Raw genomic sequence first — 57,671 nt, 5'->3', positions numbered from 1 at the left:
GTTGACGAGGATGTCCAGTCCGCCGAAATGCTCCGTGGTGCGGCCGACCGCGGTCCGGACGGCTTCATGGTCGGAGTTGTCCGCCTGTATGGCCAGGGCGCCCGTCGCCTCGGCCACGGCGTCGGCTTGTTCCTTGGCGCTGGCGTAGGTGAAGGCGACTTGGGCGCCGTCGACGGTCAGACGGCGCACGATCGCCGCACCGATGCCCCGGGACCCGCCCGTGACCAGGGCGGACTTGCCTTCGAGGGGCCGTACGCCGGACTGGGTGGCGCCGGGGGCGAGCTGGGTGCCCATGGGATCTCCGATTTCTTCAGCACTTCACTTACGAACCGAACCGCTCGGTTACTATATCCACGATGACACTAACCTGAGCAAGCGCGGGATTCCTTCCGTGGCGGCGAACTTTTCTCAAGGAGGCTTCGATGCCCAGCACGGGACGGCCCCGGTCCTTCGACACCGACGAGGCGCTGGACGCGGCGATGCGGCTGTTCTGGGCCGAGGGCTACGAGGGCGCCTCGCTCGCCGCGCTGACCGAGGCCATGGGGATCAACCGGCGCAGCATCTATGCCGCGTTCGGTAACAAGGAGGAGCTGTTCCGTAAGGCCGCCGACCGCTATGTGCAGGGCCCGGGAGCCTTCGTGGCCCCGGCTCTTGAGCTGCCCACCGCCCGGCAGGTGGCCGAGGCGATGCTGCACGGGGCCGTGGACGCCCACACCGCGCCGGGCTGCCCGCGCGGCTGCCTGCTGGTGCAGTCCGCGCTGGCCGCCGGCCCGGACGGCGAACCGGTCCGTCTCGACCTGGCCGAACGCCGGGAGGCCGGAGTAGGGGCCCTGCGGAAACGGTTCGAACAAGCCCAGGTCGAGGGCGACCTGCCACTCACCGCCGACCCGGAAACCCTCGCCCGCTATGTGCACACCGTCGGGCAGGGCCTCGCCGTACAGGCCGCCGGCGGCGCGAGCCGAGAAGACATGCACCGCGTTGCCGACCAGGCACTCAGCACGTGGCCGAGCGCCTGAACGGCAAGCTGAAGGTCATGGCCGACCTCGGCCATGAGACCTGCGTCCGCCACTGATCCGGGCGCTTCGCAGGCCCGAAGGCCGCTGGACCGGCCTGGACACCACAGTCACGTTCGGCCCCACCGGCCAGGGAGTGACCTCTCAGATCCCGTGGGCTGCGAAGGCGATGAACTGGGTCGCCTGGCGTGCGGCGAAGTTGTCGTCGGAGACCAGGACGACGGTGCGGCGGCCGTCGGGGAGGCGGGGGCCGAGGGTGATGCCCTCGACGTTGTCGACTCGGGTCAGTCCGGGGACGTCGGACAGGTCGGTCACGAGCGTTTTGCGGACCGGCTGGACGGGCCGTGCGGACGGGTCGGTGAGGGAATCGCGGCCCAGTACGTCGGTGGCGCCGTGGAGGTCGACCAGGTAGATGCGGGCCTTCCAGTTGTTGTCGGTGTAGATCGAGGCGCGCTCCAGGACCAGGAAGCGGTCGTGGTCGAGGGCCACTATGTCGCTGACGCCGTTGGTGTCGGTGCTGCCCGCGGGCGGCGTGGCGAACAGCGGTTCCAGGGGGTAGGCGTACTGGGCCAGGGGTTGCCCGGTGCGTGCGTCGTGGACCGTGATGCGGGTGAGTTCGCCGTGCTCCGGGGTGGGGTCGTCGCCGTCCTGGTAGAGGGGGTCCTCCATGGCGGTGACGATCCGCCGTCCGTCCGGGGTGAAGGTGACTCCTTCGAGGGTCTGGTTCTTGCGGGGGCCGAACTCCTGTGAGTTCATGTGCAGTTGCGGGGGCAGCGGGAGCTGTCCGGTGTAAGCGCCGGTCGTGGTGGCGCGGCGGATCCAGGGGTCGCCCAGGAGAGCCGGTCCGTCGGACGCAACGATGCGCTCGCCCTCGCTCGTCCAGGCCAGGGTGCCGTCGCGCGGGTCGACGGCGATGCCCTCCGGGTCGGGCGCCACGGTGGCGGTGGCGGTCGAGGTGGGCGGGAAGGTGGTGCCGTCCGGGCGCAGCCACGGGTGGGTGCCGGTGAGTTCGACGCCCTTGAGGGTGCCGTCGGCGAAGTCGACGTGGGCGGTGTAGAAGCGGGCGGGGCCGGTCTGCGAGCGGTCGTCGCTGATCACGTAGTACGTGCCGGACTTGACGTCGTAGCTGATCGCGGACAACCCGCCGACGGTGGTGCCCTGGAAGGCCATGGCGTTGGGCAGTTCCCGCTCGCCGAGGAAGTCCAGGCGTACGGCGCTGTCGTGAGCGGCGGCCGGGGTGCCGACGAGGGCGGGGAGGGAGGCGAGGACGACTGCGGAGGCGATGATCCGGGCGCGGGCGGCGCGGATGCTCATGGGGTCTCCAAGGTGGGCAGGCCGGGCGGTGCCGTGGGAACGGTGGCGGTGCGTGCGGCGTGGCCGCGGGTGGGCGGCGACGGGATGTTGACGTTGCCGGGCCGGCCGACGAGGGCCTGGGCGGTGGTGAAGTCGTGGGCGGCGCGGATGCTTACGTGGTTTCCAAGGCGGGCGGTGACACAGGAGCAGCCGCGGTGCGGGACGCGCGTCGGCGGCGCCAGGCGAAGTACGCGAGGGCCAGCAGGGTGAAGACGTACGGGATCGCGGAGACCAGCTGGGAGGGGATGTCGAGGTTGCCGAGCTGGACGGAGAGGGCCTCGGCGGTGCCGAAGCCGAGGGCGGCGAGGAACACGCCCCAGGGGCGCAGGGCGCCGAGGAAGACGGCGGCCAGGGCGATGTAGCCGCGGCCGGCGGTCATGCCGGTGACGAAGAAGGACACGGCTCCCATGCTCAGGAACACCCCGGCCGCACCGGCCAGCGCGCCGCTGAGCGCGAGTGCGCGGAACTGGACCCGGTGGACGTGGATGCCGACCGAGCGTGCCGCCTCGGGGTGCTCGCCGACCGCGCGCAGGTGGAAGCCGAACCGGGCCCGGTACAGCAGCCAGGCGACCGCCGGGGTGGCGGCGAGGGCGGCCCAGGTCAGCACGTTCTGCCCGCTCAGTACCGCGCCGAGGCCGGGGACGTCCTCGATCAGCGGCAGCCGGACCGAGGGCAGCGCGCCGCTGTGGAGCCGGCTGGTCCCGCCCTTGTCGCCTAGGAGCGCGTACACGGTGTACGCGGTCGCGCCCGCCGCCAGGAGGTTGAGGCCGATGCCCGCGATGATGGCGTCCGCGCCCAGGTACAGATGCAGTACGCCGAGCAGCAGCGCGAGCAGCGCGCCGGCGGCGATCCCGCAGACGGCTCCGGCCCACACCGAGCCGCTGTACCCGGCGACCAGCGCACCGGTGCACGCGGCCGACAGCATCGAGCCCTCCAGGGCGATGTTGGGCACTCCGGCCCGCTCGGCCAGGAGCCCGCCGAGGGCGGCGAGGACGTACGGCGTCGACACCCCGAGGATCGCCGCGAGGAAGCCGGTGCTGAGCACTACGTCGAGGACGGGACCCATCAGCGGGCCTCCCTTCGGGCGAGGTACCGCTTGACGAGTTCGGGCAGCGCCCGGGCGGTCACGAGCAGCACGATGACCGCCTGGATGATGGTCACGGCCTCGGAGCCGACGTCGGTCTGCTGCTCCATCACATCGCCGCCGACCCGCAGATACGAGTAGAGGAGCGCGGCGGCGACCACCCCGACCGGGTTGTTGCGGCCCAACAGGGCGACGACGATGCCCTCGAAGGCCAGGCCGCCGGCCATGTCGGGCTGGAGCCCGCCGTAGACCCCGAGCGCGAGGTGCGCTCCGGCCAGTCCGGCCAGCGCGCCGCCGATGACGAAGCTCCACTCGATGGTGCGCGGGACGTCGAGGCCGCCGTACCGGGCGAAGTCCGGGTTGGAGCCGGTGATCCGGATGCGGTAGCCGAGCGGTGTCCTGGCGAGCAGGAACCACACGGCCGCGGCCACCGCGAGCATGCCGAACAGGCCGACGTTGGCCTGGTCCAGGGGAACGCCGAAGAAGTCGGAGAGGAGCGGCAGCGCCGAGTCGGGGCGCACCGGGGCGGACTGCACGGCGCTGCTGCCGGGTGCCTTGAGATGATCGGTGAGGAGATAGTCGAAGACCCGTACGACGACGGCGTTCAGCATCAGCGTGGCCACGATCTCGTTGGCTCCGAGGCGGGCCTTCATCACCCCCGGTACCGCGCCCAGCGAGGCCCCGGCGAGGGCGGCGGCGCCCAGCGGCACCAGCACGGCGGCGACCGGCGGCAGGTGGAGGTTGATCGCCACCAGCGCGCTCGCCAGGGCACCGGCGTAGACCTGGCCCTCCGCGCCGAGGCTGATCTGGCGGGCCCGGAAGGGAATCGCGACGGACAGGCCGAGCAGTGCCAGGGTGGTCGCGTCGGCGAGCCAGCGGCCGATCCGGGGCGTGCGCTCCAGCGGGCCGGTGAGCAGGGCGTTCAGCGCGCCGGTGGCGTCCTTGCCGGTGGCCAGCACGACCAGGAAGGCGATGAGGACGGCCACGGCGACGGTCAGCACCGTCATCGTCAGCTCGACGACCACCGTACGGCGCCGGGTGGCCAGAAACTCCCGGCGGCCCTGCGTCTCGGGCCGCCGCTGCTCCTGCGCGGCCGGTTCCAGGGTCGAGGTCATCGGACACCCGCCGTGATCCGCTCGTCCGGGTGCCGCTCGACACCGAGCATGTACAGGCCGGTCGCCTCCTCGGTGAGTCCGGCCGGGTCGTCGAAACGGGCGACGAGACGACCGTCCTTGATCACCAGCAACCGGTCGGAGAGCGCGAGGAGTTCACCGAGGTCGGCGGAGACCAGCAGCACCGCCGCACCCGCGTCACGGGCTTCGAGGAGCCGCTCGTACATGAAGTGCATGGCGCCGATGTCGACGCCCCGGGTGAGCTGCGCGGCCAGCAACAGGCGTGGCCGGGCGGACAGTTCGCGGGCGACGACGACCTTCTGGAGGTTGCCGCCGGACAGCGCTCCGGCCGCCGCGTCGGGATGCGGGGCGCGGATCTCGTAACGGCTGATCAGGTCCTCGGCGAGCTCGTGGATGCGGCGGGTGCGCAGGATGCCGCGGCGGGCGACGGGGGGCCGGTCGTGACGGTCGACGATCAGGTTGTCGGCGAGGGAGCGGTCCAGGGCCGCCCCGTTGGTCAGCCGGTCCTCGGGCACGTGGGCGACGCCGGCCCGGCGCCGGCCCGCCGCGTCGAGGTGGGTGACGTCGGTGTCGTCCACGGTGACCGAGCCCGCGGTGGGGCGGCGCAGTCCGGCGAGGAGTTCGACGAGTTCGGTCTGGCCGTTGCCCTCGACGCCCGCGAGGCCGACGATCTCACCGGCCGCGATGTCGAGGGACACCCCGTGCACCGCCGGGCCCGCGAGCCCGCGCACGCGCAGCACGCGTTGCCCTGGCCGTGCCGGGGGCTTCGGCACGTCGAGGGACATCTCCCGGCCGACCATCATGGTCGCCAGCTGCGCGGACGTCGCCTCCTCGGTGGGTACGGTGCCGATCACCGACCCGGCGCGCATGACGGTGACCCGGTCACTGATCTCCCGTACCTCCTTGAGCTTGTGCGAGATGAACAGCACGGTCATGCCCGAGTCACGCAGCCGGCGGACCGCCGTGAAGAGGTCGGTCGTCTCCTGGGGGGTGAGCACGGCGGTGGGCTCGTCGAGGATCAGGATGCGGGCGCCGCGGTGGAGTGCTTTGAGGATCTCGGCGCGCTGGCGCATCCCCACGGACACCGCGTCGACCCTGGCCTCCGGGTCGACGGCGAGCCCCGCCTCCTCGGCCAGCGCGGCCGTACGTTCGGCGGCGGCCGCCCGGTCGACGCGGCCGGCCCGGCCCGGCTCGACGCCGAGGACGACGTTCTCGGCGATGGTGAACGACGGGACCAGCATGAGGTTCTGGTGGACCATGCCCACGCCCAGCGCGATGGCGTCCTGCGGTCCGGCGAACCTGACACGCCGTCCGTGGACACTGAGGTGCCCGGCCGACGGCTGCTCAAGTCCGTAGAGCAGCTTCATCAGGGTGGACTTGCCGGCGCCGTTCTGGCCGACGATCGCCCTGATCTCGCCGCCGGGTACCACCAGGTCGACATCGCGGACGGCGCGGGTGCCGTTGGGGTAGGTCTTGCCGAGGCCGGTGGCCTCCAGGGCGACAGGGGCTCTGTCGAGCGTTCCGTCCACGGTCTCGTCGGTTTTCTCCATGGGTTCCACCAGCGTTCCTCGGAGGTCAGAAGGCCGAAGGGACCTTGACGGCACCGGACTTGACCTTCGCGGCCTGCGCTTCGAGTTCGGCGCGCACGGCGGCCGGGACGAGCTTGTCGAAGTTGGCGTTGTCCACGTAACCCACGCCGTCCTCGGCCAGGCCCACGGCGTCGGGCTTCCCGTAGGCGAGGGTGCCGGCCTTGTTCGCCTTGGCCGCCAGATAGAGGGCGTTGCCGGCGTTCTTGAGGATGGAGGTGACGACGGTCTGCCGCTGCGCCGCGTCGGTCAGCGTCTTGTACTGGTCGGAGTCGACCCCGAAGGCGTACCGCTTGGCGGCGACGGCCGACTCGAAGGCACCGAGGCCCGAGGACCCGGCGACGGGCCACACCAGTTCGGCTCCCTGGCCGTACATCGCCGAGGCGATCTGCTTGCCCTTCGCCGGGTCGCCGAACGGATTGTCGCCGCCGACGTACTGCACGAGGACACCGGAGGAGGGATTTCCGCCCGCCGCCTTGAAGCCCGCCTTGAAGCCGACGACGAAGTCCTCGATGACCGGGATCTTCACTCCGCCGATCACGCCCACCTTGCCGTTTCCGCCGCTACCGGGAAGGGCCTTGGCGGCGACGAGCTTGTCGGCGAGGAATCCCGCCAGATAGGCGGCCTCGTTCTGCTTGAAGGTGACGGAGTAGACGTTCGCACACTTGTTGGAACAGCCGTTCTTGCCTGTGTAGTCGACGGATCCGTCGAAAAGCCAGAACTTCTTGTCCGGGTACTCCGGAGCCAGTTTGGAGACGAAGTCGACGGTGTCGACGGTGCCCGCGGCGAGCACGTCGTAGTCGTCGCCGGCGGCGGCGTCCTCGAAGCCGGAGGACCACTTGGTGCGGTCGCTGCCCAACTCCACGACCTTCAGGCTGTAGCCGAGGTCCTTCTCCGTCTTCTTCAGCCCTGCGTACGCCGAGTCGAAGAAGGAACGGTCACCGAGGTTTCCGTTGATGACGAACTTGATTCTCAGCTTTCCGGATTTCCCGGACGAGGCGGAGTCCGTGGCGGTCGAGGCGCTGCATCCGGCGAGGGTGAGGGAGAGCGCCGCGACGGCCCCCAGAATTCTGATCTTGTTCATCGTCTGGATTTTCTTTCTCTGTGGGGACCGATGTTTGCCATTGGCCGAAAGCTATGCAATGCAAAACGTTTTGGCTATGGCCGTCCTGTTAGGAAATTGTTTCCGCGAGGAGTGCGGTGGCCGCGATGGTGACGGCGCGGTCGAAGTCCGTCTCGCGTTCGGCGGGGGTGAGCGCCTCCGCGTGGCGCACATGGTCGCTGACCGTCAGCACGGCGAGCGCGTGGCCGCCCTCGGCGGCGGCGGTCGCGTAGAGGCCCGCGGCCTCCATCTCCACGGCCAGGGTGCCGTGGGCCTCCAACTGCTCGAACAGCGCCGGGCGCTCCAGGTAGAAGTGGTCGGTGGTGAACACGGGCCCGACATGGATGTGCCGTCCGGTCCCGGCGGCCTGCGCGGCGGCCGTGGCCAGCCGGAAGGAGGCGGCGTGGCTCAGGTGCACCCCGTCGATACGGCGGCTGCCCATCGCGGAGTCGGTATGAGCGGCGGTGGCGACGACCACGTCCCGCAGCCCCACCGAGGCGGGTATGCCGCCCGCGGTGCCCACCCGCACGATGCCGCGCACGCCGTAGAACCGGAAGAGCTCGGTGGCGTAGATCGTGACGGACGGCATCCCCATGCCGGAGGCCAGGACGGACAGGGGCACGCCTCGGTAGGTCCCGGTGTATCCCTCGATACCGCGCACGTCGGTGACCAGCCGGGCGTCCTGGAGGATCGTTTCGGCGATACGGCGTGCCCGGCGCGGGTCGCCGGGCATGAGCACTCCCGGCGCGAAGTCGCCGGGGGCGGCCGATATATGAGGGGTGACCATCAGTCGACCTCCCCCACCGGGGCCTGCGCCAGCCAGCGGACCAGCCGGTCCCACAGCTCGGGGTAGCCCTTCCAGTCCAGGAACGCGGGCGGGGCCCAGTGCGGCGCCAGGTCGGACGTGAAGGCCGCCGACCTTCCCGCGCCGTAGCCGCCCACGGCCAGCAACGGATGGCCCGCGCACTCGACGAGGAGCTCCGACCCGTCCCGTATCGTCACCTCGTTGAGCCCGAGCAGATCCGGCCAGGTCCCGTCCAGCCCGTCGACCACCCGGTGCCGGGCGACGACCCGTGGTGGGGCCCCGGCGGGGAGCTCCACCCGGTCGTCCCGGTCGAGCAGACCGACCGGCAGCGCGGCCGCCAGCGGCGTGCGCCCCCAACGGGCCTTGGCGTCGATGCCGGTGAAGGTGAGATAGCCGCCCACCATCAGCAGGCCCCCGCCGCGCTCGACGTAGGCCCGCAGTAGTTCCGTCCGGTCCGGCGTGGGCACCGAGCGGGCGAAGGTCTCCGGCGTGAGCTGGAAACTGTTGGCCCCGACGTCGCTGATCACGACGACGTCGTAGGGCTCCAGACCCTCGGCCGTGGCGGGCAGCCTGCTCGGTATCTCGTGCGCCGGGACGTACGTCACCGTGTGGCCGCGGTCGCGCAGCGCGTCGAGGAAGACCTGGGCGCCCTCGACGTACTCGGAGGTGAAGAAGGAGTCGAACCCCTTCTGATGGACGGAGTGGATGAACCAGGACTCACCCACGACGAGGACATGGGGCATCGCGGAACGACCTTTCAGGTGGTGTGTGGTGCGTGGTGGTGGGGCGGCGGTGCCCTGTTCAGCGGGGCGGGCGTACGGGCGCCGTACTGGCGCGGACCTTCAGCCGGACCGGCAGGATGTGGCGGGAGGCGGGGGGCACCTCGTCCCGGTGGACGTAGCTCAGCAGCTGGGCGCCGGCCGTGCGGCCGACGTCGTAGGCGGGCTGGTGGACGGTGGTGAGGCGGGGGTGGACACGGGAGGCGATCATGATGTCGTCGAAGCCGGCCACCGAGACGTCGTCGGGGACGCGCAGGCCCGCGTCCTCGAGGGCGGCGATCGCGCCGAGCGCCATCAGGTCGTTGGCGGCGAACACCGCGGTGAAGCGGCGCGGGCCGCCGTCCTCCAGGGCCGCGGCGACCAGGTGGTAGCCGGACCGCTCGACGAAGGCGCCCTCGACCTCGGTGACCCCCGCGTCGCCGAACGCCTCCCGGAAACCGGCGATCCGTTCCAGGCTGCTGACCAGGTCCGTCGGGCCGCTGATCGCCAGGACCCGGCGGTGGCCCAGCTCCCTCAGGTGCTGTCCGATCAGTCGGCCTCCCGCGCGGTGGTCGGCGGTGACCAGGATGGTCTGCTCCAGCAGACCGGGGACGACCTCGTCGGCCAGGGCGATGGGGAACCGCCCGAGCAGCGACGCCAGTCGGCCCTGGGAGGGCGGCGATCCCGAGGCGTACACCATGCCGTCGATGAACCGGCCGCGCAGCAGTTCCAGATAGCGGTCCTCGCGGTCGGGGTCGAACTCGGTGTTGCACAGGATGACGCCGTAGCCCAGGTCGTGGGCGGCGTCCTCGACGCCCTTGGCGAGCTCGGCGAAGAACTGGTTGGTGATGTCGGGCACCAGCAGACCTATGACGTTGGTCGAACCGGCCTGGAGGTTGCGGGCCGTCGAGGCCGGTACGTAGCCGAGCCGGCTCACGACCGCGCGGACCCGGTCGGCCGTCTCCTCCGCGACCGGCCTGTTGCCGCTCAGCACATGCGACACCGTGGTCGGGCTCACCCGAGCCGCGGCGGCCACGTCCTTGATCGACGCGGGCCGCCGCAATCGGCGACGCTCCCCGTCCTCGTCCTGCTCACGCGTCATAGTGCTGCACCGCCTTGCCGTGCGAGGTGTCGAGGGGCGGGGGCAGGGGTGCGTCGATCTTGGGCAGGCAGTGGCTTGGGTGGGGGTACGGGGTGCAGTCGGCGGCGTCCCGCGTCCTTGTCCTGCTCAGGGGTCATAGTGCTGCACCGCCCTGCCGTGCGAGGTGTCGAGGAGGGCGGGCACGCGTGCCTCGATCTCGGCCAGCAGCCCCGGCAGGTCCACTGTCAGCAGCCGGCCGTCGCGCACGACGACCCGTCCGTCGACCACGACCGTGCGCACATCGCTCGCCCGCACGCTGTAGACCAGGGCCGCCACCGGGTCGTGCACCGGTCGGCAGTGTGCTCCGCTCAGGTCGACCAGCACGATGTCCGCGGCCCGGCCCGGCTCCAGCGCGCCGATGCGGTCACCGAGGCCGAGCGCCCGGGCCCCGCCGCGTGTGGCCAGCCGGACCGTGTCGGAGACCGTCATCCAGGTGGCGTCCCGCTCGGCCTGCTTCTGGGTCAGCGCGACCAGCCGCATCGCCTCCCACACGTCCAGTGTGTTGTGGCCGGCCGCCCCGTCCGTCCCGGCCCCGACGGCGACACCGGCGTCCAGCAGGCTCCGCACCGGTGTGAGCGGATGCAGGGCGTGCTTCAGATACACCTTCGGGCAGCAGGCCACCCCCGTACGATCCGCGTGCGCCGCCAGCGTCGGCAGGTCGTCCGGGACGATGCCGCACCCGTGCGCGATCAGCGCGCCCGCGTCCAGCACACCGGTCCGCTCCAGCACCGTGATCGGTGTGATGCCACGCCTCGCCAGGCTCGACTCCGTCTGCTCCAGGTGCTCGGCGGCGTGGAGGTGGATCCGTAGGCCCAGGTCCCGGGCCAACTCCGCGACCCGGACGAGGTCCGCGTCCTCGACGGTGTACGGCGCGTGCGGGCCCAGCGACGCGGTGACCCGTCCGTCGCCCGTGCCGTGCAGGGCGGCGGCGGTCCCGGCGCTCTCCTCCAGGGCCGCGCGGCCCTGGCTGCTGAAGCAGGTCGGCGCGATGTCGGCCCGGATTCCGGTCCGTACGACGGCATCGGCGATCCGCTCGGCGTGGAAGTAGTGGTCGGCGAACGTGGTCACCCCGCTGAGCAGCATCTCCGCACAGGCGAGCTCCGCGCCGAGGCCGATGTCGGCGGGGGTGAGGTTGACCTCCATGGGCCACACCCGCTCGTTGAACCAGGCCTCGACACTCACGTCCTCGGCGGCGCCGCGCATCAGCGTCATCGGCCCGTGCGTGTGGGCGTTCACCAGCCCGGGCACGGCGACCAGTCCCGTGCCGTCCACGGTCTCGGCCCCGGCCGCCTCCGGCCCTGAGCCCGCCGGGCCCAGCCAGGCGATCACACCGTCCTCGACCAGGATGTCCTGGTCGGTCTCCACTCGGCAGGAGCCCTGCTCGGGCACCAGAAGCACCGAGCAGGACGTCACGATCAGTCGGCGCATCATGCGGATCCTTCCGTCCGAACCGGACGCTAAGGATCCAAAACGTTTTGCACAAGCCCCGCTGCAGGAGTGCGAGTGGGCTACGAAGGGGTTCTGCGGGCACGCGGTCGGCGACACCCGGCAGGAACGGGTGGCCTCGTTGCCTGCCGAGCTTCATGAGCTCTCCTTGCGGCGCCCGCACCTGCGGTGGTCTCACTCACCGGCGTGCCGGTCGACCGCTCGTCAGGGCAGCTGCGGGTACAGAGCGGTGACGCCTCCGGCCAGCCCGGCCTGCACCTGGCGGCTGATGTCGTCCACGACGATCTCGTAGGCGCCCTCGGCGAGGCCGTCGGCGGCGAGGCGGGCGACGTCGGAGGGGGCGGCCTTGGGCGCGGTGACCGTGCTGGTCATGTCGGTGTCCATGTAGGCGACGTGCAGTCCGGTCACGCGGATGCCCTGGTCGGCGAGCTGGAGGCGCAGGGCGTTGGTGAGCGACCACTGTGCGGACTTGGCGGCGCAGTAGGCGCCGACGTCCGGGAAGCTGAACCAGGACAGGGCGGACAGGATGTTCAGGACGGCACCGCCGCCGCCCGCCGCGATCTGGGGTGCGAAGGCCCTGACCACCGAGAGGGTGCCGAAGAAGTTGGTGTCCATGTCCCGGCGGATGTCGTCCAGGTCGCCGGTGAGCAGGTCGCCGCCGGTGGAGATGCCGGCGTTGTTGATCAGGACCGTCACGTCACCCGTGGCGTCGGCGGCGGCCGCGACCGAGGCGGGGTCGGTGATGTCGAGCGCGATCGGCGTGACGCCGGGCAGGTCGACCTGGTCGGGGTTGCGGGCAGCGGCGTAGACGGTGGCGCCGCGGCCGAGCAGTTCCGCGGCGAGGGCGCGGCCGAGGCCGCGGTTGGCTCCGGTGACGAGAACGGTGCTGGTGGAGAGGTCCATGGAAAAGCTCCTGTGGTGCACGGGGAAACGACGCTGAGTGGGGGAGAGAAGCCCGCGGATCAGATGGCCGAGCCGGTGTGGTGAGCGGACCTCGGCTGCCCGCCGTCGGCGTGGGCGAGCAGCCTGCCGGTGGGGTCGGTGATGGCGGCGGTGGCGTAGGCGGTGCGCCGGCCACTGCTCGGCTCACTGCTCGTCGGCCGCGTCGCCGCGGACCTGCTCCACCAGGCGCCGAACAGGGCGAACCCAGACGGTCTCCTGCCGATGTGGGAGTCGATGGCGGGACGTGCTGTGCCCGGCCACGTTCTCGGTGCCTATGCCTGCTGGTTGATGAGGCCGGCGTAGTGGCCGAGGTTCCGCTCGATCTCGTCGAGACCGATCTCGGCGATGGCCTTCCCGAGTTGTGGCACGCGGGCCTGGAATCCCGGCCAGTTGACGGACTCCGCGAACTCCGCCCAGGACGCGCGCAGGTCGGCCACGGGCGGCAGGGTCGACCGGTTGATCTGCGCCTTGGCGCCCAGGACGGACGCCTTGTCGAAGGACGCGATACGCACCGCGACGCCGTCCACGAAGGCGTCGAGTTCGGCGTCGGGGACGGCCCGGGTCACCCAGCCGTACTGTTCGGCGCGCTCGGCGTCGTAGTCCTCGCTGGTGAGGATCGCTTCGAGCGCGCGGTCCCGTCCCAGCAGCCGGGCCAGACGGTCGCTGCCGCCACCGCCCGGGACGATGCCGATCGCGACCTCGGGCTGGCAGAAGAAGGCTTCCTCGCGGCTGGCGTAGCGCAGGTCGAAGGCCAGGGCGATCTCGTCCCCTCCGCCCCGCGTGCGCCCGCGGATGGAGGCGATGCTGATGAACGGGGCGCCGGTCAGGCGGGTGACGAGTTCGACCCATGTCGGGGTCCCGTCCGCGGCGTTCAGGGCCAGGAGTTCGGGCACCTGGCCGAGATCGGCGTGGTTGAAGAAGTATCCGGGCGTACCGCTGTCGAAGACGACGACCTGAACCTGTTCGTCACGGCTCAACTCGTCTACTACGTCCATCAGTTGGACGACGGTGTCCGCGCCGACGACGTTCACCGGGGGATTGGTGAAGGTGACCCTGCGGATCTTCGGCGCCACGGTCTCGATCGTGAACATGCTGTGCTGGGTCATGCTGGGCTCCATGATCGACATGCCTGAAAGCTAGGGGTCGGCCATGTCGTCGGAAACCATCCCGGGCGCCCGACGGGGTCATCCGCCAGGACGAACCGGCCCGCACCTGTGGGCCACGCCATCTTCGCCCAGCTCGGTGAGGGCGCGGTCGAGGGTCTCGGTGAAGAAGTCGACGGCGGTGGAGTCGATGCACAGCGGCGGCTTGATCTTGAGGATGTTGAGATGGTCGCCGGTGGGCTGGACGATGACGCCGAGTTCGAGCATGCGGTCGCAGAGCTCGCCCGTCTCCTCCGTCGCGGGTTCCAGAGTGGCGCGGTCGCGGACCAGTTCGACGCCGAGATAGAGGCCGGAGCCGTGGACGGCGCCGATGATCCGGTGGCGGTGCGCGAGGGTGCGGAGCCTGCTTTTGAGGCGGGCGCCGTTGCGTACGGCGTTGCCTTGGAGGTCTTCGTCGCGGAGGGTGTCGAGGACGGTGAGACCGGCGATGCTGGAGACGGGGCTGCCACCGGTGGAGGAGAAGAAGTAGCCCTGGTCGCGGTATCTGGCGGCGATTGCCTCGGAGGTGATCACGGCGCCGAGGGGGTGACCGTTGCCCATGGCCTTCGCGACGCACACGATGTCGGGGACGACCTGCTGCTGCTCGAATCCCCAGAACCAGGTGCCCAGGCGGCCGTAGCCGACTTGGATCTCGTCGGCGACGGCCAGACCGCCGTGGCGGCGCACCGCCTTGTACACCTGGTCCAGATAGCCGTCGGGCAGGGCGACACCGCCCGCGTTGCCGTAGTAGGGCTCGCTGATGAAGGCGCCCGGCGGTCGGCCGTCCGCGGCGAGGTCGTCGATGACCTGGACGGCCTCGGGCGCGTAGGCGGAGGCCTTCTCGCCGCGGTGGCGTCCTCGATAGGAGTTGGGTGAGTCCACCGTGTGGACCCAACTCGGCCGGGTGGCAAGGGCGTTGGGGTTGTCGGCGACCGAGGTGGAGACGGCGTCGGAGGCGTAGGTCCAGCCGTGGTAGGCCTCACGGAGGGCGAGGACGTCGGGGTGACCGGTGGCGCCGACGGCCAGGCGGATCGCCAGGTCGACCGCTTCGGAGCCGGAGTTGACGAGGAAGACGGTGTCCAGCGGGTCGGGCAGTAGCGCGGCCAGCCGTTCGGTGAACTCCACGACGGAGGCGTAGTGAAAGCGCGAGTTGGTGTTGAGCCTGCGCAACTGCCGTGAGATCGCCTGTTCCACGCGGGGGTGTGCGTGGCCGAGGGGGGTGACGTTGTTGACCATGTCCAAGTAGGCGCGTCCGTCGGTGGAGAGCAGGTGGTGGCGCCAGCCGCGTTCGATGCGGGGCGGGTCGTCGTAGTAGTGCTCTTGGACGGTGGCGAAGGTGGCGTCGCGTCGTGCGAGCAGGTCCGGTTGCGGCCGGGAGCCGGTGGCGGACATACCGATGAGCGGGGAGGGGTCGGCGGTGAGTGCGAGCCAGCCGGCGGCGTACTCGGGCCTGACCAGTACCGGGACGGCCGGGCCGTCGGGCTGTTGCAGGGAGACGTGGACGTGTGCGCCGGCGGGCAGGGAGACCAGTTGGTCGCCCGAGCGTATCGACGTTCCCGCGGGCGGGCCGGGTTGGACGGCGTCGGTGAAGGTCAGGTGGAGCACGTGCGCCCGGCAGGTCAGCACCGCGTGGCCGGGTGCGGCGTGGAGCAACTCCCCGTCGCAGGGCGCCTGGAGGACGGTCGGCCGCCGGAGCCAGAGGTCGACGCCGGTGGCGATCGTCGCGGGCGAGCTGTGGGACAGCGCCTTTGCTGCGCTGAGCCGTGGCCGGGCGTAGCGGGTGGCCACCGCCGCACTTCCCTGGGCGAGGAGAGAAGCCGCGAGGCGGTCCGGGGTGCTCTCCTCCATCCAGGCTCCGTGGTCCATCGTGTCGGCCTCGGTGGAGAGGTCGAGTATGACGACGTCGTCGGGGGCCGCCCCGGCCACCAGGGGTGTGACCGGCGGTGAGGCAAGGGCTCGGTGCTCGGCCAGGCCGAGGGTCTCGTTGATGAGGCCGGTCATCACCGCGCACGGCACGGCGGTGGCCTGCTCGAAGATCCGCCACTCCCGGTCGAGGTTGGCGTGCACGTAGGCGTTGTCCGCGTCGACCGCGGCCTGGTGCCGCCCGCTCACGACAAGAGTGGCGGCCCGGAGCACGGTGAGCGGCCACAGGGCCGCCGCCTCCTCGGCGGACAGCGGGCGGACTTCATGGAAGGCGCGGACGGCAGGCAGCACGTGGTGCGGCTCCATGCCGTCGTGGTGCAGTATCGAGGACAGGGTGATCGCGAGTTCACCTACCGCCCAACTCGCCGTCACATCCCCGAAGTCGATGATCCCGTCGGGCAGGGGGAGACGGCTGTCGGGTGAGCGGACCAGGTTGTCGTCGGTGAGGTCCAGGTGTACGGCCTGCCGCGGGAGTCGGTCGCCGACCTTCCCCACCTCTGTCCACGCTTCGGCCGTCGCCGCCAGGACAGCGGTGCGGCGCGCCGCTTCCGGTAGGTGCTCCAGGAGCAGGTCGACGACGCGGTCGGCGTACCGCAGATCCCACTGGAGCACACGCTCCAGCCCGGGGTGGCTAAAGGTGCGCAGCGCGGTGCTGACGCGGCCGGCGACGCGCCCCATGGCGGCGACCGTGCGTGGGGAGAGGTGGCGTGGGCCCGACAGGGTCCCGCCGTGCAGATAGCGCAGCAACCGCGCCGTCGCAGGGCCGTGGTCGGTGTGGACGGTGGCGGTCTGTGGGGCGCCGTCCGGTGTACGCAGGACCGTGGCCAGGCGCAGGTCCCGGTGGGCGGCGGCGATCAGGTCGGCGGCGGTGTCCTGGGCGTCGATCTCGGTGGCGCCGAACGCCGGGTTCGCGATCTTGAGGACCGCCGTGGGCGTTCCGTCATCCTGACGCAGCAGGAAGTTGGCGTCCTGCTGGCTGCCCAGCGACTCGGCACGCGCGGCGATTCCGAAGCTCTCGGCGGCGATGCGCCGGGCCTGGTCCGGTGTCACCTGAGGAGCGGCGAGGGCCCCGCGTGTGAAGAAGTCGACGGTGCGCGGCTGATGGTGCGTCATGGCGTCTGTCCTCGGCTGTCGGTGATGGAGGGTGCGGGGGAGTGGCCGAGACACTGTGTGCGCAGGGCGCTGATCAGCCGACGTTCCAGAAGAACCGGTGCGTGTGAATCCCGAAGTAGGGGAAGTTCTCCACCGCTGTCACGCCCTCGATGGGACGCACGACGTCGTTGACGAAGTCCAGCAGGTCACGCGGGCGTTGACAGACGGCCTCGGCGAACAAGTCGAAGGTGCCGGCCGTCAGGACGGCGTAGACGACCTCGTCGTGGCGTGAGAGTTCGTCGGCCACCGCTCGCGGATCGCCGTCGACGCGAATCCCGAGGAGGGCCATGGCCTGCCCGCCCATGGCCATCGGGTCGGTGACGCCGACGACCTGCACCGCCTTGGTGTCGATCAGCCGCTGCAGCCGTTGCCGAGCGGCCGACGCCGACAGGCCGACCTTCGGGCCGAGATCGGCGTAGGGGATGCGGCCGTCGGTCTGCAGCTCGCGCAGGATGGCCCGATCGGTGTCGTCCAAGACGTTCACCTCCTAGGTGCGCGAACAGCTAAGCACGCGATCGAATCACGCGCAATATGCCCACGCTGCCGTCGATTCGATTGTCATGAGACTTGAATCGATCGGTGCCGTGGTTGCACGGGGCTCACGGTCGCGGCCACGTCTCGGGGAGACCGTGCCCGCCGTCGGCCACGAGTGCCGATCCGGTGACGAACGACGCCGATTCGTGTGCCAGAAACAGGACACAAGCCGCGATCTCTTCCGGTGTGGCACTGCGTCCGATCGGGCCCGCCGCGGCGGCCGCCGCCTCGAACTCCAGCTGGGAGCCGGTCGCGACATAGCCGGGGGCCACGACGTTCACGGTGACGCCGTACGCCACCACCTCGAGAGCGAGCGCCCGGGACAGCCCCAGCAGCCCCGCCTTCGCGGCCGTGTACGTGGCCTGCCCCGGCATCGCGCTGACCGTGCCGGTGGTGGAGCCGACCGAGACGATACGGCCGTACCGGGCAGCCCGCATGATCGGCACCACGGCCCTGCACATCAGGAACGCGGTGGTCAGGTTGCGGGACAGCGCCGTTCCCCAGCCGGCCAGAGACAGATCGGCGACCTCGTCGCCCGCGTCCCAGCCCGATGCCACGGACGTCATGCCGGCGTTGTTCACCAGCACGTCGTGGCGGCCCCAGCGGTCCAGCGCGGCCTGTACCAGGGTGTCCGCGGCCCCGTCGACGGTGAGGTCGGCAACCACACCGACGGCTGCCGGCCCCAGCTCCGCCGCTCGCTGGTGCACCCGCTCGGACGTCGCGCCCAACACGACGCGCGCACCCTCCGCGACCAGCCCCCTGGCCACCGCGGCACCGATTCCGTCAGGGGCGCCGGCCCCGGTCACGATGACCACGCGATCTGCGAAACGTGCCATGAGAGACAGCCTTACGGGCGAGGCCACTGCGCCGGTGACCAGCGGAAATTCGGCGGACGGTTCAGATCGTCCCAGGGGGAGCGCGCGGTGGTCGGGGATCTTCGCACCGCTCGCCCTGCTTTGTCCAGCGTGGGTCGGTCTCGCCGCGGAGGGGCCGTCAGCGGTCGAGGAAGGTGTTCACCTCGGTGCCGAACTTGACGGCGTACTGGTAGAGGAAACCGTGGCCGGCGTCCGGGTAGATGTGCAGTTGGGCGTCGGGGAGGTACTTGGCCAGCAGGCGGGAGTTCTTGGCGGGCATGAGGATGTCGCTCTCGCCGCCGGCGACCAGGGTGGGCTGGAAGAGGGCGTTCAGGCGGACGAACTTGGACTTGTCGGGGATGCCCCACTCGGACCACGCGGTGAGCTGGCGGTCGCGGGTGGCCAGGCTGGAGGGGGCGTCGTGGTCGGTGGTGCGCTCGCCGAGGCGCTGCAGGAACTCGCCTCCCGCGGCCTGGCTCGAGGCGGTGTTCTTGAAGAAGAGGTAGAGGTAGTCCTCGGGGCCGGGGTTGTCCTTCAGGGTCCGCTGCAGGATGTTCGGGTCGGATGCGCGCTGGTCCACTCCGCCCTGGGGGCCGGTGGCGGCCAGGACGACGCGGCGGACCTGCCAGGGGCGGCGCAGCGCGACCTCCTGGGCGACCTCGCCGCCGAGGGAGAAGCCGAACACGTCGTAGCGGGGCAGCTTGAGGGCGTCGATGAAGTCGATGGCGTCCAGGGCCATCTGCTGGACGGTGCTGGGGGTGGTGCCGGTGGAGCCGCCGACGCCGACGTTGTCCACGAGGATGACCTCGCGCTTGGCGGCGATGGTGTCGATGAGCTTGGGGTCCCAGCTGTCGAGGGTGCCGCGGAAGTGCTGAAGGAAGACCAGGGGCACGCTGCCGGCGCTTGGGTGGCCGAAGCGGCGGTACTGGTAAGTGACTCCGTTGGCGGCCTTGACGCGCAGGTTGGGGGCGGTGCCGGCGGTCTCCGCGTTCTGCGTCCGGGCGACCTGGTGCCGCGTGCCGCTGGAACTGCCGCTCACGGCGTTGGCCATGCTCGGTGCCGTGGCGGTGAGTGCCGCGACGACCGACACGCCGGCCAGCGCCATCGCGGTCCGCCGGGAGATACGGGTACGTCGATTGATTGAGGGCATGCCATTTCCTTGGGTCGGGAAGGAGGTCTCCCCCGAAAGTGGGGGAGCTGGGAGCGCCGACGCCGGTGAACTCCGGGGGCGGCGAAGGAACTCGCGCATGATCGAGACGCCTGAAAGCTAGGCGGCGGCAAGGTCGTCGGAAACCATTCCGAGCGCCCGGCGGGCTCATCCGCCAGGGCGAACCAGTCCGCTCTCGTAGGCCACGACGACGGCCTCTATCCGGTCGCGGACGCGCAGTTTGGCGAGGATGCGGGCCACGTGGGTCTTGACCGTGGTCTCGCCGAGGAACAGCTTCCCGGCGATCTCCGCGTTGTTCAGCCCGCGGGCGACCAGACCCAGCACCTCACGCTCGCGGTCGGAGAGTACGTCGAGGCGTTTGTCGGTGAGGGGAGCGACGGCGCCCGTGACGTACCGGTCGATCAGCCGCCGCGTCACCGACGGGGCGATCACCGCGTCGCCGCGCAGCACACCGCGGATGGCGATGAGCAGCTCGGCGGTCGGTGTGTCCTTGACGAGGAAGCCGCTCGCTCCCGCACGCAGGGCCGCGTAGGCGTACTCGTCGCGGTCGCACGCGGTGAGGACGAGCACGCGCGTGTCGGGCAGAGCGGCGCGCAACTGCGCGGTGGCCGAGATGCCGTCCAGGCGTGCCAGCCGCACCCCCATGAGGACGAGGTCGGGGCGCAGCGTGAGTGCCTGTGCCACGGCCGCCTCGCCGTCCCCGGCCTCGCCGACGACCGTGAGGTCCGGCTGGCCGTCCACCACCACGCGCAGTGCGACCCGCATCAACTCCTGGTCGTCACAGACCAACACGCCGGCCTCTGTCATGGCGCCCCGCCCTTGGACCTGGCCACCCGCGCCCGGCGAAAGCCCCGGCCGGCTCCGGTGACGGTGACGCTACCGGCGTACATGCCCATGAAAGCCTCCCGGCGATGGGGTGAACAGGGTGAATGAGAAAGGCGCGCCGGCCTCAATTCCCGTCGGCGACCAGGGGACCTGAGGGGATCGGCCTCGCACGCGCGTCCCCCGCCGGACGGCGCTCTTCGAACACGGCCAGGGCGACGACGATCGCGGCGGCGGTGACGGCCGACAGATATGCCGGGGCCGTCGTCGTGACGGCGCATCCGACGACCAGGGCGGACAGCGCGAGCAGCCGTGACCAGAGCAGGTCGTCGAACAGGGTTGCCCCGTGCCATGCCTGCGGGACGAGGTAGAGGGCCGGTCCGCCGAACAACAGCAAGTTCGTGGTGAGACCGGCGTGTTCCAGGGGATGGGCGATGACGCGTTCATCGGCCACGGCGACGACGATCAGCCCGGCGACCGAGGCCATGAGGCTGATGACGCCGCTGCGCGCGGCCCGCATCGGGTCCTCGGTCCTCTGGAAGTGGCGTACGACGCGCTCGGAGCGGCTGAAGAACAGCCAGAACAGCGCGACCGTGCCGGTGAGCGCCACGCCGCTGGTCAGCAGGGTCATCGGCTCGTACGGGGCTGCGGTGAGCGCGGTGCCGGTGGTCATGACCGTCTCACCCAACGCGATGATCACGAACAGGCGTCCGCGCTCCAGCAGATGCCCACCGGCGAAGCCGACCCGCCGCGACTCCAGCCTGCGGCCGGGCAGCGGATGCGCCGTCCAGGTGCCCGCCAACTCGATCAGCAGCGCCGCGGCCCACCATGCCGGCCGCGCGCCGCCGTCGGCCGCGGCTCCGGTCACCCACAAGGGGACGGGGGCGACGAACCAGACCAGGACGCGGCGGAAATGCTCCTGGTTGACAGGGTCGAGGCCGACCGTGAGCAGCCATACCGTCCGGCCGAGGTGGATCAGCAGGAAGGTGGCGACGAAGACCCACCCGGCGTCGCCGAAGGCCCGCGGGATCGCGGCGTTCATGAACAGCCCGACGAACATGACCGCCAGCAGCATCCGCCGGGTCCGCGGGTCCTCGGCCGGGACGAGGGTGACCGCCCAGGTGGTGTAGGCCCACGCCGCGTAGACGGCGAGGTAGAGCACGAGCGTCTGGGCGGCGCCGGTCCACGTCGGGTGGGCCAGCAGCTGATGCGACAGCTGGCCGATGGCGAAGACGTAGACCAGGTCGAAGAACAACTCCAGCGGGGTGACCTCCCGGCGCGCCGGAACGCTGGTCAACTCCACGACGAATCTCCTAGGTTGACGGTTCCACGGCGCTGCTCAGTCGGCGAGGAAGGCCGTCACCTGGGCGGCGAAGTCCTTGGCGTGCTGGAAGAGGAAGGCGTGACCGGCGTCGCTGTAGGCGACGAGGGTGGCGTCGGTGAGGTGCTGGACGGCGGTGTACGAGGCCAGGGCGGGGATCATCGCGTCCTGGATGCCGGTGGCGTACAGGACGGGCTGCTTGATGGACTCCAGATCCGCTCGCACCTGCTCGAAGGGGATCGCAGCGTCCTTCTGGATCGCGGCGATCTGGCCCATGGCCGCCGCCTCGGACACGTCGGGGCGTCCGGTGGCCAGCCGGGTGGCCACCCTGGCGAGGTGCTCGTACCCCGCGGCGCGGCCGGTGTCCGTCCCGGGGAAGAACAGGAACACCAGGTCGTCCCCGGTGACCTCGGGCTTGGTCATGGTGGCCCGTACCCTCGGGTCCGGGTCGGGAGCGCCGGGCACCGTGCCGCCCGGGTTGGCTGCCGCCACGACCAGCTTGCGGACCAGGTCGGGCCGGGTGCGGGCGAGGTGCTGGGCGACGGTACCGCCCAGCGTCCAGCCGAGCAGGTCCACCTGCGGCAGGCCGAGGGCCTCGATGAACTCGGTCGTGCCGTCGGCCATTCCCTCGACCGAGTCGCGTGGGGTGCCGGTGGTGTAACCGGTGCCGACGTTGTCGAACACGATCACGTCATGGGCGGCGGCTAGGTGGTCCAGGAACTCCGGGTCCCACCAGTCGAGGGTCCCTCGGACCCGGTTCAGCAGGACCAGCGGGATGCCGCCCCGCGGGCCGATGCGGCGGTAGGTGAACGTCACGGAGGGACCTTCGACGGTCAGATCCTCGGCCGCGTCTGCCGGACAGGTGCTCATGGCGGGCTTCGCTTTCTGTTGCGGGGGACGGGCGTCAGGCGGGCAGGCGGTTGAGCTTGCGCAGCTGCTGGTCGAACATGCGGGCGGGGACGATGCGGCGCATGGTGCGGACGCGTCCGGTCATGGCGCCGGCGGTGTAGCGGAGCTTCGGCTTGGCGTCGGTCGCCGCCGCGACGATCTCCTTGGCCACGACGGCGGGGTCGTCGCCGTCCTTGACCGCACCGGCCATGTACTCCTCGAAGATGTGGCGCTGCTTGGCGTAGACGTCCAGGGGCTGGTCGGGCCGCACGCTGGCCGCGTCGAACGCGGTGTTGGTCCAGGCGGGTTCGACGAGCAGGGACCGTACGCCGTACTCGCGGACCTCGTGGTCGACGGACTCCGAGTAGCCCTCGACGGCGTGCTTGGAGGCGGCGTAGACCGCCATGTAGGGCTGCGGCATGAAGCCGACGATGGACGAGAGGTTGATGATCCGTCCGCTGCGCCGGGCGCGCATGTGCGGCAGGACGGCGTTGGTCATACGGATGACGCCGAAGACGTTGATGTCGAAGAGGCCCTGTGCCTGCGCGGCGGAGCTCTCCTCGGCGGCGCCCGCCGAGCCGATGCCGGCGTTGTTGACCAGGACGTCGATCCGCCCGAACCGGTCGATCACCGTGTCGACCGCGGCGGTCACCGAAGCGTCGCTGGTCACGTCGAGGTCGAGGAAGGTCACGCCCTTCAGAGGGGTGACGTGCGCGGTGTTGCGGCTGGTGCCGACGACGTCGTGACCCGCCGCGGCCAGTGCGAGCGCGGCTGCCTTTCCGATGCCGGAGGAGGCACCCGTGACGAGGGCTACCGGTCGTGTTGTCGTTGCCATTTCGGACTCCTGAGTCGTGGGTGCGCGATTGCTGCCTTGCGGCCACAATCGGTTTCACTAATGTATCAGGTTAGTCGGTAGTAGCAACAGGAGAGCATCAATTAATGATGTATCGGTATCGTTGGTGTATCTCCTGCGGGGGCAGGGCAGGGCAGGGCAGGGCAGGGCAGGGCAGGGTTTGTTGCTGGTGCGGTGAGTTCGTCAGCGGTCTTCTGCGCTGGGCGATGTGGGATGAGGTACGTCCACCGCGGCGGTGGCGCGGTCACGGGTGTCCGCGGCGGGGGCGATGAGGATGGCGGAGGCGACGAACGCCAGAACCACCACCATGGCCGAGCGCAGCCCGTAGTGGTCGCCCAGAAATCCGAGGGCGGGCGGGCCCACGAGGAAGGCGACGTACCCGATGATGGCGACCAGGGAGACGCGGGCGGTCTGGTCGGGGCCGGAGTCGCCCGCCGCCGACAGGGCCACCGGGAAACCGAGGGAGGCCCCGAGTCCCCAGAAGAGTACGGCCGTTGCCGCGACGGCAGCGTTGTCGGAGAAGATGACCAAGAGGAGCCCGACGGCACCGGAGACGGCACTCGCGCGTACGACGGCGGCCCGCCCGAAACGCCCGAGGAAGTACGTGCCGCTGAAGCGCCCCAGGGTCATCGCAGCTGCGAACCCCACATAGACGAGCGAGCCCATCGCGGCGTCAAGGCCATGGCCGTCGACCATGAGCAGCGGCAACCAGTCGTTGGCGGCGCCCTCGGCCAGCGCCATGGCCAGCACGATGGCGCCGATGAGCAGCAGCTTCCGGTCCTTCCACACCCGCGGCCCAGGTCGTTGCGCCGGGCCGGGACCGGGGGCCGGTGTCGACGGAGCGGCGCTGATTGCGATGCCGATACCGGTGGGAACGGCACGCATGGCGTGGACCAGAATCCCCGTGGCGGCCAGGGCGACCACGGCCAGATGCCAGGAGACGGGGACCGCCGCGGCGGTGGCCGCCATTCCGGCCGAACCCCCGATGACCGTGCCCAGGCTGAAGCAGCCGTGCAGCGTGGGCAGCACTGCGGTCCCGGTGATGCGCTCCACGTCGGCGCCGTCCACGTTGACCGCCACCTCGCCCCCGCCCATGCCCGCGCCGAACAGACACAGGCCCACGGCGACCAGCGATGCCGACCGCACGGCGCTGCCCACACCGATGACGGCCGTGCCCACGATGATCAGAAGAGTGCCGAGCGCGATGACCGGCCGGGTGCCGAACCGGGACACGAAACGGCCGGAACACAGGATGCCGATCATGGAACCGACGGACAGACCGAACAGGGCCAGACCCATCTGCCCGGTGGACAGACCCAGTTGATCGCGGACATCCGGGGTGCGCGTGACCCAGGACGACAGGGCGATGCCAGGAAGGAAGAACAAGAGGAACAAGGCCTGACGGCGTCGGCGTACGGCGCGGTCTGTCAAGGGGGAGCTCCGCTGGGTTCGGAGGAGGGGATCACGCGATCGGCATTCGTGTCACGAACGTATCAAATATATCTTTAGTTGCAACATTGGCGAATCAATTAACGAGGTACCCGTAGCGTTCACGTATCCTCTACAAGGGACCCCGGGTAGCGAACCAGACAGGAGACAGACATGGGCCGAGCACTGCGGGCAGATGCCGAGCGCAGTGTGCGCGCGATTCTGGAGGCGGCCGAGCGGGTCCTCGCCCAGGACGCCGGTGCTTCCATGGAGCAGATCGCCGAGGCGGCGGGGCTGACGAGGATCACCGTCCACCGTCGGTTCGCGAACCGGCAGGCACTGCTGGAGGCGCTTGCCGTCTCCGCGAAGCAGCAGCTCGTCGACGCCATCGAGGAAGCCCGGCCCGATGCCGCTCCCGCTCTGGTGGCGCTGTACCGGGTGACCGCGAACGTCCTGCGGGTCAAGGACACCTGGCGCTTCACACTCAGCCACTCCACGCCCCACACCGCCGCCGCGGCCGCCCTCTGGGAGGAGATCGACACCCGCACCGTCGAACTCCTGAACCGGGCGCAGCGGGAGGGACTGCTCGCCCCGGACGCGGACCTGGACTGGACGCGGCAGGTGTACTACGCCCTCCTCAGCGAAGCCCTCGACAGGCCCGGCGCCGATCAGAATCCGGCCGCGCAGGACCCGGACGCGCTCGCCGCACTCGTCATCGACACCCTGCTGCACGGCGCGGGACCCCGGGACTGACGCGTGGAAGAACGCGGGTTCGACCGAAGTCGCCGAGCCAGGCCGCGGACGGCTTCGGTGTACGGGTGAACGTGTCGGGGTCTACGGCGATGAGGCCGAAAGTGGGTTTGTAGGAGCCCCACTCGTAGTTGTCGAGGGCGCTCCAGGCCAGGTAGCCGCGGATGTCGAGGCCGTCCTCCAGGGCGGCGGCCACCGCGGACAGGGCTCCCGTGTAGTAGTCGACGCGGCGGTTGTCGTCGGCGGTGGCGATGCCGTTCTCGGTGACGATCAGTGGGACATCGCCGACGATGGCGGAGGTGTGGCGCAGCGCGTGGCCGATGGCCTCGGGGTAGTACTCCCAGCCGGTGAGGGTGCGCTCGGCGTCGTCCGGGGCGGGGATCGGGCCGTCGACGCCGATCCTGGTCCGTGTGTAGGACTGCACGCCGATCCAGTCGTCGTCGCGGGCCGCCTCGATGAAGACGTCCTCGCGGGGGTGGCTGTAGGCGGCGGTGGCCGCTTCGGCGCCCGGCTCGGCCTGGTAGACCTGGTTGGCGATCGACCAGCCGACCTGGATGTCGGAGGAGATCGACTTCACCGCCGCCCGCGCCCTGTGGTGGGCCTGGATCAGCGCGTCGGTGGTCGGCCTGTCGAGGAGCGGGATGCCGGCGACGGGCGCCACCTCGGTGCCCAGTTCACGGAAGGCGACCGCGAGGGCGATCATGTTGGGCTCGTTGATCGTGCACACGTGCCGGACGCCGCTGCCGATGATCGGCGCGGTCGCCCGTACGTAGCGTGCGAACAGGTCGATCGCGTCCTCGGCGGTCCAGCCACCCCGCTCGGCGAACCAATGCGGCACGGTGAAGTGGTGGAGGGTGACCAGGGGCCGCAGACCTCGTTCGAGGGCTCCCTCGACCATGCGGCGGTAGTGAGCGATCTCCGCCTTGGAGAAGCGGCCGGGGGCGGGTTCGATGCGGGCCCACTCGATGCTGAACCGGTAGTCGGTGAAGCCCAGTTCGGCGAGCAGGTCCATGTCCTCGCGCCAGCGGTGATAGCTGTCGCAGGCATCACCGCTGGGTTCCGGGAGGGTGCTGTCGGCTTCGTGCTCCCGGTGCCACCAGTCGCTGCCCACGTTGTTGCCCTCGATCTGGTGGGCGGCGGTGGAGGCTCCCCACAGGAAGCCGTCGGGGAAGGGGTGACCGGCGGAAGGGGTGTTCACGGCTGGGCCTTTCAGCTCGGCATCGGTCCTGGCCAGATGGCCGAGGCGTCGTCGCGGTCGGGGTCGGGCAGGCGGACCGGGCGGACGGGGAGGGTGCGGGTACGTCCTTCCGTCACCGCCGTCCAGGGGGCGGGGTGACCCGAGTAGCACAGGCTGGTCAGGACGAAGACGCCGTCGGCGTAGACCTCGACGTACTCACCGATGGTGAGGATGCGCAGGGTGGCGGCGGGCTCGGTCAAGTCGGACTCGCCGAGCCGGCTGCCCCCGGGGCCGGTGATCCACAGGTGCTTGCCGTCGCACCCGACGGCCAGGGCGGGGCGGCCGTCGTCTCCGGTCCGCAGGGTGATCTCGATCCGCCCGGAGACGTCCACGTCGCCGACCGCGTGCAGCACCGGCTCCTCCGTCTCCTCGCCCAGGAAGCCGTCCAGGCCCGGCCACCACTCCAGGCGAGGCGCCGAATCCTCCGGCACCACAAGGGACTTGGGCTGCGCGAGCATCCCCCGGCAGCGCTCGCCCGAGTCGGTGAGGCCGACTCGGCGTGGGGTGGTGTGCAGCACGACAGGTGAGCCGTCGGGAGCGGCGATGACCCGAGGGGCGTAGGAGCCGGTCGGGCCCAGTGGGCCGCGGCGGGTCCAGGGACCGCGTAGCCGGGGCGCCGTCCATGCCTCGAAGCCGCGCGTCGCGCCGATCGAACCGATCAGCAACCAGCTGCCGTCGTCGAGGCGTTCCAGGACCGGGCACTCCAACTCGTCCACGTCGCCCGGTGAGATGAGCGGGGGCCGCACGGTCCAGTGCTCCAGGTCGTCCGAGGTCGCCCACGCCACACAGCCGCTGACCTCGACCGGCAGGGAGGCGTCGGCGGCGCAGACCACCATGACCCAGCCGTCCGACTCGTCGTCGCGTACGACGAACGGGTCGCGCCAGCCCATGCGTTCGCCGGTGCGGTACCACCGCGAATCCGCCTCGACGACCGGCCCGGTGCCGTGGCGCCGCCAGCCGGTGCCGTCCGTGCGGTCCGAGTACGCGAGCCCGACCGACTGCAGCGGCGAGCCGCCGGGGGTGAGGCCGGAAACGCCCGTGTAGAACATCGCCATGCCGGTGTCGTGGCGGAAGGGGTGCATGGTCCACACCGCCTGCTGGTCGAAGCGGCCGGGCAGGCCGTTGCCGAAGGCGGTGCCCTCCGGCTTCCAGTGGACCAGGTCGGTGGAGGTGGCCCTGCCGTACGACGTCTCCATCCTCAGGTGGTCGAACTCGGCCGTCCACGGGCCCTGCAGGTGCAGCACCGCGTAGGTGCCGTCGTCGTCGCGGAGCAGGGCGAAGTCGTTCACGCAGAGGCCGGGCGGGGCGTATCGCATGCACAGTTCCTGTCGGCTCGCAGCGCGCAAACGTATGCGCTGACCATTGACCCAGAAGGTCTCGCTTGAGAATCGGCCCCAGTAAAACTGAACGCAAACGCTTGCGCAACAAGAAGGCCGGGTTTACGGTCACGTCACCCCCAGATCACACCGACGTGAAACCGACGGGAGAAAAGCGCTGTGACCGTCAGCATCACCGATGTCGCCCGCGCCGCCGGAGTCTCGGCGTCCACCGTGTCCCGCGCCCTGCGCGGCCGGCAGGGCGTGTCCGACGAGGTGCGCGCACAGATCACGGCCGTCGCCGCGCAGCTCGGCTATACGGCGTCCCAGTCGGCGTCCAGCCTGGCGAGCGGGCGCACCTTCACCATCGGCGTCGTGGTCCCGTACGTGGGCCGCTGGTTCTTCGGCACCGTGCTGGACGCCGCCGAGCACGTGTTCAGCGCCGCCGGGTACGACGTCCTGCTGTACAACCTGGGCTCGCCCGAGACACGCAAGCGTTTCTTCACCAGGATGCCGGTCCGCAAGCGGGTGGACGCGCTGCTGTCGCTGCTCATTCCCGACGACGAGGAGTCGGCCGCACTGCGTTCCCTGGGGGTGCCGCTGGCCAGCACGGTCGGCGGCGCCCGGCCCGGCTTCACCGTGGTCGGCATCGACGACCGGGCCGGCACGGAGAGCGCCGTACGGCATCTGGTGAACCTCGGCCACCGCCGGATCGCCATGATCAGCGGGTCGAGCGGGCCGCAGCACTGGACCACGCCCATCGCGCGACGCCAGGCGTACCTGGACGTGCTGGCCGAGGCCGGGATCGAGCACGATCCGGCCCTGGAGGCGGACGGCGACTACACCGTCGAGGGCGGCGAGCGGGCCATGACCCAACTGCTGGCCGCCTCCCGGCCGCCGACGGCGGTCTTCGCCCAGTCCGACGAGATGGCGATGGGCGCTCTGCGCGCCCTGCGGCGGCACCGGCTGAAGGTGCCGGACGACGTCTCCGTCGTCGGCTTCGACGATCACGAGCTCGCCGACGTGATCGGACTGACCACCGTCGCCCAGCCGGTGGCCGGCCAGGGCGCCGAGGCCGCCCGGCTGCTGCTGCGGCAGCTCGACGAGCCGGGCGCCGACGCACCCGGGCACGTGCAGATGCCCATCCGTCTCGTCCTGCGCGAGACGACCGCCCCGCCGCGCCCGCGCGGCCCTCAGTGACCTCTCCGCGGCCGTCAGGCCCGAGGTCCCCCACGCCCCACGCCGGAAAGCACCAGCGCACGTCGAAACCCTCGCATCGCACGGAGGCACAACCATGAGCTCGACCAGCAGAAGGTACCGCCGCACGGCCTGTACGAGCCTCGCCCTCGTCCTGCCCCTCGCCGCCCTGGCCGCCTGCGGCGGTGGCGGCGGTGGCACCTCCGCCGACGCGGGCAGCGGCAAGGGCACGATCAGTGTCTGGGCCCACCAGGGCCAGAAGAGCGAGGACACCGCCCTGCAGAACGCGGTGAAGTCCTTCAACTCCTCACAGAGCGGGATCAAGGTCGAGCTGAAGCTCATCCCCGGCAACGACTACACCAAGACCATCACCGCCACCGACGCCTCCCAGCTGCCGGACGTGATGGAGTTCGACGGACCGACCATGGCGAACTTCGTCTACAACAAGAAGCTTGCCGCGATCGACTCGTACGTCTCCGCCAAGACCCTGAGCAACGCCACCGCCGCGAGCAAGGCGCAGGGCGAGATCGACGGCAAGCACTACGGCCTGGGCATGTACGACTCCGGGCTCGGCGTCTACGGCAACAAGAAGCTGCTGGACGCGGCCGGCGTGAAGTACCCGACGGGCCTGTCCGACGACTGGACGGCTGCTCAGTTCACTGCCGCGCTCAAGGCGCTGAAGGCCAAGGACTCCGACGGCAAGGTCCTCGACCTGCAGGAGAACAACGGCCTGTCCAACGAGTGGGGCACCTACGGCTTCGCACCGATCGTCTGGTCGGCCGGCGGCTCCCTGCTCAAGGACGGCAAGGCCGAGGGCGCCCTCGACACCCCGGCCGTGGTCTCGGCCATGAAGACCTTCCAGTCCTGGAAGACGTACACCGACCCCAACACCGACGGCAACGCCTTCGCCAAGGGCCGCGTCGCTCTCAGCTGGGTCGGCCACTGGATGTACCCCGCCTACGGCAAGGCTCTCGGCAGCGACCTCGTCGTCCTGCCGCTGCCCGACTTCGGCAACGGCCCCAAGTCGGGCCAGGGTTCGTGGGCCTGGGGCATCGGCGCCAACACCAAGAACGCCAAGGCGTCCGGCGCCTTCCTCGACTACCTCATGAACGACACCAACGTCACCGCCATGACGACGGCCAACGGCGCCCCGCCCGCGACCAAGACCGCGCTCGCCGCCAGCACCCTCTACAAGCAGGGCGGCCCGCTCCAGCTCTTCGCCGACCAGCTCGCCAAACCCTGCGGCGACAGCGACATCACCAAGTCCTGCGTGGCCGTCACCCGCCCGGTCACGGCCGGATACCCCACGGTCACCGCCAAGTTCAGCGACGCCCTGAACTCGATCTACGGCGGCGCCGACCCGAAGAGCGCGCTGGCCAAGGCCGCCCGCTCCATCGACCAGGACTTCTCCGACAACGCCGGATACAAGATCCCGTAGGACCGTGTCGGCCGCGGCGGGTACGCGCAGACGCTGCCCGCCGCGCCGGGAACAGGACCCACCCGTGAAGACAGTGGAACCAGTGGACCCCTTGGACCCCGCGCCCGCCGCGGCCCCCGACCGGGAGCACAGCCCGCCCATGACCGCCGTGAGAACCGCCCGACCGACCCGTTCCGGGACCCGGAACAGGCCCAGGAACCGCGACTGGCTGCACGGACTGCTGATGTCCGCCCCCGCCGTCGCCGGGCTCGTCGCCTTCGTCGGCATCCCGTTCGGCTACGCCGTCGTCCTCTCCTTCTACAACGTGCGCCTCGGCTCGCCCCTGGCCCCCTCGTTCTTCGGACTGGAGCAGTACCGGCGGCTGTTCACCGACCCGGACCTGTCGGGCCCCTTCCTGCGGGCCCTGCTGAACAACCTGACCTTCGCCGTGGTCGTCGTACCACTTCAGACGGGCCTGGCGCTGGCGCTGGCGATTCTGCTCAACCGCAAGCTCAAGGCCATCGGCTTCTTCCGCTCCCTCTTCTTCATGCCGGTCGTCTTCCCCATGACGCTGGTCGCCGTGATCTGGCGGCTCATCCTCGCCCGCAGCGACCAGGGCCTGCTCAACTCCGCGCTGCACGCGGTGAGTTTCGGCAACTGGGGCGCCTTCGACTGGCTCGGCGACTCAGCCACCGCCATGGCCTCGGTCATCGTGCTGTCGGTATGGCAGGGCGTCGGCTTCCAGATGGTCATCCTGCTGGCCGGCCTCCAGCAGATCCCCGGCGAGCTCTACGAGGCCGCCGAACTCGACCGGGCCACGGCCTGGCAGCAGTTCCGGCACGTCACGCTGCCCGGCATCCGCGGCACGCTCGTCTTCGTCGCCACGCTCACCTCGGTGCTGTCCTTCCGGGTCTTCGACCAGGTGTACGTCCTCATCCACGGCGGCGGTCTCGACGAGGACGCCACCCGGACGGTCATGTACCAGGCCGTCACCACCGCCTTCGACCAGAACAACATCGGTCAGGCGTCCGCGATCACCGTCGTCTTCTTCCTGATCGTCGTCGCCCTGACCCTCATCCAGCGCCGCGTCGTCCGGCCCGACAACGAGGACTGAGCCCGCCATGGCCACGACCACGCCCACGACCATGACCACGAACGCGACCGGCACGCCACGCCGCCGGCTGCGCCTGCGCCGCTTCGGTGACTACGCCGTCCTCAGCGTGCTCGCCTTCGTCTTCGTCCTGCCGGTCCTGTATCTGCTCCTCGGCAGCCTCAAGCCCTCCGGCGAAGTACTGAACGGCCTGAGCGGCTTCCTCCCCACCCACCTGTCCTTCGACAACTACGCGCACGTCCTCGACGCCCTGAACTCCGACAGCACCGGCTACTTCTGGCGGTTCATGGGCATCTCCCTGCTCGTCGCGTTCGTGGTCGTGACCGGTGGCCTGTTCGTCAACTCGATGGCCGCGTACGGAATGTCCCGGCTGAAGTGGCGGGGCAGGGAGGCGGTCTTCACGCTCGTCCTGCTGCTGATGCTGGTCCCGTTCGAGTCGGTGGCGGTGCCGCTGTTCTACATGTTCAACGAGCAGCGCAACACGATCTACATCCAGGCGATCCCGTTCGTGGCCAACGCCTTCTCGGTCTACCAGTTCCACACGTTCTTCCGCTCGATCCCGCCGAGCATCGAGGAGGCGGCCCGACTGGACGGCGCGGGTCCGTGGCGCACCTTCTTCGCGATCATCGTCCCGATGAGCAAACCGGTCTTCGCCTCCGTCGCGATCCTGACCTTTCTCACCCAGTGGGGCTCCTTCCTGTGGCCGGTCCTGATGGTCTCCGACCCCTCCGTCCGCCCACTCCCGCTGGAGATGAGCGTCTTCCAGGGCCAACAGCCCCCGGACTGGGGGCAGATCCTCGCCTTCGGCGTCCTTCTCGTCCTGCCCGTACTGATCGTCTTCGCGTTCTTCCAGCGCTGGTTCGTCCAGGGCGTCGCCAGCTCCGCGGTCAAGGGGTGAGCGAAGGCAGGCCGGGGCGTCGCCGGCCGACGTGCTCCGAGGAGGACAGCCCTTAGTACCGGGGTACTAACGGGCCCCACCGGATTCGGTTCCCCGGTACGGGATGGTCGCCCGGTACCGCTCCTACGTTGAGATCGCGGGTCAGTCAGGACCGGCTCACCCAACGATCTCTTCTCCTGGTGGGAGTAATCCGTGGCCACCTTCCTCTATCGGCTCGGCCGGCTGGCGTTCCGGCGACGACGCGTCGTCGTGATGCTCTGGGTCGCCGTCCTGGCCGCCATCGGCATCGGCGCCATGACCGCTCCCGGCACCTCCTCCGGGGCCCTGAGCGTTCCGGGCACCCAGTCGCAGCGGGCGATCGACCTGCTGCGGAAGGAGTTCCCGCAGGCCTCCGCCGACGGCGCCACCGCACGGGTGGTGTTCGAGGCGCCCAGCGGGCAGAAGCTCACTTCCGCCGCCAACAGGGCCGAGGTCGAGTCCCTGGTGGCGAAGCTGGAGAATTCGCCGCAGGTGTCGGGCGTCACCGATCCCTTCGCCAGTGGACTGGTCAGCAGGTCCGGCACCATCGCCTACACCCAGGTGTCCTACAAGGTCGCCCAGGCCGACGTCGGCGCCGCGGCCCACACCGTCCAGACCGACGTCGTCGCCCAGGGCGAGAAGGCGGGCCTGAAGGTGAGCCTGGGCGGCAACGCCGTCGAGAACAAGGCCACCAGCAAGGCGGCCGAGCTGATCGGCGTCGGGGTCGCCGCCGTTGTCCTGGTGATCACCTTCGGCTCGATGATCGCGGCCGGACTGCCCCTGCTCACCGCGATCCTCGGGGTGGCCGCGGCCGTCCTGTCGGTCACGCTCGCCACGCACTTCTTCGACCTGGCCTCGTCCTCCACGACCCTGGCACTGATGCTGGGCCTGGCCGTCGCCATCGACTACGCCCTGTTCATCGTCTCCCGCTACCGCAACGAGATCCGCGACGGCCACGAACCCGAGGAAGCCTGCGGACGTGCCGTGGGCACCGCCGGGTCGGCGGTCGTCTTCGCCGGCCTGACCGTGATCGTCGCGCTGAGCGGCCTGAGCGTCATCGGCATCGGCATGCTCACCTCGATGGGCCTGGCCTCGGCCTTCGCCGTCACCGTCGCCGTGATCATCGCGCTGACCCTGCTGCCCGCCGTCCTCGGCTTCGCCGGCCTGCGGATCATGAACGGCACGCTGCACACCCGCCGTATGAAGGCGCTGGAGCGCGGCGAGGGCGAGTCGATGGGCGTGCGCTGGGCGAAGTTCGTCACCCGCAACCCGGTCAAGGTGCTCGCGGTCTCGGTGGCCGGCCTGGCCCTGCTGGCCATCCCCACGATGTCCCTGAAGATGGCCCTGAACGACGACTCCGGAAAGCCCCCCGGCACCACCCAGCGCATCGCCTACGACACCCTCAGCAAGGGCTTCGGACCGGGCTTCAACGGACCGCTCACCGTGGTCGTCGACGCCCGGGACAGCGACGATCCCAAGGCAGCCGCCCAGGACGCCTACACGATGCTGAGCAAGCTGGACGATGTCGCCGCCGTCCGCCCTCCCTCCTTCAACCAGGCCGGCGACGTGGCCCTGCTCGGCGCCGTCCCCAAGAGCGCCCCCACCAGTGAGGCCACCAAGGACCTCGTGGGCGAGATCCGCGACCACGGCGCCACCCTGCGCCAGGACACCGGTGCCGACCTGATGGTCACCGGCCTGACCGCCGTCAACATCGACGTCAGCACCAAGCTCTCCGACGCCCTCGTGCCCTACCTGGCCATCGTCGTCGGCCTGGCTCTGATCCTGCTCCTGCTGGTCTTCCGGTCGATCGTGATCCCGCTCAAGGCCGCCCTCGGTTTCCTGCTCAGCGTGGTCTCGACGCTGGGTGTCCTGGTCGCGGTCTTCCAGTGGGGCTGGCTGAAGGACGTCTTCGGCGTCGACCAGACCGGACCCATCGTCAGCCTCCTGCCCATCGTGCTGATCGGCGTGGTGTTCGGACTCGCCATGGACTACGAGGTCTTCCTCGTCTCCCGGATGCGGGAGGAGTACGTCCACGGCGCCGAACCCACGCAGGCCGTCGTGCAGGGTTTCCGGCACAGCGGCCGGGTGGTCACCGCCGCCGCGGTCATCATGGTCTCCGTCTTCTCCGGATTCCTCCTCGACGACGAGGCGCTGATCAAGTCGATCGGCCTGGGGCTCGCCGCCGCAGTGTTCTTCGACGCCTTCGTCGTCCGGATGACCATCGTCCCGGCGGTGATGGCCCTGCTCGGCCACCGCTCCTGGACCCTGCCGAAGTGGCTGGACCGCGTCCTGCCCGACGTCGATGTCGAGGGCGAGAAACTGCGCCACGCGCTCGAGGCCGAGCAGACGGACTTCGTTCCCGAACCCGTGCTCGCCGGGGTCCACACAGGCTCGGACGACCACGGCGCCCCCCGCGCCTTCACCGGCGTCCGCAGTTCTGACGACACGGAAACGCAGGCACCTGACCAGAAGGGCGACCCGACGGAGCCGCAGACACCGGCCCGCAGGAAGCTGCTGAAGAACCCGTTGCGCAGGAGTTGACGAGAGCGAGCCGCAGCACCGGCTTCCGCACCGGCTCCTGACATGGCGGCCGACTCTCACCGGCCGTCTTCCGTGCCCCGCCCGCCGACCCGATCCCCCCGGGCCGGCGGGCGGCCCGACCCTGCGAAGGGCCTACCCCCGTGCCCGCACCGAGCGCCCCCGCGCCGAACCCGCACCCGGACGAACGCCAGTTCCTCCAGGCCCTGACGAGCGATCCCGAGCAGCGGGTGATCGCGTCGGTGGTCTCCCGGCTCGCCTCGTGGCGGCGGGCCGACCGGGCCCGCCCCTGGGTCCGGCGGTGGGGGGTCCCGGTGTTCTGCTTCGCGGTCGGCAGCGACGCCTACGCCAATCCCCACAACGTCAGCGACCCTCAGCTGCCGATCGTCCTCGCCTTCTGCGTCCCGCTGCTGTGGCGGGAAAGACGCCCCATGCTGGTCTTCGCCCTCACCACGGCCGTCTCGATCGTGTCCCTTCCTCTCGGTGTGCTGACGGGCGCCGAGTTCGCCCGGGTGATCGCCCTCTTCAACGTCGGCCGTCACTGCAGCCCACGCCAACTGGCGGCCGCCACCGGCGTCACCCTCGTGCAACTCGTCGCATGGGCCTACTTCTTCTGGCGCGGCCGGCAGCTGGAGTACGTCACGCGCCCGGAGCCCGTCACGTTGATGGTGATGGTCGCCGTGACGGCGTTCGCGGCACTGGGCCTGCTCCTGCGGCTGGCCTACGCCTACATCGACGCACTGAAGAAACAACGCGACCAGCAGGCCCGGCTCGCCACCGCGCAGGAACGCGCCCGCGTCTCCCGCGAGATGCACGACATCCTCGGCCACACCCTCGCCGTCATCGTCGGCCTCGCCGACGGCGCCGCCGCTCTCGCCGAGGCCAAGCCCGAACGCGGCGCCCAGACCCTCCGCATCATCGGCGTCAGCGGCCGCGACGCCCTGGCCGAACTGCGCCGCCTGCTCGCCGTCATCGGCGACGACCCGGACGGCCGGGACGGATCGCACGGCGTCCCACTCGCCCCGCAGCCCGGCCTCGCCGACCTCGACGCGCTGCTCGACCGGGTCCGCGCCGCCGGCCCCACCGTCGCCCTGCACGCGCACGGCGACCTCACCGGCCTGGCCCCCGGACTCCAGCTGTCCGTCTACCGCATCATCCAGGAGGCCCTGACCAACACCGTCAAGTACGCCGCCTACGACACCTCGGTCCACGTCTCCGTAGCCGCCGACCCCGACACCGTGCGCCTCACCGTCGAGGACACCGGCCCACCCCGCACCCCACGTGGCCCGACCGCCGGCGGCCGGGGCCTGGTCGGTATGCGCGAGCGGGCCGCCCTCTACCGAGGTGAGGTCACCGCCGGCCCCAACCCGCACGGCGGCTGGACCGTCCACGCCCTCCTCATCCCCAGCCCGTCGCCCAACTCCCTGGAGAAGCGCCCCGCGTGACCGCGCAGAACGGCCTGCACACGGAATGCCCCGGGTGCCACGGCAGGCGACCGGAGACCACGTGCTCGCCATCCAGCATCGCCACGACGACAGGAGAAACCCATGGGACCGTATGCACGCGCAGGCCTGGCCGGAATCGTGAGCTGCGGCGTTCTGCTCACCGCCGTCCTCATCGGACGGCCGGACGGCGACCACGACAGCTTCCAGGACGAGCGACCGCAGCCGGGGCCCTACGTCGCTCTCGGCGACTCCTACACCTCCGGCCCGAAGATCCCCCGGCACACCGGGACACCGGCCGGCTGCGACCGCTCCGACCACAACTACCCCGCACTGGTGGCACGCCGACTCGGCGTGCCGGCCGCCGACTTCCGTGACGTCAGTTGCAGCGGCGCCACCATCACCGCCCTCACCGCGCCACAGAAGACGTCCGACGGCACCAACCCCGCCCAGCTCTCGGCCCTCTCGAAGCGGACGAGACTGGTCACCCTCGGCATCGGCGGGAACGACATCGGCTTCGGCTCGACGGTCACGAAATGCGTCACGATGGGTGCGATGTACCGCGCGACCGGCAAAGGCCGGCTCTTCTCCGACGACGCGCCCTGCGAGAAGCAGTACGTCGACGGCGGCACCGACGAAGTGACACAGAAGATCCAGGCAACCGGCCGAAGGCTTTCCGCAGCGCTGGCCGAGATCGAACGGCGCGCGCCGAAGGCCCGGGTCTACGTCGTCGGCTATCCGGCGATCCTGCCCGCCGGAGGGAAGGGCTGCGGCAGGGAGCTGCCCCTCGCGCCCGGCGACGCGAGCTACCTGCACGACAAGGGGGAGCAGCTCAACACCATGCTGCACAAGCAGGCCGAGGCCGCCGGCGCGACGTACGTCGACACCTACTCCCCGTCCGTCGGCCACGACGCCTGCTCGGCGCAGAAAACCCGCTGGATAGAGCCTCTCCGGCCCAGCAGCCCGGCCGCCGCCGTCCACCCGAACGCGCACGGCGAGCAGGGCATGGCCGATGCCGTGCTCCGCACGATCGCCTCATAGCAGCCGCCAGGAGGATGAACGTAGTACTCCGGTACCGGCCGGCGTCGCCGTATTCCCGCCCACAGTGCCGTAGCTCCCGTCGATACCGCTTCTAGATTGAGGTCCGAGCCCGGCAGGCCCGTCCACGCAAGACCTCTTACGATCACGGAAGAGCGATCGGTCCCGGTCGGCGCTCTGCCCCAGGCGCCGCCCGCCCGCACCGCGAAGGGCACAGACCTTGACCCCCATGCCCCCACACGATTCCCGGCCCGAGCTGCCCGAGGCACTGACGAACGACGCCGAGCAGCGTGTCATCGTGTCGATCATCGCGCGGCTGTCGTCCTGGCGGTGGGCGGACCGGACCCATCCCCGGGTCCGGAGGTGGGGCGTACCGCTGTTCTGTGCCGTCCTGGGACTGCCGTCCGTACTCCATCCCGTCGGCGGATCCGGGGTCGCCGAAGAGCTGGTCCTCACCGTCGCCGTGGCCGTTCCGCTGCTGTGGCGGGAGCGCAGGCCCATGCTGGTCTTCGCGCTCATCACCGCCACCGCCGTGCTGATGGAGTCCACCGGGTCCTTCCACGGCGCCAACGCCAGTGCCGACGTCGCCCGCATCGTGGCCTTGTTCAACGTCGGCCGCTTCGCCACCCCCGGCCGACTGCTCATCGCCGTCGCCATCTCCCTGACGCAGCTCGTCGTCTGGGCCGCCACGCTCTGGCGCGACGGTCGGCCGGCGTACGCCACACGGCCGGAAATCCTCATCCTGTTGGGGGTGGTGACGGTGACGGCCATCGCCGGCCTCGGCCTCGCCACCCGCCTGGTCAACGTCGTCATCGCCGCCCTGCAGAAAGAGAAGGACCAGCAGGCCCGACTCGCCGTCGCCCAGGAACGCGCCCGCGTCTCCAAGGAGATGCACGACATCCTCGGCCACACCCTCGCCGTGATCGTCGGTCTGGCCGACGGCGCCGCGGGCCTGACCGAGGCGAAGCCGCACCGCGGTGCCGAGACCCTGCGGATCATCGCCGGCAGCGGCCGCAGCGCCCTCGCCGAACTGCGCCGCCTCCTCGCCGTCATCGGCGACGACAACGACCGGCCGGACGATGCCCCGCTCGCCCCGCAGCCCGGCCTGGCCGACCTCGATCCGCTGATCGAACGGGTCCGCGCGGCAGGTACGGCCGTCACCCTCAGCACCGACGGCGACCTCACCGCACCGGCCCCGGGCCTCCAGCTCGCCGTCTACCGCATCGTCCAGGAAGCCCTCACCAACACCCTCAAGCACGCCGCCGCCGACACCTCCGTCAGCGTCCGCGTGGCCGTCGGTCCCGACACGGTCCACGTCGATGTCGAGGACACCGGCCCCCCGCGCGCCCCCCGGTCCCGCAGACGGAGCACCGGAAGCGGCCGCGGTCTGGTCGGTATGCGCGAGCGCGCGGCCATCTACCAGGGCCGGGTCAGCGCCGGGCCCAACCGCGAAGGCGGCTGGAGCGTCCACGCCCGCCTCCTGACCGCCCCGCCCGTCAAAACGACCCCAACGACAACAACGGAGCACCCCCGCACATGACCACCGTGCTCATCGTCGACGACCAGGCCCTGCAACGCCTCGGCTTCAGCATGCTCCTGGAACAGCACCCCGACCTCACCCTCATCGGCGAGGCCACCCACGGCGCCGAAGCCGTCCGCAAGGCCGCCGAGCTGAAGCCCGACGTCGTCCTCATGGACGTCCGGATGCCGGGCATGGACGGCATCGAGGCCACCAGACGCATCGTCGAGTCCGGCGGCCGCTCCCGCATCCTGGTCCTGACCACCTTCGACCTCGACGAGTACGCCTACGACGCCCTGCGCGCCGGAGCCTCCGGGTTCCTGCTGAAGGACGCCATGCCCGACGAACTCGTCGCCGGCATCCGCGCGGTGGCCGCCGGAGACGCCGTCATCTCGCCCGGTCTGACCCGCAAGCTCATCGATGCCTTCGGCAGCCGTCTGCCCGGCCACACGCCCGAACAGCAACGTCAGCTGGCCCGCCTCACCAACCGCGAACGCGAGGTACTCACCGCCGTCGCGACCGGCTGGAGCAACACCGAGATCGCCGAACAGCTCTCCCTCGCCGAGTCCACCGTCAAGTCACACGTGAGCAGCATCCTCACCAAGATCGGGGTCCGGGACCGGGTCCAAGCGGTGATCTTCGCCTACGACACCGGCCTCGTCCGACCTGCCTGAGCATGTTCGCCACAGCAGCGTGCCCCCGATCACCACCAGCCCGGCCAGGGCGAGGGCAGGACCGCCCAGGGTGAGGACGCGCTGGAGAGAGGTCGCGGCGGCATATCCGACACCTGCTTCCGCGGTGGCCCACGCACAAGCGGCGGCGACGCTGTACGGGGCGATGCGGCGGTAGGGCAGGCCGGTGACACCCGCGGAGTGCGGGGCGAGGGTGCGCACCACCGGCAGGAAGCGGGCCAGGAAGACCGCCCGCCCGCCGTACCGCGTCATCAGCGTCTCGGCCCGGTGCCAGGCGGCACCCGGTATCCGACGGCCCATCCGGCCTCCGCGGAGCCGGTCACCGAGGAACCTGCCGGTGCGGTGGGCGAGGAAGTCCCCCGCCACCACGGCTCCGGCCGCGGCGGCGATGACGAGGGGAAGGCTGATGTGGCCCGTGCGGGCCAGTGCGCCGGCGGTCAGGAGGAGGGTCAGCGTGGGGATGAAAGCGCCGACGAGAAGGATCGATTCGGCCAGTACGGCGGCGGCCACCACCGCGTACGCCGCGGTCGGCGGGAGGTCGCCGAGGAGGTCGGACAGCGCGTTCACCGCCTCGACCCGTCGAACTGCGGCTCGCGGCGCTCCGCGGAGAGGAGGGGACGTTGCAGGTGCCAGACGCAGGCCGGGGGCAGATTGGCCCATACCGTCCAGCGGCCCGTGGCGTACGTCCGCTGGTAGGCGGCCATGATCTCGTCGACGGCGGCGTGCCGGCGGGCCTCGGCTCGCGAGGCCGCCAGGGCGCGGGCCTTGCGGGTGCCGAGGTAGGCGAAGTAGGTCAGCGTGCCGCCGGGGTGGAGGAGCTCCAGGTAGCGGGCCATGATGCGCTCGACCTGCACGGGCGTGAAGTTGGTCAGCGGCAGCCCCGACACGATGACGTCGTACCGCTGGTCGGTGTCGAGCTGCTGGACGTAGGTCTGATGCACGGTCACCTGCGCCGGCCTGGCCGCCAGGTGCGGGTGCGTGGTGACGAGGTGGCGCAGTCGCGCGGCGAAACGGGGGTTGGCCTCGACGATGTCCAGGCGGCTGCCGCGGGACAGCTGCGGGATCAGGGCCCGGGTGACCGGACCGGTGCCGGCACCGGCTTCCAGGACCGCCAGCGGGCGGGGCGCCAGAGCCCGTACCGGCTCGGTGAGCGCGCGGGCCAGGGCCGTGCCGCTGGGGGCTATGGCGCCCGTGGTGCGCAGATCACGGGCCGCTTCGATCAGGAACATCCAGCCTTCGGCGTTGCGCTGCGCCAGGACACGGTCGTGGGAGGTGGTCCAGTCGTTCATGGAATCGACGCTAGAAAGCCGCGTCCGTCTTCGGATCCGCAGTTGTGCGACGACGTGCCCCTACGAAAGTAGGGGGTGAGTGTCGTCGATCGCCGGACGGAACGGCACACCGGCCTGCCTAGCATGGGCCCGGTGAGCAGCAGAGAAAGCCGCAGGTGGCCGGCCTACGGACGGGGCGCACTCGTGGCGCTGTGCGTAGTGGCCGCCGCGCTGAACGACATGGCGTTCGACGGGCGCCACCTGGCTGCCGTCATCACCGTGGCGCTGGTGTGCGGAACGGCCCTGCTCGTGCCCCGGCTGCGATGGCCGGTCGCGCCGCTGCTGGTCACCGTGGCCACGGCGTGGTGGGGATGGCCGTTGCTGCCGCTGCTGGCGGTCGCCCTGTTCGACCTGGCCATGGATCGCCGCGCGCGGGTGGCGGTGGGATGTGCCGTCGTCGCACTGGGCGCCAACCTGCTCAGCTACCGCGCCACCTCCCTGTGGACGGCGCAGTCCTACGCGTCCACGCTGCTTCTACCGGTGCTGGCCGTGCTCGTCGGGCTGTGGCGGGGTGGCCGGCGCCGACTGGTCCAGGCGCTGGCGGCCGACGTCGAGCATCTGCGCGTCGAGTCGCAGTTGCGCGAGGAAGCGGCCCGCATCGCGGAACGGTCCCGTATCGCCGCCGAGATGCACGACGTCCTGGCCCACCGCCTGAGCCTGATCGCCCTGCACACCGGCGTGCTGGCCACCAAGGGCGACATGCTGCCCGCCCCGGTCGTCGAACGACTCGGTCTGCTGCGCACGGCGTCCGTCGAAGCCCTCAACGATCTGCGCGACGTACTCGGTGTGCTGCGCGACCCCGACGCCACGCCGGCCGGCGCCGCGCTCACGCCGGTGATGCGGGATGTGGGGGAACTGGCGGACGAGGCCCGCGCCGCCGGCCAGCACGTCGAGCTGACCACCGAAGGCCTTCCCGAACAGGCTCCCACCACCCACCGCCTGGCCGTGCACCGCGTCGTCCAGGAAGCACTGACCAACGCCCGCAAGCACGCCGATGGTGCTCCGGTGACCGTACGCATCGACTACCGGCCGCCCGCCACCCTCGTCGAGGTCACCAACCCCGCCGGCACTCCCCGCACGGACACCGTCGGCAGTGGCTACGGACTCGTCGGCCTGCGCGAACGCGTCACCACCCTCGGCGGACACCTGAACGCCGGACCGGCCGGCGCGGGCGCGTGGCGCGTGGCCGCCCACATCCCCCACCCCCTTGTCATGGAACAGGACGGCACCCCCACATGATCCGCGCCATGATCGTCGACGACGACGCCCTGGTCCGCCTCGGCCTGACCGACCTCCTCGAGGGCGACCCCGGCATCGAGGTCGTGGCCCAGGCCACCGACGGTCTGCAGGCCGTCGAGAAGGCCGCGGCACACCGCATCGACGTCGCCCTCGTCGACGTACGGATGCCCCGCATGGACGGCATCACCGCCACGACCCGGCTACGGGCCCTCCCACACCCCCCGAAGGTGATCACCCTGACCACCTTCGACCTCGACGAATACGTCTACGACGCCCTCGCCGCCGGAGCCGACGGGTTCCTCCTCAAGGACACCGACCCCGCCGAAATCCTGCGTGCCGTCCACCTGGTGGCCGCCGGGTCGGCCATGCTCCACCCCACCGCGGCCCGCCGCCTCATCGACCGCTACCACGCCACGAACCAGCCCCAAGTCACCGCGGCCCAGGCCCGGTTGGAGCGGCTCACGCCCCGCGAACGGGATGTCCTCGCGCTGCTCGCCCAGGGCGACACCAACGCCGACATCGCCACCCGGCTCGCCATGCGCGAGAGCACCGTCAAGGCTCACGTGAGCCGCATCCTGACCGCGCTGGAGGTCACCAACCGCGTCCAGGCCGCCCTCGTGGCCCGCGACGCCGGCCTCACCACCTGACCGGAACGGCCGGCCCGCAGGAGCTTGCGGAGGTCGAAGGCGACCCGGACGCGGGTGATGCGGTCGTCCTCGAGGTGCGGCCGGCCGGCGGCGGGGAAGGGGCGCCGGTCCCGCGGGGGCGTTGCCCTGCGGCCGGGGCGCGAACCGGGGGAGTTACTCGGACCCCTCCCGCGGGAGAGCGCTGCTGTTGATCGCGTCGGCGATCGCGTAGGCGATACGGACGAAGGACTCCGCCTGCTCCGCCGACAGGTCCCGTGCGGACATCTCCTCCAGGGTCTGCCACATGGCCGCGATGGGCTCGCGCATGGCACGCCCCTTGTCGGTGAGGTGGACGACCATGACACGCCGGTCATGCGCGGCCGGCTCACGCACGAGCAGGCCGGCCTCCTGCATGCGGCGCAGGGACTTGGAGACCGTGGAGTGGTCCAGGCCGACGCTTTCGAGCAGCTCGGACTGGGTCTGGCCGTCCCGGTCCAGGAGTTGCATCAGCAGCAGTTCCTGGCCGGGATGCAGGTCCATCTCGCGGAGCATGGCGGCGGCGCGGGCGCGATGAGCGCGCGCGAGCTGGAAGATCGCGTAGCTCATCGGCCCCTCGCCGGCCGTGGAGGGGGTGCGGTGTGTGGAGGCGGGCATCGGTTCCTCAGACGGTGTGGGTGGGGTAGTCGGTGTAGCCGGCCACTCCGCCGCCGTAGAAGGTCGCCGGGTCGGGGGTGTTCAGCGGCGCGTCAGAGCGTAGCCGCTCGACGAGGTCCGGGTTGGCGAGCGCAAGGGCGCCGACGGAGACGAGGTCGGCCGTGCCGTGGTCGATGTCCTTGGCGCGGGTGGGCAGGTCGGTGCCGGCCCGGTTGAGGATCAGCGTGGTCGGCCACAGCGCGCGCAGAGTGCCCAGCAGTTCCTCGTCGCCCGCGTGCATCACGTGGAGGTAGGCCAGGCCGAGCGGGCTGAGGGCGCGCAGGAGCGCCGGATACAGCTCGGCGGTGTCGGACTCGGCGATGTCGTTGTAGGGGTTGCCGGGGGAGATACGGATACCGGTGCGGTCGGCGCCGATCTCCTCGGCCACCGCGGTGGCGACCTCGACGGCGAAGCGGATGCGGCCCTCGATCGATCCGCCATAGCCATCGGTGCGCTGGTTGGTGTTGTCGGCGAGGAACTGGTGCACGAGGTAGCCGTTGGCGCCGTGGATCTCCACGCCGTCGGCGCCTGCCGCGACGGCGGCCGCCGCGGCGCGGCGGAAGTCGTCGACGGTCGCCGCGACCTCTTGCGTCGACAGCTCGCGGGGCGTCGGCATCTCCTGGGGCCCGGACACGGTGAACATCGCACCCTGCGGCTGGACCGCCGAAGGGGCGACCGGCCGGCGCCCGTGAGGGGTGTTGTCGGGGTGGGCGATGCGGCCGGTGTGCATCAGCTGGATGACGATCCGGCCGTCGGCCGCGTGCACGGCGTCCGTGACCTTGCGCCACCCGGCGATCTGATCGTCATTGTGGATGCCGGGGGTCAGGAGGTAGCCCTGACCGTCGGCGGAGGGCTGGGTCCCCTCGGTGATGATGAGCGCGTGCGAGGCCCGCTGGGCGTAGTACTCGGCGTTCAGCTCGGTCGGTACGCCTTCGGGTGTGGATCGGTCACGGGTCATGGGGGCCATGACCAGGCGGTGCGGGAGGGAGATGTCGCCGACGGTGGTCGGTGTCCACAGGGCGTTCAGCATGAGTGGTCCTTCGGTGCGGTATGGCAGGTGATGATCGGAACAAGAGGGAAGGGCGGGGCGTGATCAGTCGAGGGTGAGGGCGAGCTTGCCCCGCACGTGCCCGGCGCCGCTGACCTGCTGGGCCGTGGCGGCCTGGTCGAGCGGGTAGGCGGTGACGGTGGTGACGAGCTTGCCGGTCGCGGCGTCCTGGGCCAGGGCGGCCAGGCGGGCGGCCGAGCGTTCCTGGCCACCGCTGGAGAAGGTGATGCCGAGCTGGTGCGCGCGGAAGTCGGAGATGGTGACGATGCGGTCGGTGCCGCCGCTCAGCGTGATGGAGTCCTCCAGGGCCCCCTTCCCGGCCAGGTCGAACACCGCGTCCACGCCGTCGGGGGCGAGTGCCCGGACCCGCTCGACCAGACCCTCGCCGTAGAGGGTCGCGGTGGCGCCGAGCGAGGTGAGGTAGTCCTGGTTGGCGGGGCCGGCGGTGGCGATGACACGCGCTCCGCGGGCCGTGGCGAGCTGGACCGCCAGGGTGCCGACCGCTCCGGCCGCTCCGTGCATCAGTACGGTCTCCCCGGCGGCGACGCCCAGCAGGTTCAGGACCCGCTCGGCCGTCTCGCCCGCCACCGGCAGCGCGACCGCGTGCTGCCAGTCGAGTCCGGCGGGCTTGGGGGCCACGGTGGTGGCCAGCGCGTACTGGGCGTACGAGCCGGTGTCCGACCAGCCCAGCACCTCGTCGCCCACCCGCACGTCCTGCACACCCTCGCCCAGGGCGTCCACCACGCCCGCGAGCTCGGCACCGGGGACGGCGGGGAGCGGCGTGGGGAACGCGGCCTGCATCGCCCCGGAGCGGATCTTGCCGTCCAGCGCGTTCAGCCCGGCCGCCCTGACGCGGACGCGGACCTGCCCCGGACCGGGCTGCGGAACCTCGATGTCCGCCTCGTGCAGCACGTCGGTGCCTCCGAAACGGTCGAACAGGATGGCCTTCATGACGACTCCTCTCGTGTCGCCACCCATTTAGGTGGCTGGACACATAACCAACGTAACAGCAAACATGTGGCTAGCCAAGTATTTGCCGTCGAGGTTTCGAGGATGAAGTGGTCGGCCCCGCCGATGGTGCGGGGGAGGGGAGGAGTACTGCCCTCGACGCCGCCGGCGGAGACGAGCCCCGGCCGGCGTCCGTCACGTCCGTGCCGCGGCCGCCTCGGCCCTGCGCGTCGGTGCGCCCAGCGCCCAGAACAGGACGCCGAGGAGCATGAATCCGACGAGCGGTATGAGTTGCGTCAGCAGGTACGTCCCGCGTTCGGCGTGGGTCCAGCCGTCGGGGGCGTAGGCGGAGCTGAACCAGTTGAAAGGAGCGCCCGGGGCGACCAACTGCACGCAGGCGTACAGCACGAGCCCGGTGAGGACGATGCTGATGGCGAGGGGAGCGGGTGCCCTGTAGGGGCGGGGCACGTCCGGGGCCTTGCGGCGCAGTACCGTGAGCGCCGGGAAGATGCCCAGGTAGCTGACCAGAGTGGTGGAGACGGCCAGGCCCAGGACCGCGCCGAAGAGCTTCGCCGCGTTGCCGTTCGTGAGTTCGTGGGCCAGGCCCAGGACGGCCGTGGAGACCAGCCCGCTGAGGACGTTGACGCGGACCGGGGTGCCGAAGCGGCTGGAGATGACGCCGAGGAAGCGCGGGGCCGCGCCGTCGTAGCCGGAGACGGCGAGGGCGCGGTCGGAGCCCATCACCCAGGTCACGCCCGAGGACAGCACGGTGAGGATGAACAGGACCGCGGCCAGGTCCCCGAGCGCGCTCCCGGCGCCGCTGAGGGTGGCGGTGCCGTCGCCGGCGACATGGCCGCCGTAGACCGTGAAGACCTGGCGGATCGCGTCGATGAACCCGCCGAGACCGCTGATGGCCTTGACGGGCAGCACGAGCAGGATGCCGAGGATCGGCAGGGCGTAGAGGAGCACGGAGAGGGCGGCGCTGCGGAAGACGGCGTACGGCACGTCCTTCTGGGCGTCGGTCATCTCGTCGCCCGCGGTGCTGGGGAGTTCGAAGCCGACGTAGTTGAACATCAGGACCGGCACCAGGACGACGAAGCCCGCGTACGTCGGGGAGAAGTCACCGAGTCCGAATCCGTGCAGGCCGTGCTGGACGCCGTAGACGACGACCGTGGCGGTGAACAGGCCGAGCAGGAGGAAGCGGCTCCACGCGCCGATGGTGGGGATCCACTTGCCGACGTCGAAGGAGAGGATCGCGGCGAGGACCCCGATCCAGACGAAGGCCAGGGTGAAGACGTAGAAGGCCGGGGTGCTCAGGTCCTTGCCGTCGTTGAAGAAGGTCGTGTACGCGGTGACCGCGGAGACGGAGAGGGTGCCGCCGAGCCAGACCGGATTGGTGATCCAGTAGAGGAAGTTGTTGACCGCGCCGGCCAGCCGGCCGAAGGCGCGGCTGGTCCAGATGTAGGGGCCGCCCTCGTCGGGGAACGCGGCGCCGAGTTCGGCGGTCAGCAGGGCCGAGGGGACGAAGAACACGGCGGCCAGCACGAGGAGCCAGGTGAACGCCTCCGCGCCGCGGGAGGCCACCGTGCCGATGGTGTCCACGCCCACGATGGTGCACAGCAGGAAGAAGAGGATGTCGAAGCGGCCGAAGTGCTTGCGCAGCTTCTGGCGTTCCGACCGGGCTGCCGGCGGCGCGTCCGCAGGCTCTGAGGTTATGGGGCCAGCGGTCACCAGGGGCTCCTGCCGATGAGCGGTACAGGCGGAATTCGGCCAATGATCGACGCCGCCGTACATGCTCACAAGCGTTCATTGGGAACTCTTGACCGGGTATTACCGAAAAGGGAGAGCAATACGTCGGCCACGAGTGCTCTAGGTGTCCCGGAGCTCCACGCGCAGGGAGTCGCGCAACCGGCGGAGGTCGTCCGCGGGGCGGCCCAGGCCGTTGAGGCGCAGACGGGCCGCCTCGGTGCGGTCGACGGGGCGGACGGTGAAGGCCAGGTTCATCGAGGCGCGCAGCATCCACAGGTCGTAGGCGAGCAGCCGGACCGCGCGGGCCTGCGCCGCCACCAGGTCCGGGTCGGTCGTTCCCAGGTCCTGTAGCCGGGCGTGCAGCCGGTGCAGGGCGATGCTCTGCTGCCCGCAGTCCCGTGCCGTGCCGCGCGACACCGGACCGGGTTCGCCGCACGCGGCCACCGCTTCGTCGGCCGGCGTCTGCGCGGCCACCGCCTCGTCCAGGACCGCGACGAGCGCCCGCAACTGCTCCGCCCGCGACGGGCGGACGGGGGCCGGGCGGCGGTGGGGGCGCGGGAGTGGCCGTACGGCAGCGAGCAGTTGTACGGCAGCGAGCCACCGCCGGGCCCCGAGCCGCCCTAGGGCAGCGCGCCACCGTGGGACACCGAGCCACCGTGCCGCTGGGGGCGCGGGCGCGGGCGCGGGCGGAGTTGTCCCTGTGCGCATGGCCCCTCCTGGAATCGGTGGCGTCTGTGGCGGCCCCCCGGGCGGCTGGGCCGACCGCGATGTTGCGGGTCCGGCCGGTGGGTCTGTACGTCCGTGGCGGCTTCGGGCTGTGTGGCCGCCACGGACGCGGTGGTCGCGGCGCCGGTGTGTGCCGCGGGCGGGTGGGTCGCGCGGCCGTGATGCTGCGGGTCCGGTCGGTCGGTCTGTGCTTCCGTGGCACCGGGCTGCGGGCCCCGCGGTCGCGACGTTCCGGGCCCCGGTCGGACCCGCAGCGTCGCGGTCGCGGGCCCCGTCGGTGGGTTCTCGCGGCCGCGGAGAACCGGGCCCCGCCCGTCGCGTCCCTCCAGTGTGCGCCTCGTGCGCGGTCGGGTGTCCCCGTGCGTCCCGTCGGCAAGGCTTGATCGGGCGTTCTCAGGGGTAGTTGTCCTCCCCCGGGAGTAGCGGGAGGCGGTGCGGTCGTCCCGGGGAGGCAGGGCAGGTGCCTCCGTGGGCACGATGTGCGGGCGGGTCTCGGGGACGAGGCTGGTTCGTGTCGGGGAACAGGAAACCAGGCCCGAGGAGGGCGCCATGAACCGCCAGATCCGTGTTCGCGTCAGCCGTCGGCCCTCGTCCTCCCGTGACACCAGGCAGCCCGAGATCGACCGCAGGACACCGTCGGGACGGCTGCTGCCGTACTGACAGCGGTCCGGGCGGCACACCGCCCCCGCAGCGCAGCCCCACCGCAACCCGGTACAGCCCCACCGGCAGCGGTACGCCCACCGTTCCGTACTCAGTTCAGGCAACGGTCGATCGCCGTCCGCAGCGCCTGCCGCAGCTCAGACGGCGGCGGCGGGCCACCGCCTTCGGCCTCTGCCGTGACCACCGCGGCGACCTTGCGCAGCTTGGTGTTGGAGAGCTGGGAGGCCTCCCGCAGGACGTTCCACGCCTGGTCCGAGGAGCAGGCATGGGTGGCCATCAGGACCCCGCGCGCCTGGTCGATGACCGGGCGGGTGACGATCGCCCGGCGCAGTTGCTCGACCTCCGTGCGCAGCAGGTCCAGCTGTTCCGCGCGCTCCAGGACCATCGCGGAGGGCACCGGCTCGCGGTGGGTCCCGGGGCCGTGCAGCGGATCGTCGGGATCCAGACCGGCCAACTCCAGGACGCGGCGCGGCTGGTCGTTCCAGCCGGTCGCCGTCACCCGTATCCGACGGCGGCGGCCGTAGGTGTCGAGGACCTCCAGGAACCGCAGTCCCGTCGTGTCCATGAACGCGACTCCGGCCATGTTCAGGTCGACCCGGCCGGTGCCGTCCGGCAGCCGCGCCAGGGCCGTGGCCAGGGTGTCCGCACAGCCGTGGATCAGATCGCCGCGGAGGACGAGTACGGCCCTGCCCCCCTCCACGCCGGCGTCGATGGTCAAGTTGTTCAGTCGCCCTGCAAGCGATGTGTGTGCCGCTGAGCTCATGTCCGCCTCGCTGCTCCCCACAGTCGTCACGACGTTGAGTCACCGATCGCCACCGGCTCCCGGCCCGGTCCGAGGGTGTTGGCCGCGCGGGGCCCGGCGGTGCTGGAATGCGCCTGCCCGGCGTGTCGGGGAGTACACCCGGCGCATCGGGGGAGTGACAGGCGCTTCCCGGGGGTAAACGCGGTCTCGTCCAGGTAGTGGCGCAGAGACGTTTCTGGCGGGGAGACGTATCGAAGGGAAGACAGCCCGGTCGGGAGAGTGGAGAGCAGGTGTGGACATATGGCCCGAGACGCCCCGGCGCCGCCTTCCGGCGGGCGGGAGCGCGGTGACGACGCCATGAACGCCGTGGCCGAGACCGCGGGTCCGTTCATGCACCCCGCGCTCTTCTACCGCGACGAGCGGGAGTACCTCGCCGGTGTGGTGCCGTTCGTACGCAAGGCGCTCGCCGCCGGGGAACCGGTGGCCGTGGCCGTGCCCACCGAGAACCTGCGGCTGCTGAAGGCGGAGATCGGTGCCGGTGAGGCCGTACGGTTCCTCGACATGCGAGAGGCCGGGCGCAACCCCGGCCGGATCATCCCGGGGGTGCTGCGCGCCTTCGCAGACGCCCAGCCGCCGGGTACCCGGGTGCGGATCGTCGGCGAGCCGATCTGGGCCGGGCGCACGGCCACCGAGTACCCGGCCTGCGTCCAGCACGAGGCGCTGATCAACGCGGCCTTCCAGGGCCGCCCGGTCACCATCCTGTGCCCGTACGACACCCGGCGCCTCGACCCGCAGGCCGTCGCCGACGCCTACGCCACCCACCCCGTGGTCGTCGACGCCGGCTCCGGACGCGAGGAGGAGAGCGGACGGTACGACTTCGAAGCCGTCCACGCACGCTACAACGCACCGCTGCCGCCGGCCCCGGACGTGCCGGCCCACGCCTTCGTCGCCGATGTGCTCGGCGAGATCCGGCACTTCGCCAGCGAGGCGGCCGCGCGGCTCGGGCTCCTGCGGCCCCGGCTCGACGACCTGGCACTGGCCGTTGCCGAGCTGACCACCAACAGCGTGGTGCACGGCGGTGGTTCGGGCCTGCTGCGGGTGTGGGCCGAGGACGGGCACGTGGTGTGCGAGGTCCGCGACCGGGGACACCTCACCGACCTGCTGGCCGGCCGCCGACCGCCCTCGCGGGACCAGCACGGCGGCCGCGGCCTCCTCATCGTCAACCTCGTCGCCGACCTCGTGCGGGTGCACACCGGACCGGAGGGCTCCACGGTCCGCTTCTGGTTCGCCCTCTGAGAGGCCGTGTCCTCGCCCCGGTGGCCGAACTGCGCCGGTCCACCCCGCCCCGGTCCCGTTTGACCTGCGAATTCGTTTCGCCGGACCCCCGCGTGGGCAGGGTTCGGGCAGCGTGGCCCGGTCAAGGCCTCGGGTGGGGGGAGCGCGGCGGTGCCCGAACATGTGCGTACGGCGGACGGACGACGGTTACGGGTGGAGGTCTCGGGGGATCCGCACGGACGCCCCGTGTTCCTCCTGCACGGCATGCCCGGCAGCCGGGTGGGGCCGAAACCCCGCTCGATGTTCCTCCACCAGCGCGGCGCCCGCCTCATCAGCTACGACCGGCCGGGGTACGGCGGTTCGGACCGTATGCCGCGCCGCCGGGTGGCGGACGTGGCCCAGGATGTGGCCGATGTCGCCGACGCCCTCGAACTGGACCGGTTCGCGGTGGCCGGCCGCTCCGCCGGAGCCCCGCACGCCCTGGCCTGCGCCGCGCTGCTGCCCGACCGGGTGACCAGGGCGGCGGCGATGGTGGGGTGGGCACCGCGCGACGCGGAGGGCCTGGACTGGTATGCGGGGATGGCGCCTTCCAACGTCGCCGCTCTGAGTACGGCCGCCACCGACCCCGAGCGTTTCGCCGCCGGGATCATCCCGCGCTCCGCCGCCATCCGCAGTGATCCCGCGCGTCTGCTGGAGGAGCTGCGCGAGGACCTCACCGCCGACGACCGGCTGATCGTCTCGGACAACACCATCCGCTCGATGCTGCTGCGCAACTACCGTGAGGCGCTGCGCACTTCGCCGTACGGCTGGATCGACGACGCCCTGGCCCTCACCGCGTCCTGGGGCTTCGACCCGGCGCGGATCAAGGTGCCGGTGCTGCTGTGGCACGGCAAGGACGACGTCTTCTCCCCGGCCTCGCACGCCTCCTGGCTCGCCGACCGCATCCCGCGCGCCACGGCCGTCCTGGAACCCACGTCGGCCCACTTCGCCGCACTGCGCGCCCTGCCCGCCGTGCTGGACTGGCTACTCGCCGAAGCGCGGACACACTGATGATCGGCGGACGGCGCCGCCTCACTCGGCGGCGCCGCCCGACCCGGGATCACACGGACAAGGGCTCCAGATCCCGGTAGATGCGCCGATCACGGCTTGCCAGCAGGGTGATGCCGTTGTCCTCCCCGAGCAGCAGGCGCAGTTCTGCCAGCGCGTCGTCCCGCAGGGCGCGGGCCTCGCCGTCACGGCCTAGGGCCCGCAGGGCGAGCCCCAGGTTGGTGACCACGGCGAGCGTCTCGGGGTGGTGGCGCCCGAGGGCCTCGCGCAGCACCGGCAGCGCCGCCTCGTCCCGTTCCCGCGCCTCCTCGAAGCGGCCCTGGTCGTAGAGGACGTTGGCGTAGTTCACGCTGCAGAACACGGTGTGCGGATGGTGCTCGCCCAGCACCTCCTTCATGCGGGGCCGCACCTTGAGGAACACCGCCTCCGCCTCGTCCAGGTCCTGGCAGCCCCAGTGGAAGATCCCCAGGTTGTTCAGGGCCGCCTGGGTGTACGGATGCGCCTCGCCCGGCACCTTCATGTACTCGGCGAGCACCTCTTGGGCCACCTCGCGGGCCCGGTCCCGTTCGTCGGCCGCGAACAGGTCCGCCGCCAGGTTGAGGTCGCAGGCCAGCGAGTCGGGCGTCGGGGCCGAGTACTGGTCCTTGTACTGCTTGCGGGTCGCCTCCGTCAGCCGACGGGCGTCCTCCAGCTGGCCGTTGCGGCGCAGCGACACCGCCAGGGACTTGGCACAGCGCAGGGTGCCGGGGAACTCCCTGCCCAGGATCCGTTTGTGGGCCGCGTACGCCCGCGAAAGGATGGACACCGACTCCGCGTACCGCCCGACCTCCCTGAGGTCACGGCCGAGCCGCTCGGCCGAGGCCAGCGTGTAGGGATGGTCCGGGCCGAGGACGGCCGTGCGCCGGTCGAGCGTGTCCTGGTCGATGCCGCGTGCCTGGCCGTAGTTGCCCACCATCCGCAGGGCGAGAGCGAGGTTGTTGGCCGCGCTGAGGGTGCGCCGGTGCGACTCGTGGAAGATCTCGCTGAAGCCGTCGTGCGCCTTCTCGGCCAGGCCGACCGCCTTGGTGTACTCGCCGAGGGCCGCCAGGTCGCTGGAGAGCGCGGACATGGTGGCGTAGGTGTGCGGGTGCTGTTCGCCGAGTTCCCGGCGCTGCCGTTCCAGCAGGTCCTCGCCGATCTCCCGGGCCTCCACGTAACGCCCCTGCGAGCGCAGCACGTTGGCGAGGTGGAAACGCAGGTAGAGGTAGTAGACGTCGTCCTCCCCGAGCACCGGCTTCCAGTGCTGGAGCAGGTCCTCCGCGAGGCGCCTCGCGGCCAGGAAGTCACCGCGTTTCCACTGGTAGCGGACCCGGTCGATGAGCAGTCGACGGGTGTCGGCCTCACGGCAGTTGCGGGCGTCGGAAGCGGCCAGGTGCGGCCAGATGACGGCGAAGCGGGGCCAGGTGGCCGGGTCGTCGATGGGTTCGTCACCGTCGGGCCGGGCGCCCGCCAGGACGGTGTGCACGACGTGCCGGGCCTCCCGCTGCTTCTCCTCGGGCATCTGGGCGCGGATCACCGCCTGCACCAGCCGGTGCACCTGGAGGCTGTTGGTCTTCTGGTCGACCTTGGCGAGCGCGAACCGGCCGATCTCCCGGATGACCCGGCCGAGCAGCAGGCTCTCCTGGAGCGAGGGGTCGTACGGCTTGAGCGCCGTGATCATCTCCTTGCTGTAGAGCAGTTGCTGGGAGATCGGCTCGGGAGCGAGGAAGGCGCACAGCTGCAGCAGCCGTACCGCCGCGGGTGATCGCTTCTCCAGCTGCTGGATCGACACGTTCCAGGTGGCCGCGACCGTCCGCGGGTAGTCGGGCGGCTGGTTGAGGTCCAGCACCTCGGTGGTCTGCCGGGCCAGCTGTCGCAGATAGTCCTCGATCGGGGTGGCGGTCTCGGCCAGCCAGGCCGCCGCCTGTTCGACCGCCAGCGGCAGATCGCCGAGCGCCTCCGCCACCCGGTCGGCGTCCCCGGCCGTCAGGCCGTCCTCGCGGCGCCGGGTCAGGTGCTCGACGCTCTCCTTGCGCTCGAAGACGTCGATCTGCTGGGACGCCCCGTGCTGGGACCAGGCCTGGTTGCGGGAGGTGACGAGGATGTGCCCACCGTCTCCGGTGGGGAAGTAGCGGGCCAGCTCCGCGGGATCGCCGGCGTTGTCGAAGACCAGGATCCAGCGCTTGGTCGGCAGCCCCCGGGACAGCCGCTGCACGGCTTCCTGGCTGGACTTCGTCATGTCGTCCTCGGGGCCCGTCGCGCCTATCAGCGGGGCGAGTTCGGCCAGCGAGGCGACCACGTCGTCGATGTGTTCGGCGGAGATCCACCAGACCAGGTCGTAGTCGGCCATGAAGCGGTGCACGTACTCGATGGCGAGCTGGGTCTTGCCCACCCCGCCCAGTCCGAACAGCGCCTGCGGCTGCGGCGGGCCGGACAGGTCGCCCAGCTGGGTGCGGATCCGGTCCATGATCGGGGCCCGGCCGGTGAAGGTGGTGTTGCGCTGGGGCGCGTTCCAGATGCCGGGGGTGATGCCGGGGAAGCGGGGGGCCGACGGGCTGCTCTCGGCCGGCTGCAGCGGGAGTTCCAGCGCGCGCTGGAGCGCGGCCACACACTCCGTCTCGTCGAGCCGGTGCAGGTCGGTGCACGGCTCCGGGAGCGGAACCTCCTCGACTCGCAGCGGCACCACCGAGCTGCGGGCGCCCTCCGGGGTCCGCTCGCCGAGGGCACGCCAGACGGAGTCGGCGTACCGGGACTCCTGGAAGGTCTTCGACAGCAGCACCACGGTGTGGGCGGTCGTCTCCGCCGGCTCGACCGGACCGGTGGAGATCTCGTGCAGCGTGACCTCGCAGCCGGCCCGCTTGAGGAGGTATTCGACCCAGTCGGCCCACATCCGCTTCTCCGCCGCGTACGCGACCACGACATCGGCCACGCTGGTCAGCGGCCGGCGCCTGAGGTAGGCGTCCCGGCAGCGCAGCCGGACCGGTTCGGGGATCTGCGGCAGCGAGGTGACCTCGCGGTCGGAGATGACGGCCGTGAGCCGCTCGAAGGCGGACAGCAGCGAGTTGGCGATGCCGCTCTCGTCGCCGACGGTGGCGAGGGTCTCCTCGTAGGCGTAGTACGGGCGGTAGGGGATCTCGACGTTGCCCCAGTAGGCGCTGAGCTCCTCCTGGCTCAGCGGCCGGCCGTCCGCTCCCTTGGGCAGCCCCTCGAACCGCATCCGGGCCAGCGCGCGGCCGGCGTCGACCTTCTCCTTCTCGCCCTCGTCGATGCGCATCGGCACCGGCAGGACCCGTATCCGGCGCGGCCGGTAGCCCTCCTCGACACTGCGGGCGACCACCGCCGCCCCCTCCAGCGCCTGGTCGCTGAGGGTGAAGCAGTCCACCAGGACGTCGGGCATCTCCATGGTGCAGATGTCGGCGTTGTCCGAAAGACCGGTGCGGCTGTCGATCAGGACATAGTCGTACGTCCCCTTCATGCTGGCCCTGAGCGCCCTGAGGAAGGTGCCGCCGCCGAGCCGCTCGTAGAAGTTGTCCCACTCGAACGAGGTGACCGCCGCCGAGTAGGCCCGGTCCTGGCGGCCCGCGGAGAGGAAGTCGAGAGAGCCGCCCTCGGGGAAGTGCAGGTCGAAGCGCTCGGGTCGGATGGACACGGCGTGCTGCTCGACCTGGGCGTAGGCCAGGTGCCAGTCGTCGGGGCGCTGGGTGCCCGTGGTCGCGGCCCAGGCGTAGTCCTGGATGATGTTGATGACCCCCGGCGTCGCGGACAGCGCCTTCGGGTCCAGGAACGGGTGGAAGAAGCGGTGCAGGCCGGGGGCCTCGAGGTCCCAGTCCACGGCGAGCACGCGTTTGCCGTTGGCCGCGAGGATCCAGGCGGTGTTGGCCAGGGCCATGGTGCGGCCCGTACCGCCCTTGTACGAATAGAAAGTGATGACACGTCCGTCGCGCGGGCCCGTCATGCTTCTCCTCCGTGGTCGGGTCCGCCTTCCGGGTACGGCGGCTGGATGGGGCCCAGCAGACGGGGCCTGGGCACGTGCGGACCCGGCGGCGGATGGGCCTCCGCGTGTTTGAGGTACTGCCGGGTGGTGTGCGCCACGACGGCGGGCAGCACGTCGGTGAACGCCTTGAGCGTGGGGACGCCGTTGACCGCGGTACGGCAGTCGGTGCGTCTGCCGCGCTCAAGCAGCAGCGGGAGCGTGCGCTCGAACTCCGTGGTCAGGCGCTGTCCCTCGTCGCCGTGACACTGCAGGTCGGCCCGGTTCCAGGGGACGACCGCGCTCACCCACGGCTGGGCCTGGGCGTCGAACGCCTTCAGCCTGCGCCGCCGTTCCTCGTCGGTCAGCGTCCACCGGTCGACGAGCAGGATGCGCGGCCGGCCGGTCTTGCCGCTCTCCTCGCCGGTGCCGGGGGAGAGCGGGCCGTCGGTGTCCTCGTCGTCGAAGGAGGAGACCGTGGGCCGGTAGTCCAGCGAGCGGATCAGCTCCTCCGCCAGGGCGGGCAGCGGGCGCGTCGACTCCGAGTGGTACGGGTTCCAGTCCAGCGCGTCCTCGCCGTAGGGGCGCGGGTCCCGGTCCTCGGGGACGCTGTCGCGGGTGGGCGCGGCCACCGTCAGATGGATGTGCCGCGGTTCCTCGCCGCGCGGCCGGAACGCACTCGGTGTCGACTCGTAGTCCCGCAGCCGGCCGGGCGGCAGCGGCGACTCCTCGGCCACCTGGACGATCCGCTGGGCGAGGGTGAGGACGGTCTCCTCGTACTCGTCGCGCAGCCGGCTGAGTTTGATGAGCCCGTAGAAGCCGTTGGTCGCGTAACGGTCGCCGAAGGTCGTCCGGTCGAGGTGTATGTGGCGTATGGAGTCCGGCAGTTGGTGGAAGTCGACGCGCGTCCACAGGGCCGGGACGATGGCGGACACCTCGCGTCCGCCGGCGGCCCTGGCGTGCAGGATGCGCTCGTTGAACGCGAACAGTTCCCGGCCGCACATCTCGCTGGTGAAGTAGCGCGGTGACAGCAGCGGCACGAAGACCCGGCAGCGGGCCAGGTTCTCGCTGAGCTTCCTCGGCCACCCCACGCCGGAGCCCATCTCCCGGTCTATGAAGCCGACTTCGGCACCGGCGGGCAGATCGGTCAGCGCCATGATGTGGTTGCACAGGTCCCGATAGAGCTGGTGCACCCAGTGGTCGGGGTCGCCGCCGCCCGACCCCCACGGCGGGGTGTGGGCGTAGCTGAGGAAGAAATAGGGCTGCCCCTCGGCCGAGGCCTGCCCCCACTCTCCGTCAGGTGTGTCCAACACGCCCCCCTGCGCGTCGATGACCCCGTAGCCGGAGCCACCTGGAACCGGAAGAACAATGTGCCTGACCAAGGGCCTGGGCGGTTCACTTAATTCAGGTCATTTCGGGAGCGATATCTGGACAGTTGATCGCGTACGTCGTCCACGACGGCCCTCATACCGAAGAGCGTGACCGTCTTTCCGGACCACCGACCCCGGGTGAGGAGCTTGCCCGGCAACCGCGCGCCCATCTCCGCGAAGTCCCGGTCGTCCAGGGCCACATCCTCGTACGGGTACCAGTTGCCCGGCGCTCCGACCACGCACCGGTACTCGCGTGTGGGCGGTGCCGGGGTCATGCGGTACTCGGCGAGATGGAAGGCGCTGCACACCTCGAACCCGACGCGCAGCAACAGCACTTCGGCGTCCGCCGCGTACAGCCGGGCGAGCGGGGAGCGCTCACCGAGGTGGCAGTGCGGGTCGTGTCCGGACAGCAACTCGGCGGCCCGCGCCCCGATTCCGGCCAGCGAGGTCTGCGGATGCGCGCTGCGTACGGCTCCCCTCGTGGTGCGCACGCACTCGGCGAGCGCGCCCATCGACGGGCAGGGTGTGGTGTCCTGGTCGAAGGGCGGCATCTTCCTCGCCCGGTACACGGCGGCCTCCTCCGCGCTCAGGTGGGCGACGCGGGCCCGGTG

The 57,671-nt window shown here is 71.0% G+C and carries 49 protein-coding genes and 1 pseudogene (2 of these 50 cut by a window edge); 16 read left to right on the top strand and 34 right to left on the bottom strand.

Annotated features, from left to right (window positions below; translation table 11 throughout):
* Positions 1-294, bottom strand: the 5' end (the start) of a protein-coding gene (locus RNB18_RS25800) for a 3-oxoacyl-ACP reductase family protein (RefSeq protein ID WP_311716501.1). 471 nt of this gene lie to the left of the window's left edge; 294 of the gene's 765 nt are visible here — the first part of the coding sequence; the start codon lies at positions 292-294; the stop codon falls past the left edge of the window.
* Between the two features lie 128 nt (positions 295-422).
* On the opposite strand from RNB18_RS25800, the gene RNB18_RS25795 reads away from it, so the two are divergent.
* Together RNB18_RS25795 and RNB18_RS25790 are read left to right on the top strand one after the other, a co-directional pair.
* Positions 423-1,016 carry a TetR/AcrR family transcriptional regulator gene (locus RNB18_RS25795; protein ID WP_311716500.1) on the top strand — a complete coding sequence of 198 codons (594 nt, stop codon included), beginning with the start codon at positions 423-425 and terminating at the stop codon, positions 1,014-1,016.
* A gap of 67 nt (positions 1,017-1,083) precedes the next feature.
* Positions 1,084-1,164: pseudogene (locus RNB18_RS25790) on the top strand (thioesterase family protein); the annotation flags it as partial.
* Here RNB18_RS25790 and RNB18_RS25785 read toward each other — a convergent pair.
* The 20 genes from RNB18_RS25785 to RNB18_RS25690 form a co-directional block, all read right to left on the bottom strand.
* Positions 1,158-2,327: an esterase-like activity of phytase family protein gene (locus RNB18_RS25785; protein WP_311716499.1), complete on the bottom strand. Its 1,170-nt coding sequence runs from the start codon at positions 2,325-2,327 to the stop codon at positions 1,158-1,160. The pseudogene RNB18_RS25790 and the gene RNB18_RS25785 overlap by 7 nt on opposite strands.
* Before the next feature lie 151 nt (positions 2,328-2,478).
* Complete coding sequence (locus RNB18_RS25780) at positions 2,479-3,432, bottom strand: ABC transporter permease (protein ID WP_311716498.1); 954 nt, start codon at positions 3,430-3,432, stop codon at positions 2,479-2,481.
* Positions 3,432-4,565, bottom strand: coding sequence for an ABC transporter permease (locus tag RNB18_RS25775; RefSeq protein ID WP_311716497.1), 1,134 nt, complete (start codon positions 4,563-4,565; stop codon positions 3,432-3,434). The genes RNB18_RS25780 and RNB18_RS25775 overlap by 1 nt, the downstream gene beginning before the upstream one ends.
* Positions 4,562-6,142: an ABC transporter ATP-binding protein gene (locus RNB18_RS25770; protein ID WP_394817667.1), complete on the bottom strand. Its 1,581-nt coding sequence runs from the start codon at positions 6,140-6,142 to the stop codon at positions 4,562-4,564. The genes RNB18_RS25775 and RNB18_RS25770 overlap by 4 nt, the downstream gene beginning before the upstream one ends.
* A gap of 16 nt (positions 6,143-6,158) precedes the next feature.
* Positions 6,159-7,253 (bottom strand): BMP family ABC transporter substrate-binding protein, encoded by a 1,095-nt coding sequence (locus RNB18_RS25765; protein ID WP_311716495.1) that lies wholly within the window; start codon positions 7,251-7,253, stop codon positions 6,159-6,161.
* An 88-nt stretch (positions 7,254-7,341) separates the two neighbouring features.
* Positions 7,342-8,058: a purine-nucleoside phosphorylase gene (deoD, locus tag RNB18_RS25760; protein ID WP_311716494.1), complete on the bottom strand. Its 717-nt coding sequence runs from the start codon at positions 8,056-8,058 to the stop codon at positions 7,342-7,344.
* Complete coding sequence (locus RNB18_RS25755) at positions 8,058-8,819, bottom strand: glutamine amidotransferase (RefSeq protein ID WP_311716492.1); 762 nt, start codon at positions 8,817-8,819, stop codon at positions 8,058-8,060. Before RNB18_RS25755 ends, deoD begins: the two co-directional genes overlap by 1 nt.
* Positions 8,820-8,877: 58 nt before the next feature.
* A complete protein-coding gene (locus tag RNB18_RS25750) occupies positions 8,878-9,936 on the bottom strand; it encodes a LacI family DNA-binding transcriptional regulator (protein ID WP_311716491.1) in 1,059 nt (352 codons plus the stop codon).
* Between the two features lie 126 nt (positions 9,937-10,062).
* Positions 10,063-11,406 carry an amidohydrolase gene (locus RNB18_RS25745; RefSeq protein ID WP_311716490.1) on the bottom strand — a complete coding sequence of 448 codons (1,344 nt, stop codon included), beginning with the start codon at positions 11,404-11,406 and terminating at the stop codon, positions 10,063-10,065.
* Between the two features lie 219 nt (positions 11,407-11,625).
* Positions 11,626-12,324 (bottom strand): SDR family oxidoreductase, encoded by a 699-nt coding sequence (locus RNB18_RS25740; protein WP_311716489.1) that lies wholly within the window; start codon positions 12,322-12,324, stop codon positions 11,626-11,628.
* A 311-nt stretch (positions 12,325-12,635) separates the two neighbouring features.
* Positions 12,636-13,469: an enoyl-CoA hydratase/isomerase family protein gene (locus RNB18_RS25735; RefSeq protein WP_311716488.1), complete on the bottom strand. Its 834-nt coding sequence runs from the start codon at positions 13,467-13,469 to the stop codon at positions 12,636-12,638.
* A 78-nt stretch (positions 13,470-13,547) separates the two neighbouring features.
* Positions 13,548-16,541 carry an aminotransferase gene (locus RNB18_RS25730; RefSeq protein ID WP_311716487.1) on the bottom strand — a complete coding sequence of 998 codons (2,994 nt, stop codon included), beginning with the start codon at positions 16,539-16,541 and terminating at the stop codon, positions 13,548-13,550.
* Between the two features lie 73 nt (positions 16,542-16,614).
* Positions 16,615-17,055, bottom strand: a complete 441-nt coding sequence (locus RNB18_RS25725; RefSeq protein ID WP_311716486.1) for an Lrp/AsnC family transcriptional regulator — start codon at positions 17,053-17,055, stop codon at positions 16,615-16,617.
* 124 nt (positions 17,056-17,179) lie between these two features.
* Positions 17,180-17,950, bottom strand: coding sequence for an SDR family NAD(P)-dependent oxidoreductase (locus tag RNB18_RS25720; RefSeq protein WP_311716485.1), 771 nt, complete (start codon positions 17,948-17,950; stop codon positions 17,180-17,182).
* A 157-nt stretch (positions 17,951-18,107) separates the two neighbouring features.
* Positions 18,108-19,118 carry an alpha/beta fold hydrolase gene (locus RNB18_RS25715; protein ID WP_311716484.1) on the bottom strand — a complete coding sequence of 337 codons (1,011 nt, stop codon included), beginning with the start codon at positions 19,116-19,118 and terminating at the stop codon, positions 18,108-18,110.
* A 165-nt stretch (positions 19,119-19,283) separates the two neighbouring features.
* Entirely contained in the window at positions 19,284-19,943 is a 660-nt protein-coding gene (locus RNB18_RS25710) for a response regulator transcription factor (RefSeq protein WP_311716483.1), read from the bottom strand.
* Positions 19,944-20,085: 142 nt separating this feature from the next.
* A complete protein-coding gene (locus tag RNB18_RS25705; RefSeq protein WP_311716482.1) occupies positions 20,086-21,261 on the bottom strand; it encodes a low temperature requirement protein A in 1,176 nt (391 codons plus the stop codon).
* A 36-nt stretch (positions 21,262-21,297) separates the two neighbouring features.
* Positions 21,298-22,149 (bottom strand): alpha/beta fold hydrolase, encoded by an 852-nt coding sequence (locus RNB18_RS25700; RefSeq protein WP_311716481.1) that lies wholly within the window; start codon positions 22,147-22,149, stop codon positions 21,298-21,300.
* A gap of 34 nt (positions 22,150-22,183) precedes the next feature.
* Complete coding sequence (locus tag RNB18_RS25695; RefSeq protein WP_311716480.1) at positions 22,184-23,002, bottom strand: oxidoreductase; 819 nt, start codon at positions 23,000-23,002, stop codon at positions 22,184-22,186.
* Positions 23,003-23,203: 201 nt separating this feature from the next.
* A complete protein-coding gene (locus RNB18_RS25690; protein WP_311716479.1) occupies positions 23,204-24,451 on the bottom strand; it encodes an MFS transporter in 1,248 nt (415 codons plus the stop codon).
* A 171-nt stretch (positions 24,452-24,622) separates the two neighbouring features.
* Between RNB18_RS25690 and RNB18_RS25685 the strand changes: the two genes are divergently transcribed.
* Positions 24,623-25,201, top strand: coding sequence for a TetR/AcrR family transcriptional regulator (locus RNB18_RS25685; protein ID WP_311716478.1), 579 nt, complete (start codon positions 24,623-24,625; stop codon positions 25,199-25,201).
* On the opposite strand, the gene RNB18_RS25680 is transcribed toward RNB18_RS25685, so the two are convergent.
* Together RNB18_RS25680 and RNB18_RS25675 are read right to left on the bottom strand one after the other, a co-directional pair.
* Positions 25,161-26,396: a glycoside hydrolase family 1 protein gene (locus RNB18_RS25680; RefSeq protein ID WP_311716477.1), complete on the bottom strand. Its 1,236-nt coding sequence runs from the start codon at positions 26,394-26,396 to the stop codon at positions 25,161-25,163. The two genes, RNB18_RS25685 and RNB18_RS25680, sit on opposite strands and share 41 nt — an antisense overlap.
* 11 nt (positions 26,397-26,407) lie before the next feature.
* Positions 26,408-27,751 (bottom strand): glycoside hydrolase family protein, encoded by a 1,344-nt coding sequence (locus tag RNB18_RS25675; protein ID WP_311716476.1) that lies wholly within the window; start codon positions 27,749-27,751, stop codon positions 26,408-26,410.
* A 180-nt stretch (positions 27,752-27,931) separates the two neighbouring features.
* On the opposite strand from RNB18_RS25675, the gene RNB18_RS25670 reads away from it, so the two are divergent.
* The 9 genes from RNB18_RS25670 to RNB18_RS25630 all read left to right on the top strand — a co-directional run bounded on the left by RNB18_RS25670 (position 27,932) and on the right by RNB18_RS25630 (position 39,603).
* Positions 27,932-28,951, top strand: coding sequence for a LacI family DNA-binding transcriptional regulator (locus tag RNB18_RS25670; RefSeq protein WP_311716475.1), 1,020 nt, complete (start codon positions 27,932-27,934; stop codon positions 28,949-28,951).
* Positions 28,952-29,045: 94 nt separating this feature from the next.
* Positions 29,046-30,386 (top strand): ABC transporter substrate-binding protein, encoded by a 1,341-nt coding sequence (locus RNB18_RS25665; RefSeq protein WP_311716474.1) that lies wholly within the window; start codon positions 29,046-29,048, stop codon positions 30,384-30,386.
* A 139-nt stretch (positions 30,387-30,525) separates the two neighbouring features.
* Positions 30,526-31,479: a carbohydrate ABC transporter permease gene (locus tag RNB18_RS25660; RefSeq protein ID WP_311716473.1), complete on the top strand. Its 954-nt coding sequence runs from the start codon at positions 30,526-30,528 to the stop codon at positions 31,477-31,479.
* A 7-nt stretch (positions 31,480-31,486) separates the two neighbouring features.
* Complete coding sequence (locus tag RNB18_RS25655) at positions 31,487-32,374, top strand: carbohydrate ABC transporter permease (RefSeq protein ID WP_311716472.1); 888 nt, start codon at positions 31,487-31,489, stop codon at positions 32,372-32,374.
* Positions 32,375-32,566: 192 nt separating this feature from the next.
* Positions 32,567-34,933: an MMPL family transporter gene (locus RNB18_RS25650; RefSeq protein WP_311716471.1), complete on the top strand. Its 2,367-nt coding sequence runs from the start codon at positions 32,567-32,569 to the stop codon at positions 34,931-34,933.
* A gap of 140 nt (positions 34,934-35,073) precedes the next feature.
* The gene (locus RNB18_RS25645) at positions 35,074-36,375 is read left to right on the top strand and encodes a sensor histidine kinase (protein ID WP_311716470.1); all 1,302 of its coding nucleotides are present in this window, start codon (positions 35,074-35,076) and stop codon (positions 36,373-36,375) included.
* Positions 36,376-36,477: 102 nt separating this feature from the next.
* Positions 36,478-37,413: an SGNH/GDSL hydrolase family protein gene (locus tag RNB18_RS25640; RefSeq protein WP_311716469.1), complete on the top strand. Its 936-nt coding sequence runs from the start codon at positions 36,478-36,480 to the stop codon at positions 37,411-37,413.
* 226 nt (positions 37,414-37,639) lie between these two features.
* Positions 37,640-38,950 carry a sensor histidine kinase gene (locus RNB18_RS25635; protein WP_311716468.1) on the top strand — a complete coding sequence of 437 codons (1,311 nt, stop codon included), beginning with the start codon at positions 37,640-37,642 and terminating at the stop codon, positions 38,948-38,950.
* A complete protein-coding gene (locus tag RNB18_RS25630) occupies positions 38,947-39,603 on the top strand; it encodes a response regulator transcription factor (protein WP_311716467.1) in 657 nt (218 codons plus the stop codon). The genes RNB18_RS25635 and RNB18_RS25630 overlap by 4 nt, the downstream gene beginning before the upstream one ends.
* Here RNB18_RS25630 and RNB18_RS25625 read toward each other — a convergent pair.
* Both RNB18_RS25625 and RNB18_RS25620 read right to left on the bottom strand, forming a co-directional pair.
* Positions 39,508-40,188, bottom strand: a complete 681-nt coding sequence (locus tag RNB18_RS25625; protein ID WP_311716466.1) for a DedA family protein — start codon at positions 40,186-40,188, stop codon at positions 39,508-39,510. The genes RNB18_RS25630 and RNB18_RS25625 overlap by 96 nt on opposite strands.
* Positions 40,185-40,910 (bottom strand): class I SAM-dependent methyltransferase, encoded by a 726-nt coding sequence (locus RNB18_RS25620; RefSeq protein ID WP_311716465.1) that lies wholly within the window; start codon positions 40,908-40,910, stop codon positions 40,185-40,187. Before RNB18_RS25620 ends, RNB18_RS25625 begins: the two co-directional genes overlap by 4 nt.
* 132 nt (positions 40,911-41,042) lie before the next feature.
* Here RNB18_RS25620 and RNB18_RS25615 point away from each other — a divergent pair, with 132 nt between their 5' ends.
* Positions 41,043-42,188: a sensor histidine kinase gene (locus tag RNB18_RS25615; RefSeq protein WP_311716464.1), complete on the top strand. Its 1,146-nt coding sequence runs from the start codon at positions 41,043-41,045 to the stop codon at positions 42,186-42,188.
* Positions 42,185-42,835, top strand: coding sequence for a response regulator transcription factor (locus RNB18_RS25610; protein ID WP_311716463.1), 651 nt, complete (start codon positions 42,185-42,187; stop codon positions 42,833-42,835). The genes RNB18_RS25615 and RNB18_RS25610 overlap by 4 nt, the downstream gene beginning before the upstream one ends.
* Before the next feature lie 153 nt (positions 42,836-42,988).
* Here the strand turns inward: RNB18_RS25610 and RNB18_RS25605 are convergent, their stop codons facing one another.
* From RNB18_RS25605 to RNB18_RS25580, 6 genes are all read right to left on the bottom strand, one after another.
* Positions 42,989-43,468 (bottom strand): MarR family winged helix-turn-helix transcriptional regulator, encoded by a 480-nt coding sequence (locus tag RNB18_RS25605; protein WP_311716462.1) that lies wholly within the window; start codon positions 43,466-43,468, stop codon positions 42,989-42,991.
* 7 nt (positions 43,469-43,475) lie between these two features.
* Positions 43,476-44,537, bottom strand: a complete 1,062-nt coding sequence (locus tag RNB18_RS25600) for an alkene reductase (protein WP_311716461.1) — start codon at positions 44,535-44,537, stop codon at positions 43,476-43,478.
* A 63-nt stretch (positions 44,538-44,600) separates the two neighbouring features.
* The gene (locus RNB18_RS25595; protein WP_311716460.1) at positions 44,601-45,506 is read right to left on the bottom strand and encodes an NADP-dependent oxidoreductase; all 906 of its coding nucleotides are present in this window, start codon (positions 45,504-45,506) and stop codon (positions 44,601-44,603) included.
* A gap of 192 nt (positions 45,507-45,698) precedes the next feature.
* Positions 45,699-47,234 (bottom strand): APC family permease, encoded by a 1,536-nt coding sequence (locus tag RNB18_RS25590; protein WP_311716459.1) that lies wholly within the window; start codon positions 47,232-47,234, stop codon positions 45,699-45,701.
* Positions 47,235-47,372: 138 nt separating this feature from the next.
* Positions 47,373-47,960 carry a hypothetical protein gene (locus RNB18_RS25585; RefSeq protein WP_311716458.1) on the bottom strand — a complete coding sequence of 196 codons (588 nt, stop codon included), beginning with the start codon at positions 47,958-47,960 and terminating at the stop codon, positions 47,373-47,375.
* 769 nt (positions 47,961-48,729) lie between these two features.
* Complete coding sequence (locus tag RNB18_RS25580; protein WP_311716457.1) at positions 48,730-49,401, bottom strand: ANTAR domain-containing protein; 672 nt, start codon at positions 49,399-49,401, stop codon at positions 48,730-48,732.
* A gap of 336 nt (positions 49,402-49,737) precedes the next feature.
* Here RNB18_RS25580 and RNB18_RS25575 point away from each other — a divergent pair, with 336 nt between their 5' ends.
* Both RNB18_RS25575 and RNB18_RS25570 read left to right on the top strand, forming a co-directional pair.
* The gene (locus RNB18_RS25575) at positions 49,738-50,676 is read left to right on the top strand and encodes an anti-sigma factor RsbA family regulatory protein (protein ID WP_311716712.1); all 939 of its coding nucleotides are present in this window, start codon (positions 49,738-49,740) and stop codon (positions 50,674-50,676) included.
* Positions 50,677-50,826: 150 nt separating this feature from the next.
* Entirely contained in the window at positions 50,827-51,705 is an 879-nt protein-coding gene (locus tag RNB18_RS25570) for an alpha/beta fold hydrolase (RefSeq protein WP_311716456.1), read from the top strand.
* A 49-nt stretch (positions 51,706-51,754) separates the two neighbouring features.
* On the opposite strand, the gene fxsT is transcribed toward RNB18_RS25570, so the two are convergent.
* The 3 genes from fxsT to RNB18_RS25555 form a co-directional block, all read right to left on the bottom strand.
* Complete coding sequence (gene fxsT / locus RNB18_RS25565) at positions 51,755-55,675, bottom strand: FxSxx-COOH system tetratricopeptide repeat protein (RefSeq protein ID WP_311716455.1); 3,921 nt, start codon at positions 55,673-55,675, stop codon at positions 51,755-51,757.
* Positions 55,672-57,000, bottom strand: a complete 1,329-nt coding sequence (locus RNB18_RS25560) for a TIR-like protein FxsC (RefSeq protein ID WP_311716454.1) — start codon at positions 56,998-57,000, stop codon at positions 55,672-55,674. The genes fxsT and RNB18_RS25560 overlap by 4 nt, the downstream gene beginning before the upstream one ends.
* 89 nt (positions 57,001-57,089) lie before the next feature.
* Positions 57,090-57,671 carry the 3' portion of an aminoglycoside N(3)-acetyltransferase gene (locus tag RNB18_RS25555; protein ID WP_311716453.1) on the bottom strand. Its footprint extends 201 nt past the window's final position, so the window shows 582 of its 783 coding nt (coding positions 202-783); its start codon lies off the right edge, out of view — the gene reads right to left on this strand; its stop codon occupies positions 57,090-57,092.

This window comes from Streptomyces doebereineriae (genome assembly GCF_031845645.1).
Lineage (GTDB): Bacteria > Actinomycetota > Actinomycetes > Streptomycetales > Streptomycetaceae > Streptomyces > Streptomyces canus.
This window is presented reverse-complemented; position numbering and strand designations above follow the sequence as displayed.

Bases quoted from the DNA above. Each gene is read 5' to 3' on its own strand.
- RNB18_RS25685 (WP_311716478.1), top strand. From the start codon at position 24,623: ATGGGCCGAGCACTGCGGGCAGATGCCGAGCGCAGTGTGCGCGCGATT.
- RNB18_RS25765 (WP_311716495.1), bottom strand. From the start codon at position 7,253: ATGAACAAGATCAGAATTCTGGGGGCCGTCGCGGCGCTCTCCCTCACC.
- RNB18_RS25745 (WP_311716490.1), bottom strand. From the start codon at position 11,406: ATGATGCGCCGACTGATCGTGACGTCCTGCTCGGTGCTTCTGGTGCCC.
- RNB18_RS25775 (WP_311716497.1), bottom strand. From the start codon at position 4,565: ATGACCTCGACCCTGGAACCGGCCGCGCAGGAGCAGCGGCGGCCCGAG.
- RNB18_RS25610 (WP_311716463.1), top strand. From the start codon at position 42,185: ATGATCCGCGCCATGATCGTCGACGACGACGCCCTGGTCCGCCTCGGC.
- RNB18_RS25640 (WP_311716469.1), top strand. From the start codon at position 36,478: ATGGGACCGTATGCACGCGCAGGCCTGGCCGGAATCGTGAGCTGCGGC.
- RNB18_RS25580 (WP_311716457.1), bottom strand. From the start codon at position 49,401: ATGAGCTCAGCGGCACACACATCGCTTGCAGGGCGACTGAACAACTTG.
- RNB18_RS25710 (WP_311716483.1), bottom strand. From the start codon at position 19,943: ATGACAGAGGCCGGCGTGTTGGTCTGTGACGACCAGGAGTTGATGCGG.
- RNB18_RS25635 (WP_311716468.1), top strand. From the start codon at position 37,640: ATGCCCCCACACGATTCCCGGCCCGAGCTGCCCGAGGCACTGACGAAC.
- RNB18_RS25695 (WP_311716480.1), bottom strand. From the start codon at position 23,002: ATGGCAACGACAACACGACCGGTAGCCCTCGTCACGGGTGCCTCCTCC.
- RNB18_RS25665 (WP_311716474.1), top strand. From the start codon at position 29,046: ATGAGCTCGACCAGCAGAAGGTACCGCCGCACGGCCTGTACGAGCCTC.
- RNB18_RS25620 (WP_311716465.1), bottom strand. From the start codon at position 40,910: ATGAACGACTGGACCACCTCCCACGACCGTGTCCTGGCGCAGCGCAAC.
- RNB18_RS25755 (WP_311716492.1), bottom strand. From the start codon at position 8,819: ATGCCCCATGTCCTCGTCGTGGGTGAGTCCTGGTTCATCCACTCCGTC.
- deoD (WP_311716494.1), bottom strand. From the start codon at position 8,058: ATGGTCACCCCTCATATATCGGCCGCCCCCGGCGACTTCGCGCCGGGA.
- RNB18_RS25735 (WP_311716488.1), bottom strand. From the start codon at position 13,469: ATGACCCAGCACAGCATGTTCACGATCGAGACCGTGGCGCCGAAGATC.
- RNB18_RS25795 (WP_311716500.1), top strand. From the start codon at position 423: ATGCCCAGCACGGGACGGCCCCGGTCCTTCGACACCGACGAGGCGCTG.
- RNB18_RS25630 (WP_311716467.1), top strand. From the start codon at position 38,947: ATGACCACCGTGCTCATCGTCGACGACCAGGCCCTGCAACGCCTCGGC.
- RNB18_RS25720 (WP_311716485.1), bottom strand. From the start codon at position 17,950: ATGGCACGTTTCGCAGATCGCGTGGTCATCGTGACCGGGGCCGGCGCC.
- RNB18_RS25785 (WP_311716499.1), bottom strand. From the start codon at position 2,327: ATGAGCATCCGCGCCGCCCGCGCCCGGATCATCGCCTCCGCAGTCGTC.
- RNB18_RS25700 (WP_311716481.1), bottom strand. From the start codon at position 22,149: ATGAGCACCTGTCCGGCAGACGCGGCCGAGGATCTGACCGTCGAAGGT.
- RNB18_RS25740 (WP_311716489.1), bottom strand. From the start codon at position 12,324: ATGGACCTCTCCACCAGCACCGTTCTCGTCACCGGAGCCAACCGCGGC.
- RNB18_RS25575 (WP_311716712.1), top strand. From the start codon at position 49,738: ATGAACGCCGTGGCCGAGACCGCGGGTCCGTTCATGCACCCCGCGCTC.
- RNB18_RS25750 (WP_311716491.1), bottom strand. From the start codon at position 9,936: ATGACGCGTGAGCAGGACGAGGACGGGGAGCGTCGCCGATTGCGGCGG.
- RNB18_RS25730 (WP_311716487.1), bottom strand. From the start codon at position 16,541: ATGACGCACCATCAGCCGCGCACCGTCGACTTCTTCACACGCGGGGCC.
- RNB18_RS25715 (WP_311716484.1), bottom strand. From the start codon at position 19,118: ATGCCCTCAATCAATCGACGTACCCGTATCTCCCGGCGGACCGCGATG.
- RNB18_RS25595 (WP_311716460.1), bottom strand. From the start codon at position 45,506: ATGAAGGCCATCCTGTTCGACCGTTTCGGAGGCACCGACGTGCTGCAC.
- fxsT (WP_311716455.1), bottom strand. From the start codon at position 55,675: ATGACGGGCCCGCGCGACGGACGTGTCATCACTTTCTATTCGTACAAG.
- RNB18_RS25655 (WP_311716472.1), top strand. From the start codon at position 31,487: ATGGCCACGACCACGCCCACGACCATGACCACGAACGCGACCGGCACG.
- RNB18_RS25585 (WP_311716458.1), bottom strand. From the start codon at position 47,960: ATGCGCACAGGGACAACTCCGCCCGCGCCCGCGCCCGCGCCCCCAGCG.
- RNB18_RS25600 (WP_311716461.1), bottom strand. From the start codon at position 44,537: ATGCTGAACGCCCTGTGGACACCGACCACCGTCGGCGACATCTCCCTC.
- RNB18_RS25605 (WP_311716462.1), bottom strand. From the start codon at position 43,468: ATGCCCGCCTCCACACACCGCACCCCCTCCACGGCCGGCGAGGGGCCG.
- RNB18_RS25660 (WP_311716473.1), top strand. From the start codon at position 30,526: ATGACCGCCGTGAGAACCGCCCGACCGACCCGTTCCGGGACCCGGAAC.
- RNB18_RS25780 (WP_311716498.1), bottom strand. From the start codon at position 3,432: ATGGGTCCCGTCCTCGACGTAGTGCTCAGCACCGGCTTCCTCGCGGCG.
- RNB18_RS25675 (WP_311716476.1), bottom strand. From the start codon at position 27,751: ATGCGATACGCCCCGCCCGGCCTCTGCGTGAACGACTTCGCCCTGCTC.